The following is a 56,065-nucleotide window of genomic DNA, read 5'->3' as shown; positions in this document are numbered from 1 at the left end:
AACGGCACTGACCAGGCCCAGCCAGCCGCCAATCATGGCGCCGCGGGTGGTGAGTTTCTTCCAGTACATGGAAAGCAGCAGTACCGGGAAGTTGCAGCTCGCCGCGATGGAGAACGCCAGGCCGACCATGAACGCGATGTTCTGGCTCTCGAACAGGATGCCCAGGGCAATCGCCAGCACACCCAGGCACACGGTGGTGATCTTCGAGACGCGGATTTCATCCTTCTCGTTGGCCTTGCCCTTCTTGATCACGCTGGCGTACAGGTCGTGGGAAACCGCCGAGGCACCGGCCAGGGTCAGGCCAGCCACCACCGCCAGGATAGTGGCGAACGCCACTGCCGAGATGAAGCCGAGGAACACACTGCCGCCCACGGCATTGGCCAGGTGCACCGCCGCCATGTTGTTGCCGCCGAGCAGAGCGCCCGCCGCGTCCTTGAACGCCGGGTTGGTGCTGACCAGGAGGATCGCGCCAAAACCGATGATGAAGGTCAGGATGTAGAAGTAGCCGATGAAGCCGGTGGCATACAGCACACTCTTGCGCGCTTCCTTGGCGTCGCTCACGGTGAAGAAGCGCATCAGGATGTGCGGCAGGCCCGCAGTACCGAACATCAGCGCCAGGCCGAGGGAGAACGCCGAGATCGGATCCTTCACCAGGCCGCCCGGGCTCATGATCGCTTCACCTTTGGGGTGAACCTTGGTGGCTTCGGAGAACAGCATGTTGAAGTCGAAGTTGACATGCTTCATGACCATCAGCGCCATGAACGAGGCGCCGGACAGCAGCAGGACCGCCTTGATGATCTGTACCCAGGTGGTCGCCAGCATGCCGCCGAACAGCACGTACAGCACCATCAGGATACCCACCAGGATCACCGCCACATGGTAATCGAGGCCGAACAGCAGCTGGATCAGCTTGCCGGCACCAACCATTTGCGCGATCAGGTAGAAGGCTACCACCACCAGCGAACCGCAGGCCGACAGCGAGCGGATCTGGGTCTGCCCGAGGCGATAGGACGCCACGTCGGCAAAGGTGTACTTGCCCAGGTTGCGCAGGCGCTCGGCGACCAGGAACAGAATGATCGGCCAGCCCACCAGGAAGCCGATCGAATAGATCAGGCCGTCGTAGCCGGAGGTGAACACCAGGGCGGAAATCCCCAGGAAGGACGCCGCCGACATGTAGTCACCGGCAATCGCCAGACCATTCTGGAAACCGGTGATCTTGCCGCCCGCGGCATAGTAGTCGGCCGCCGACTTGTTGCGTTTGGAGGCCCAGTAGGTGATGCACAGGGTGGCCCCGACGAACAGCACGAACATGATGATCGCAGAGACATTGAGGGGTTGTTTATGTACTTCGCCGGTCAGGGCGTCGGCCGCCCAGAGACTTGGAGCAAAGGCCGCGACGCTAAAAAAAGCCAATAGACGCCGGATCATTGCTGAGCCTCCTTGAGAATCGCATTGTTCAGGTCGTCGAATTCGCCGTTGGCGCGTCGCACGTAGATACCGGTCAGGACAAAGGCCGCGACAATCAACCCGACACCAATGGGAATGCCCCAGGTGATGGATGATTCAGGACTGAGTTTTGCCCCCAGTACATGGGGTCCGTAGGCAATCAGCAGGATGAAGCCCGAATAAAGCCCGAGCATGATCGCCGACAGTATCCAGGCGAATCGTTCGCGCTTGCTGACCAGCTCCTTGAAACGCGAGCTGTTTTGAATCGAGAGGTAAATGCTGTCGTTCATTGTTTTTATCCTCGCAGCACAGATTTTAGTTGGAACGTAGTCCACTCTATGCAGCTCTGGAGCCGGTTCCAGACGACCTTAGTATTAGAACGACAGCCCCCCTTACAGGCACTTTTGCACCGGCCAAAACAAAAGGCCGTCGGGTGCGAACACCCGACGGCCTCAAGATCTGCTATCTAGACACTTCCGCGATCAGTTAGCGGTCCACTCGGCGACGCGCTCAGGGTGTTTGGCCACCCAGTCCTTGGCCGCTGCTTCCGGCTTGGCGCCCTCTTGAATCGCCAGCATCACCTCGCCGATTTCATCCTTGGAGGCCCACTGGAACTTCTTCAGGAAGGCCGCAACCTCAGGCGCTTTCTTCTCCAGGCCTTTGCTGCCGATGCTGTTGACCGTTTCAGCAGCACCGTAAACACCTTTCGGATCGTCCAGGAAGCGCAGCTTCCACTTGGCGAACATCCAGTGCGGCACCCAGCCGGTGACCGCGATGGAGTCGTTCTTCTCTTCGGCACGGGTCAGCTCGGCAATCATCGCCGCGCCCGAACTGGCTTGCAGCTTGTAGTTCAGACCGTAGTCCTTGATGGCCTGGTCGGTCTTGAGCATCACGCCCGAGCCGGCGTCGATACCGACGATCTTGTTCTTGAAGCTGGTGTCACCCTTCAGGTCGGCGATGCTCTTGGGCTTGACGTACTCCGGTACGATCAGGCCGATTTTCGCATCCTTGAAGTTGGGGCCGTAGTCGACCACCTTGTCCTTGTTCTTGGTCCAGTACTCGCCGTGGGTCACCGGCAGCCAGGCCGACAGCATGGCGTCCAGCTTGCCAGTAGCCACGCCCTGCCACATGATCCCGGTCGCCACGGCCTGCAGCTTCACGTCATAACCGAGTTTCTGCTTGATCACCTCAGAGGCTACATAGGTGGTCGCCACACTGTCCGACCAACCGTCGACATAGCCGATGCTCAGGGTTTTGCTGTCGGCACTGGCCAGGGTGGAGCTGATCGCAAGTACCAGACCGGCACCTGCGCCTAAGAGTCGTCGCATCTTCATCGTTACTTCCCCGAAAGTGCTGCGCCCGACGGGTGCCGAGCCGCGTCAACCTGTTGTTATGGTGCCCAGCGCCCTCATCACGCCCCACCGACTTGCTCGAACATCAGCGCGATTGCCCTATGAGAGCTCTGACGCGTCGATCATCAACCTGACGCCAAAGGCGACCTGCTCTGACTGCGACCTCAAAACATTCAGCAACGACACCCGTTCGCCAGTAATCAGGGCATGCCAAAAACAGTCGCCCAATCCCGCCCGAACTTTGCATGTCAAAATCATGCAGGCCACCTGGGCAGCGGCAAATCCGGGTAAGATGCCCGGCTTTGTTTCCTGACGGCCTGACCATGCCCTCGATTGCCCGCTTCCCGCTTCTGCCCTATCTATTCGCCTGCCTGCTGGGGCTCTTCGCGCTCTGCGGCTTCTGGTACGGCCTCGGCCAACCGGTGGTGCTGCCGGATGTCGCCAGCGCCAGCCACAAGCTGCAATGCGCGTCCTACACCCCGTTCGACAAGGACCAGTCGCCCTTCGACCAGCCGTTCAAACTGCGCCCGGAGCGCATGGACGCCGACCTGGCATTGCTGGCGACGCGCTTCGAGTGCATTCGCACCTACTCCATGACCGGACTCGAAGCCCTGCCGGACCTGGCGCGCAAGCACGGCCTGAAGCTGATGATCGGCGCCTGGGTCAACAGCAACCCGGTGGACAGCGAAAAAGAGGTCGACCTGCTGATCGCCTCGGCCAATGCCAACCCGGATGTGGTGAGCTCGGTGATCGTCGGCAACGAAGCCCTGCTGCGCAAGGAAGTCACCGGCCCGCAACTGGCCCGGCTGATCAACAAGGTCAAGGCCCACGTCAAACAGCCGGTCACCTACGCAGACGTCTGGGAGTTCTGGCTCAAGCACCCGGAAATCGCGCCGGCGGTGGACTTCCTGACCATTCACCTGCTGCCCTACTGGGAAGACGATCCGTCCAACATCGATGCCGCGCTGAACCATGTGGCCCAGGTGCGCCAGGTGTTCGGCAACAAATTCGCGCCCAAGGACGTGATGATCGGCGAAACCGGCTGGCCCAGCGAAGGCCGCCAGCGCGAAACCGCCCTGCCGAGCCGGGTCAACGAGGCCAAGTTCATCCGTGGTTTTGTGGTCATGGCCGAACAGAATGGCTGGCATTACAACCTGATCGAGGCCTTCGACCAGCCGTGGAAACGCGCCAGCGAAGGCGCGGTCGGCGGTTACTGGGGGCTGTTCGATGCCGATCGCCAGGACAAGGGCGTGCTCGCCGGGCCGGTGTCGAACCTGCCCTACTGGCCATTGTGGCTGGGCGTGGGCGGAGTGATCTTCCTCGCCACGCTGATCCTCGGTGGCCGGGTCCGCGGCACTCGCGCGGCCCTGGTCCTGCCCCTGCTCGGCGCCCTCGCCGCCTGCTCCATCGGCGCCTGGGGCGAACTGGCGCGGGCCACCAGCCGCTTTGCCGGGGAATGGTTCTGGGCGGCCCTGCTGCTGGCCCTGAACCTGCTGGTGCTGGCCCACGCGGCACTGAGCCTGAGCACCCGCACCGGCTGGCGTCAACGCGCTTTCGACAGCCTGGAAAAACATGCCGGCTGGCTGCTCGCCGCCGCCGGTTTCGCCGCCGCGGTGATGATGCTGGAACTGGTGTTCGACCCACGTTATCGCAGCTTCCCCAGCGCGGCCCTGCTCCTGCCGGCCCTGGTCTACCTGTGCCGCCCGGTGCGGGTGCCACGTCGCGAAATCGCCCTGCTGACCTTTATCGTCGGCGCCGGCATTGCCCCTCAGCTGTATCGCGAAGGCCTGGAAAACCAACAGGCCTGGGGCTGGGCCCTGGTCAGCGTGCTGATGGTCGCCGCCCTGTGGCGCAGCTTGCGGGCTCGCAAGGCCTGAGGCCTGACAGAAAAAAGGGATGACCATGGTCATCCCTTTTTTATTACCGGCGATTGGTCTCACGCCACCGCGCGAGGCGCCCGCACCAGCCGCAAGGCGCCGATCACGATGGCAAACACCGCCAGGCTGGTGTTGTAGAGCGCCAGCGCCGGAAAGCCGAACAGCAGCGCCAGCACCGCCAGGCTCCAGCCGGCACGGCCCGGAACCACGAAGGCGATCAGCGACGCCGCCAGCGCCGCCCAGCCCATGACCTTGAAGTGGATCAGCAACCCCAGGCTGGAACGCGCCTGGCACTCCCAGCGGCTGGCCTCGTCAACACAGACGCCGACCCATCGAGCGTCCTCCATAAAGCCGTAGCGCACGCCATAACTGGCGGCCAGCCACATCGGCAGGACAACAAGCAGCAGAATCAAGGGAAGACGGCGGGACATGAAGCACTCCGATAAGCGAAAACGGCGCCCAGCATAATCGCCCGAGGCCGGTAAGCAAGCCTGTTACACAGATAACTGTTGAGCAAACAGCGGCAAAGTGTATCGTCTGGCGACTATTACCGCCGATCCGGCTTTGCCCTGCCTCGATCGTTTTTTGTGCCGTGCCATGGCACTTCGGCAGCAACCCGGTGGTCATAGCCTGCGAACTTCACTCGGCACCTTCCTCTACAGGGATTTAGTCATGCTCCGTTCCTTGCGCTTCGCTGCCCTGTTTGGCGGCCTTATCTCGAGTGCGTCCGCGCTCGCGGTCGACATCGATGCCGCCAGCTATGGCTACCCCTTGACCAATCCGTTCGAGGCGACCATTGCCACCACTCCGCCGGACCTGCGTCCGAAGCTGCCGAGCAATGACGATATCAATCAGGCGGACCGCAGCCTGACCTTGCGCCCCGAGCGCGAGTTCATCCTGCCGGACAACTTCTGGGCCGTGAAGAAGCTCACCTACCGCATCGCCGAGCAGGACCATGCCGCACCACTGATCTTCCTCATCGCCGGCACTGGCGCGCGGTATGACAGCAGCCTCAACGAATACCTGAAGAAGCTCTATTACCAGGCCGGCTACCACGTGGTGCAGCTGTCCTCGCCCACCAGCTTCGACTTCATCAGCGCCGCCTCGCGGTTCGCCACCCCCGGCGTGACCAAGGAAGACGCCGAGGACATATACCGCGTGATGCAGGCGGTGCGCGCGCAGAACCCGAAACTGCCGGTCACCGACTTCTATCTCACCGGCTACAGCCTCGGCGCCCTGGATGCGGCCTTCGTCAGCAAGCTGGACGAAACCCGACGCAGCTTCAACTTCAAGAAGGTCCTGCTGCTCAACCCACCGGTCAACCTCTATACCTCCATCACCAACCTCGACAAGCTGGTGCAGACCGAGGTCAAGGGCATCAATAACACCACCACCTTCTACGAGCTGGTACTGAACAAGCTGACCCGCTACTTCCAGCAGAAGGGCTACATCGATCTCAACGATGCCCTGCTCTACGACTTCCAGCAGTCCAAGCAGCACCTGAGCAACGAGCAGATGGCGATGCTGATCGGCACCTCGTTCCGCTTCTCCGCCGCCGACATCGCGTTCACCTCGGACCTGATCAACCGCCGCGGCCTGATCACCCCACCCAAGTACCCGATCAGCGAAGGCACCAGCCTCACCCCATTCCTCAAGCGCGCCATGCAATGCGACTTCGACTGCTACATCACCGAGCAGGTGATTCCGATGTGGCGCGCCCGCACCGACGGCGGCAGCGTGCTGCAACTGATCGACCAGGTGAGCCTGTACGCGCTCAAGGACTACCTGCAGGACAGCCCGAAAATCGCCGTGATGCACAACGCCGACGACGTGATCCTCGGCCCGGGCGACCTGGGGTTCCTGCGCAAGACCTTTGGCAACCGGCTGACGGTCTACCCCCATGGCGGCCATTGCGGCAACCTCAACTACCGCGTCAACAGCGACGCCATGCTGGAGTTCTTCCGTGGCTAAACATCTCCTGCTCATCGCTGCGTTGTTCAGCACAGGCTATGCCAATGCCGACGACAGCAAGGCCGCGACACCCGTGGTCGCAGACGAGGACGGCTTCACCCAGCCCCTCAAGCGACTCAAGTTCAACCCGGGCCTGGACCAGCGCGAGTTCGAGCGCTCGAGCCTCAGTGCGCTGAACGTCTACGACCCGCTGGAGTCGTGGAACCGTCGGGTGTACCACTTCAACTACCGCTTCGATCAGTGGGTGTTCCTGCCGGTGGTCGACGGTTACCGCTACATCACCCCGAGCTTCCTGCGCACCGGTGTGAGCAACTTCTTCAACAACCTGGGCGACGTGCCCAACCTGGTCAACAGCCTGCTGCAGTTCAAGGGCCAGCGCTCGCTGAACACCACCGCGCGCCTGCTGGTCAACACCACCATCGGTATCGGCGGCCTCTGGGACCCGGCCACCAGCATGGGCCTGCCACGCCAGAGCGAAGACTTCGGCCAGACCCTGGGCTTCTACGGCGTGCCGGGCGGCGCCTATTTCGTCCTGCCGATCCTCGGCCCCTCGAACCTTCGCGACACCGCCGGGCTGGCCGTGGACTACACCACCGAGTCGGCGATCAACTTCCTCAACGTTTCCGAGGTCAGCTCGAACCACCCGGAGCTCTGGGTCCTGCGCGGTATCGACAAGCGCTATCAGACCGGCTTCCGCTATGGCCAGCTGGACTCGCCGTTCGAATACGAGAAAGTCCGCTACGTCTACACCGAAGCCCGCAAGTTGCAAATCGCCGAGTGATTCCTCCAGGGCCCTGCCATCCGTGCAGGGCCCTTTTTCTTTCTTCTCCCTCCAATAAACCCCGCTCCCCTACCCGCCTGCATCCTCGCCAGACGCGGAAAAATCTTCATTGGAATTTTTCAGGCAAGTAGATACGATGCTAATCATTAGCTAGCTATCTATGTGCCCTGCGAATGAAAAGCCCCACCCTGCGAATCCCCGATTTCTGGCTGGCCGTCCTGGCTCCCAGCCGCAACGACCTGCTGTTCGCCATCAGGAACATGATCGCCGGGGTCATTGCCTTGTACCTGGCCTTTCGCTTCAACCTCGAGCAGCCGCAATGGGCTCTGACCACCGTCTTCATCGTCAGCCAGCCCAGCAGCGGTATGGTTCTGGCCAAGGGCGCCTTCCGCCTGCTCGGCACCTTTAGCGGGGCCCTGGCCTCGATCGTGCTGATCGGCCTGTTCGGCCAGGCCCCCCTGCTGTTTCTGCTGGCCATGGCGCTGTGGCTGGCCTTCTGCACCACCGGCGCCTCGCTGCTGCGCAATCACGCGTCCTACGGCTTCGTACTGGCCGGCTACACCGCGGCGATCATCGCCCTGCCCGCCACCGCCCATCCACTGCAGGTGTTCGACCAGGCCGTGGCCCGCTGTTCGGAAATCAGCCTGGGCATCATCTGCGCGGCGATCGCCAGCACCGTACTCTGGCCGCGCCGGGTCGAGCAGGCATTGGCCACCCAGGGCAAGCTGGCCTGGCAAGCCGGCATGCGCGCCGCAGCCTCCGAGCTGATCGGCCAGGACCAGCGCAAGGGGCTGCTGGAAGCCCTCGGCAAGCTGGTGGCGGTCGATGCCCAGCGCGATCACGCCTGGTTCGAAGGCCCCCAGGGACGGCGACGCTCCCAGGCCCTGCGGGTGCTCAGCCGCGACTTGCTGAGCCTGCTGCGCGCCGCCCGCGGCGTGGCCCGCCAGCGGCTGATGCTCGACAGTGCGGCGAATGCCAGCGTGGCCCCCCTGATCGAACAACTGGCCACGGCCCTGGAACACAGCCGCGAGGAGGATATCGCCCAACTGTCGGCACGCCTTCAAGAGGCGCTGCAAGACCGCAGCCTGTCGCAGGACGCCCATCTGTGCCTGATGCAGCTGGCTCAGGTACCAGCGCTGCTGGAACGCAGCGCGCAGACCCTGCAGGCCGTCGAGCAGGGCCGAGTGCCCCATGGCGCGCCTGGCGCCCTGTCCTGGCATCGGGATATCGAGCAAGGCATTCTCGGCGGCCTGCGCAGCGCCCTGGCGTTTCTCGCCGTGGCCGGCTTCTGGGTGCTCTCGGCCTGGCCCTCCGGCCTGGGCGCGGTGTCGATCTGCGGGGTGGTGCTCAGCCTGTTCGCCGGCCGGGAAAACCCTTCCGCCTCCAGCCTCAACTTTCTCAAGGGCATCGCCCTGTCGGTGCCAGTCGCCGGCTTCGTCGGCCTGGGACTGCTACCCGGCTGGGACGGTTTCCCGCTGCTGTGCCTGGGTCTCGGGGTGCCACTGTTTTGCGCCTCGCTGTGCATGAGCAATCCGCGAATGGCGCCGATCGCGTCGGCGTTCTGCATCTTTTTCGTCAACAACGTTGGCCCCGGCAACCTGATGACCTACGACCTGGCCAACTTCCTCAACAAGGCCATGGCCACCCTGGTCGGCGTCGGCATCGCGGTCCTGGTGTTCCGCCTGGTCAGCCTCAACCCCGGCGAACATCACTATCGACGGATGTTCCGCGCCTCGCTGTTCGACCTGGCGCAACTCACCTCGCGCCCACTGGAGCAAGCCGAGAGCTGGTTCGGCGGGCGCATGGCCGACCGCCTGATCCGCCTGGCGCGTTACTCCGAAAGCCTGCCCCAGGAACGCCGCCAGCACTGGGACAACGGCCTGCTCGGGCTCGACCTGGGCGATGAACTGCTGCAATTGCGCGCCAGCCTGGGCGCGGCGACCGGCGCTCTGGGTGTCGAACGCGGGCACTACCTGCAGAGCATCGCCACGCTGCTCAAGTCGGGCGGACCGACGCCACGCCGCAGCGACCGACTGGACGCTCCGACCGTCGCCCTGCTCAAGGCCCTGGAGCAGGCGCCGCAACTGCCGGAACAGAATCTGGAAATGGCCAGGGCGGCGCTGCTGCAACTGCAATTCACCTGGCACAAATGGTGCCGCCTGACCCGCCACCAACCCGGCGTGGCCGCTGTCGTCGAAGTGCCATGAGCAGGCAAAAAAAACCGCCACGCGCCGGTTGCGGCGGGTGGCGGCATAACGCCCTGCGAAAGCCCCTCAGGCTTGCAGCAACGGGAACAGCGAAATCACCAGCAGCAACGCCATGCCGTAGTTGAACAGGCGCAGCCAGCGCGGGTCGCGCAGGACATTGCGCAACACGCTGCCGAACCCGGCCCAGACCCCGACGCTCGGCGCATTGATCAAGGCAAACAGGCTGGCGATCACCACCACATTGAAGAAGTAACCCTGCAACGGCGTGTAGGTACTGATGGCCCCCAGCGCCATGACCCAGGCCTTGGGGTTGACCCACTGAAACGCCGCGGCGCCCCAGAACCCCAGCGGCCGGCCCTGGCCATCGACTTCCTGGGACACCGGCCCGGAACGGGCAATGTTCCAGGCCAGGTACAGCAGATAGGCGGCACCGACGTAGCGCAGCACCTTGTACAACACCGGGTAGGCCTCGAACACCGCCCCCAGGCCCAGGCCCACGGCCAGTACCAACACCAGGAATCCCGAACTGATCCCGAGGATATGCGGCACCGTGCGGCGGAATCCGAAATTCACCCCCGAGGCCAGCAGCATGGTGTTGTTCGGTCCGGGGGTCACCGAGGTGACAAAGGCAAACAAGGCGAAAGCCAACAACAAGTCGATCGACAACGGCATACAGTCATCCTGAGAAGTACATGCTCCGAACAGAGCCCTGATTCATTGTTTTCGCCCCGGCGATCGCCACGGGCGAGGCCTATCCACGCTTACAGCAAGGACCCGATGAAGCCCGCGGCGACCATCGCGTAGAACGCGCCGCACACCAGGCCGAAAGCCTTGCGCGTGCGGACGAAAAACGGCTCCGCCGAACGCGCGGAAAAGGCCAGGGCATAGGCACAGAAAATCACGAAGCCGGCGACCGCGCAGCTGCCCACCAGCACGAAGCTGGCCCAGGATGGCGCCGTGGCGCTGAGGCCGACGGTGGTCACGGTGAACCAGGTCAGGGCCGCCTTGGGGTTGGTCAGGTGGATGCCCAGCCCCTGCAGGTAGAACCCCAGCGTGCGGCTCTGTTTGGCCCGGGCGCGGTTGAGGTTGACCGCGTTGGGGCTCAGGGCGCCGCGGATGGATTTGTAGGCCAGCCATAACAGGTAGCAGGCGCCGAGGATCTTCAGCCAGACCAGCACCTGGGTGTTGGACATCAGCAAGGCTGAGACGCCCGCGGCCGTCATCGCGCCCCAGCACAACGAACCGGAAATGACCCCGGCCGCCAGCGCCAGCCCCGGGGTACGCCCGTAGCTGAGCGAGGTGTTGGCAATCGCCAGGTTACCCGGGCCAGGGCTGGCGGTTCCGATGACATAAACGGCCATAGCAGCACCAAAGCTCGATAAATCAAACATTTGACGGTCTCTCGTAGAAGTCGCGGGAGCAGGGTTTACCAACCGGGGATGCCGCCCCGCGCGGGCCGGCATCCATCCTCGCTACTTGAAGCAGCGATGATCGGGTTCTTCGGCCCGGATCTTTTCCATCCAGGGTTTGAGTTCGGATTGCTTGTACAGCCGCTCGCCCCAGCGCTCGGGCGACACCGGCAGCGGACGGCCTTGCAGGATGTAGTCGGTCAACAGGTGGATGAACTGCTGCAGGCAATAGGCGCCGACATGCAGGCGCAGCGAAGACGCGGTTTCCGCCGGGGCGACGTTGAAACGCGCGACGTGGATGATGTCGCCGCTGTCCACCGAGGGCGCCAGGTGATGGCAGGTCGAACCGTAGGTTTCATCCTGGTAGTAGATCGCGTAGTGCTGGCTGCCCAGGCCGCGGTACTTGGGCGGCGCCGGGTGCAGGTTGATCGCGCCCTTGCGGGCCCGCTGATAGATGCTCGGCGGGAAGATGAAGTCGCCACGATAGGAAATGATCCAGTCGCCTTCCCAGTCTTCCAGGTGATACGGGTAGGGGTCGCCCGGGTCCCAACAGAACACTTCCAGGTTGGAAAAAACCGTCTTGGCGAATTCAACGCCGTGATCGCACCAGTCCATGGTGCACACCGACAATAGAACTTTGTCCTTGCATGGTTCGATGGTCTGCATAGTCTTTTCCATTATTGGCTGTTGGTACATTTCGAAAACACCCCGGTCCGCCCTCCCCGCTAGTCCTGCTGGCAGGCCTCGACCACCGCCGTGAAGCGCTCGACCATTTCGGCGATTTCCGCTTCGCTGGAGATGAAGGGCGGCGCGAACAGCACGTGGTTACCCAGGACGCCGTCAGCGGTTCCCGACCCCGGATAGATCAGCAGCCCCTGTTCCAGCGCCTGTGCCTTGAGCCGCGCGGCGTAACGACCGCCACCCTGATAAGGCTCGCGGGTGTCCCGGTCCTGAACGAACTCCACCCCGACGAACAGACCGCGTCCACGCACATCGCCGACATGCTCGAAGCGCGCCAGGCACTCGCGCAGGCCGTGGCGCAATTGCTCGCCACGCAGACGCACCGCCTGCAGCAGGTTCTCGTCCTGGATGACCCGCTGCACCTCCAGCGCAACCGCGCAGGCCAGCGGATGGTTGACGTGGGTCTGGCCGTTGCCCAGCACCCCGGAGTTGCCCGCCATGGCCTCATGCACCTGGCTGCTGACCAGCAACGCCGAGATCGGCTGGTAACCGGCCGCCAGGCCTTTGCCGACCGCGACCATGTCCGGCACGATGCCGTCGTCCTCGTAGGCGAAGAACCTGCCGGTACGCCCCATGCCGGCCATGACCTCATCGAGGATCAGCAGCACGTCGTGGCGCTCGCACACCGCCTTGATCTTGCGGAAGTATCCCGGTACCGGCGGCACCGCGCCGTTGGTGGAGCCGACCACGGTTTCGGCGAAAAACGCCGCGACCTTGTCGCTGCCCAGCGCCCTGATTTTTTCGTCCAGTTCCAGCGCCAGGCGAGTCCCGTACTGCTCGTCGCTTTCATCGGCGCCCTGATAGCGATAGGCATAACAGGGCGAGACGAATTCGGCAGGCCCGAGCAGCGGCTCGAATACCCCGCGACGCTGGAGGTTGCCGGAAATCGCCAGGGTCCCCAGGGTGCTGCCGTGATAGCTCTGCTGGCGCGAGATAAAGATCGATTTGCCTGGCAGCCCGCGCTCGCACTGATACTGGTAGGCAATTTTCATCGCCAGCTCCATGACCTCGGAGCCGCCGGAGAGAAACTGCGCCTTGGCCAACCCGCCGGAGGCCCCCACCAGCAGGTCCGCCAATTCCTCGGCGGCGGCCGTGGTGAAGCTGCCGGCATGGGCCCAACTGAGTTTTTTCGCCTGCTGCTCGATGGCCGCGGCGATCCGTGGATGTCCATGTCCCAGGCTGGAAACCGCCACCCCGCCGCACGTGTCGAGGTAGCGTTTGCCCGAAGCATCCTCAAGCCAGACCCCAGCGCCATTGACGGCGTGAATCGGTGAGGCATTCAAGTTCTTGTAGATGACCGTTGACATGGATCCGAGCCCTTGCAGTTATGCGGCCTAACGGGTGTTTTCCGGGTGGTCCCACGCCGTCGAGCCTTGATGGAAACGCTGGCTGAAGCGCGAGGAATTGAATATCCGGCGCGCCCAACCGATTGGTAGCAACACCACAGCGAACATCAACAACGAAAGCAACCTGAGCATGGCCTTGTCTCCTGAATAAAAAGTGAGTGAACGATCAGTCCAGCGGGATCTCGTTGCGCCAGTCGACCTCTTCGACGAACTCCGGCTGGGTCGTGCGCTCGAGAATGAAGTTGCCCAGTACCAGCACATCCATCTCGGTGCGCATGAAGCAGGCGTAGGCTTCTTCCGGCTTGCACACGATCGGCTCGCCGCGCACGTTGAACGAGGTGTTGACCAGCACCGAGCAGCCGGTGCGCTTCTTGAAACTGCGCAGCAGATGGGTGAACGGCGCGTTGTTTTCTTCGGTCACTGTCTGCACCCGCGCCGACAGGTCGACGTGGGTCACCGCCGGTAGCTGCGAACGGATCGAATTGATGCTGCCCAGGCCACGCTCGGGGCCACCCGGCTTGCGCGATTCCTCGGTCTTGATCGAGTCGGTGACCTGGGAAACCATCAACATGTACGGGCTCTTCTCGCAGATGTCGAAGTAGACCTGGGCGTCCTCGTCCAGCACCGCCGGGGCAAAGGGCCGGAAGGATTCGCGGTACTTGATCTTCAGGTTCATGGTGCGCTGCATCTCGGGATTGCGTGGATCGCCGAGGATCGAGCGCGCGCCCAGGGCTCGCGGGCCGAACTCCATGCGTCCCTGGAACCAGCCGACCACGGCGCCGTCGGCCAGGTGCCGCGCGGTTTCGTCATACAGCTCGGCACCCTCGAAGCGCTGGTACGGATACTGGTTGGCGTCGAGAAACGCCTGGATCTCTGCATCGCCAAAGCCCGGCCCCAACAGGCTGCCACTCATGGCGTCGAGCTTCTTGCTGCCCAGGTGCGGACGCCCGGTGCGCTTGACCGAATAGTCCATGGCCGCCCCCAGGGCACAACCGGCGTCGCCGGCCGCGGGCTGAATCCAGATCGCGTCGAAACGTCCGGAACGGCTGAGCACGCCGTTGGCCACGCAGTTGAGCGCCACGCCACCGGCCAGGCACAGGTTGCGGTAACCGGTCTGCCGCACAGCCGCGGTGGCCAGCCCCAGCACCACTTCCTCGGTCACTTGCTGCACCGAGGCCGCCAGGTCGCATTCGCGCTGGGTGATCGGGCTCTCCGGCTTGCGCACCGGGCCGCCGAACAGTTCCTCGAAGGCCTCGCCGACCATGCGCTCGCCGCGCAGGTACTCGAAGTACTTCATGTTCAGGGTGAAGGAGCCGTCGGCGCGGATGTTGATCAGTTCCTTGCGGATCTTGTCGGCATAGATCGGCCGGCCGTAGGGCGCCAGGCCCATGAGCTTGTACTCGCCGGAGTCGACCTTGAAGCCGCAGTAATAGGTGAACGCCGAGTAGAACAGGCCGACCGAGTGCGGATAGGAAATCGAGTTCATCAGGTCGAGCTTGGAGCCGTCGCCCTTCCAGATCGTGGTCGAATGCCATTCGCCGATGCCGTCGATGCACAGCACCGCCGCCTGCTCGAACGGCGACGGGAAAAACGCCGCCGCGGCATGGGAACGGTGGTGCTGCGAGGCGATGGTGAGCGGTCCGGTGCCACGTCCCAGTTCCTCGAGCTTCTCATCGATGAACTTGAGCACGTTGAGCTTCCAGCGGATCCATTCCGGCATGGTGCTGATGAAGGTGCGCGCGCCGCTGATGCCGCCACTGGCGAAGGAGGAAATCATCCGCGAGAACTTTTCCTGCGGGTCTTCGTAGTAGACCACGGCGGTCAGCTCATCAAGGCCGATACCCTCGGCGTCCAGGCAGTACTTGATGGCATTGGCCGGAAACGCCGCGTCGTGCCGCACCCGCGTGAAGCGCTCTTCCTGGGCCGCCGCCACCGGCACCCCGTCCTTCACCAGCGCCGCGGCGCTGTCGTGATAGAACGCCGAAATCCCTAATACGTAAGTAGCCATTTAAACGCTCATCCTCATAGCTTCATGCCAATCCATGGAAATTCCCTGTGTCTGTGCACAGTCCGTCATCCGTGCAACCAACTTGAGACCGGCAGGCTTTTTAATGCCGGAATCAACGACACCACCAACAACACACTCATTGAAATGTTGAACAGCCGCAGCCGGTTCGGCTCGCTGAGAAAGCGCCGCAAATAACGTCCGAACAGCACCCAGACCATCGAGCAGGGCGAGCCGAAGAGAAAGAAGATCAAGGCGATCAGCAGGATCTGCGCACTGTAGGAACCAACCGGCGTGGTGTAGGCCAGGACCGCGCCCACCGCCATGATCCAGGCCTTGGGGTTGACCCACTGGAACAGCGCCGCGCCAGTGAAGCCCAGCGGACGCCCGCCCTGGTCGTCGAGATCGACCGTGGGCGCCGTGGCGATCCGGTAGGCCAGGTACAGCATGTACAGGGCACCGATCACCTGCAGGATGTCGTGCAGGCTGGGATAACGATGGAACACCGCGCCAGCGCCAAGCCCCACCGCGATCAGCATCAGCGGAAAGCCGATGTTGATGCCCGCGACGTGGCGCAGGGTGCGGCTGATGCCGAAGTTGACCCCGGAGGACATCAGCATCACGTTGTTCGGCCCCGGCGTCACGCAGGTGGAAATCGCGAACAGGATGACGGCGTAGTAGTCCAGATTCTGCATGCCCCAGGCTCCGCTCAACGATAGTCTTCAAGGGTGCCGCGGCGACGAATGTCGACCGACACGCAATGGAAGCCGCCACTCAGGCTGCGGGCATGGCGCATTTTCAGCGGCGCCACATCGATACCCTGTTTTTCCAGGGCGCGAATCAGCGGCACCTGCTGGTCGTTGATCACCGCCAGCGCCGGGTTGACCATGATGAAGTTCATGCCCTGCCAGATCGATGCACGCGGGTAGGACCAGCAATAGCCGGTGTCGACCATCTCCGGCGCCCAGATGATGTCCCAGTTCTTGAACAGCGCCGGCACCTGGTCCTTGCGGATCCGCTCCGGACACAGCACCACCAGCCCCGGGCGGACCACGGTGATGGTGGTATCCAGGTGCGTGCCGTCGTACACACCGCTCACCGGGTGCACCCGGTAACGATCGCCCAGTACCCGCTGCAGCCACTGGCAACCCAGTTCATTACCGCTGCGAGAAACCAGATAGAGGATGTCCTCGCCGACGCGGATCACGTTGGCGGCGTCGAAGATCGGCTCGTCATTGGCAATGATCGAGCCGTCCTTGGGGTTGATCCGGTAGGTGCTGTCCAGCAGCTGCGGCTTGGGCGCGGAAATCCAGTTGGAGCCGCTGGCAAAGTATTCGGCCAGGTGGCGACGATAGGCGAACGGTTCCAGATAGCGGCTGCGCAGCGCCATCGGCGCCTCGATGATGGTCTGGCCGATGGGCAGCAGCACATCCCGCGGGCAGTAGTTGTATTCGCCGTCGGTTTTCCAGGCGCAGGTGCCGAATACCGCGCGATGGTCAGTGACGTCCGGGCGCCGCACTATGACCCCGTGGGAGCGCAGGAAGGCGGCAAAGGCGTCCAGGTCCTCGCTGGCTTCCTCGATGACCTGCTGCGGGTAGGGGCCGGATGGAATGTCCTCGATGTAGTCATGCTGCTCGCTGTAATCCAGGGCGAACAGGCCGCGGTCGGGGCGAGGCACCTGCGCGCCCTGAGCGATGCCGACGATCATTTCTTCCAGCGGATCCCACTCGTTGTGCACATTGACCAGAGACATGGACACTCCTTGATGTTCAGGCCGTTACGCCAACCGGCGCGGCAGGGACAATAGGTTCGTGATGGAACAGCGCCTGATCCTCGCCCCGCGTCTTGCTCCGGGGCAGGACCGCGCCCGCCGAGCCGATACCCAGGCGTCGCAACCAGGACGTCAGTCGGTCCGGCTGCGGTGCCAGAGACTCGTAGCCGACGCGGACCCGCTGCCAGTGTTCTGCCAGTTCCGCCGGCTTCGACGCGGCGACCTGGCGCATGTAGGCGTCGATGGCGTCCACCGCCCAGGCCGAATGCCCGGTGGAGACGTTATCGATGGTGTTGTGCAGGTCGACGAACGCCGTGCTGAAGCCGTAGTGCCGGAGGAAGCGTCGGGCCGAGCGATAGCTGCCGCCCACCCCTGACAGTTCCATCGCCAGGTTCATGCCGAGGATTTCCGGCATGAAGGTCACCGGCAGCTTGCCCAGGCACAGCCAGTAGACCGGCAAGCGGAACGACGCCTCACGCAACCGCTCATCCTCGGCGAACTCGTGGGCACCGGTAGGCGCCAGCTCCAGCCCCATCTGGCGCAGGCCGTCGCGGTAGATTTTCGGATGGTTCAGCGCATAGGAGCCGTTGCCCAGCTCGTCCCAGTAAGTCTGGAACAGCGCGTACCCGACATGGGACGAGGCCAGCGTCAGGTCGGTGAAACCCTGGAGCCAGGCACCGTCGATCAGGGTCAGCGGCGCCAGTTGCAGGGTGGAGTCGACGATTTCCTCGCGCGAGGGCATGGCCGCCGGGTCGCTTTCTTCGAACTCCTGGCCATGGCGGTCGTGCTTGTCCAGCAACCATTCGCGCAATACGCCGACATTCCAGGACTCGGGCAAGGTGCGCTCGGAGTTTTGCAGCGAGCGGCGCGACTGCTCCAGCCAGCGCGTCACATACGCCAGAGCAAAAGCCTGGGTGCGAGGCGCCAGCGCCCTGCCCTGCAAGACGAAATAGGCCTCGCGCAGGCTCTTGGGCCACTGGCCCTGCTCCTGAATGTCCTCGCCTAGCACCTGTGGAACCACTGCATGGCAAGGGCTTGGCGCTGGTACATCGGCAGTTTCTGCGCGCTGGATCGGGCCAGGCAGGCCATCGATCCATTTGCGGATGACGCTCAGGTCGGCCTCGCTGAAAATCCGGAACATGCGCCCGTTCGGCGCGACCAGGGTGTTGACCAGCAGGCTCTTCTCGGCGTTGCCCGGCACGATCAGGCGACTGCGCGAAAGCATTTCCAGCAGCGGCACGGGGTCGACCTGGGCCTCGCGCAGCCACTGTGCCAGGCTGCGGCCTTCCATCTTGTAATCCTGGTGATAGACCGCGCCGGCCCGGGCCATGCGCTGGATCATCTTGCCCATCAGGCGCTCGGGCGATACCGCGGCCCGACAGTGCGCCAGCAGCCGCTCGTTGAAAGTCTTCAGGGCCGCGAATAACCACTGGGCGCCCGCCTCCAGTTGCAGGCGGCGCAGGCTGCCCAGGCAGGCGACCTGCTCGCAGACCCACTGGGAGATCTCCAGCGCCGAGCTGTCGCCCGCGGTTTCATCCAGTTGGTTCAGGTCGAGCCGGCGGACGTCCAGTTGCCGGGCATCCAGCACCGACCACCATGGGCTCAGCCCCAGGGCACGCCAGGCAAAGTCGATGCCGCACAGGGTGTCGCCAAAGGCATCGCTGCGGCGGCTCACCGCTTGCAGCAATGCAGGTAATTCGAACAGTTCGTCAGGCAGGTCGGGGAGCGTGGAAAGCTCGAACGGCGAAACCGCGTAGGCGGTCAGCCCCGCCTGTACCAACAGCGATTTGAAGTGATCGCCGCGCGATGCCAGGGGCCGCCCGACACCCACGTCGTGGGCCAGCAGCTCCATGAGCTTGAGCTGCGCGCTGTCCTCGAAGACCCCGGGGGCGCTCATGCCTTGCAGCCAGCAGCCCAGCACCGAGGCCAATGGCGCCGAGTGCACCAGCAGTGCCTCGGCGAATTCTCGTTGGTTGCCCAGTTCCGCGGCCTGGCTGGCCAGTTCGCGGTAAGCCTGGGCCTGCTCGTCACGCCAGTGCTCGATCTGCACCCGCAACCCGGCCAAGCCTTCCGCACCGGTTTCACCCGGTGCGGCCAGGCCCATCAGACGCCGAATACTGACATCCCCCAGAAAGCTCTCGGGGTTGCTGACTGATCGATAAAACTGGCGCCACATACTGTTTACTTCCCTTCCAGGTTGGAGACCAAGGCAATCCATTGCCGGCCCTCAGTCATCGGCAAGCAATGACGTCGGGTGTCGAGATCAGAACATCGGGTAGATCGAAGAGTCCGGCTTCTTCTTTTTCTTCTTGCCGAACAGGCGTTGGAACAAGCTCTTGATGTAACTCATGGCAGACTCCTTTAAAGAACATCGAGGATGATTTTCGAGACGAAATCGTTCCCCTGGTCGGTGAAGTGAATACGGTCGACGAACAGCCACTGTTCAGGCCGCAGGGCCTCGGACAGCAGCGGTGTAATGTTCACGAAACGCACGCCCATCTTCTGTGCGCCCTCGCGCAGGCGAGCGGCATAGGCCTCGCAGACGCTAGGCTGCAGGATGTCGCCATAGACCTCGCTGAAACTGCCGGCGCGATCCAGCTCGGCGAACAGCTGTTCTTCCTCGTTGCAGCCCTTTTCCCGGACCCAGCCGGCCAGCGGCTGTAGAATGAAGGTCAGCTTGGCGCCCATGTCGGCCGCCAGCGCGCGCCAGGTATCCAGGTGACGCAGGGTCAGGTCGGCGGCGTATTCGATCTGCTCTTCCATGGACGGTGGCGGCTCGGGCGTCGGCTCTTCCTGTTCCTTGCCGAGCAAGGCGCGGAACATGCCGCGCTTGGGTGCCTGAGTCTCCGGACGCATGGCGTCGAAGAACTGGTTGCAGTTGAAGAAAGCGCCGTGTTCGCCACGGCTGCTTTGTGGCTGGCGGGCCAGCCCCAGGTTGTTGAACCCGGAAAACAGCACAATCTCGTCGACCTTGGGCAGCAAATGACGGTAAAGGGTGAAGAGCGTCAGTTCCTGGGTCGAGTTGAAGCTGCGTCCGCCGAAGTTGATCCAGGGTTTGCTGTCCGGATCGTTCTCGGCCAGGCGCGAAGGCAGTGTCCAGGCATCCGAACTGGCACCGATGCCAAACACGGTCGAGCTACCGGCCAGCACCCGCACGCTCTTGGCGTGGCGGCTGTTGACCACCGAATACTGTATGCCCAGCAACTCCGAATAGCGGAAGCCCGAGGCATCTGTATTGACCACCTCCGAACTGTGATCGGTAGGATGGAAATACATCAAATAAGGCAGCCAGCGAACCTCACCACCGTCGGTGAACTTCTGCTCGTACTCAGCCATCTGTGGAGTCAGTTTGATCCTTGCCGTCATTACCCTGCTCTTCCTTGAGAAGTCATCGTCTAAAGTAGTCTGAGGGGGAAGCCCGTTGCACGTTGCCCGGGGGGACTCTGAATTGCGCCGCAACTGTATTTAAGAACAACCAGTACAGCGCGATGCGGGCCATCTTCCCAAAGGCAACCACTGTCTTATAGGTACACGCCAGATGATTTTTCTCAGTACAGATTGCTTTTTATCCCCAAAAAATTTTCAAAAAAAGTGAAATCTGTAACTTTTTATACGACAGATGAGTCGCTACAGTCCCCCGCATGACTCGATACCTGAATCTCGCCGAATACATAAGTAGCCGCATTGAGCAGGGGTTATACGGGCCGGGGGAGCGATTGCCTTCGGTGCGGGCCCTGAGCCTCGAGCACGGCGTCAGCCTCACCACCGTGCAACAGGCCTATCGGGTCCTGGAAAGCTCGGGACTGGCTATCCCCAAACCCAAGTCGGGCTATTTCGTCCCGGCCGGCCGGCGTTTGCCGGAGTTGCCGAAGATGGGACGGCCGTCGTTGCGGCCTGTGGATATCTCCCAGTGGGACCTGGTGCAGGACCTGATGCGCCAGGAGCAGAACGCCAATGCCATTCAACTGGGTTGCGGCATGCCCGACACCACGGCGCCGACCCTCAAGCCGCTGCTGACCGCCCTGGCGCGGATCAGCCGACGCAGCGACAGCCCGAGCCTGCAATACAACCACCTGCAGGGTGTGCTGAGCCTGCGCGAGCAGATTGCCCGCCTTGGCGTCGACTCCGGCTGCCGCCTGACGCCCGCGGAAATCGTCGTCACCAGCGGCTGCCAGGAAGCCCTGTCCATCGCCATCCGCGCGCTGTGCGAGCCCGGCGACATCGTGGCCATCGCCTCCCCCTGCTTTCATGGCATCATCCAGCTGCTCAAGGCCGCCGGCCTCAAGGCCCTGGAGATTCCCACCGACCCGGTCACCGGCATCAGCCTGGAAGCCATGGAAATGGCCCTGGAACAGTGGCCGATCAAGGCCATCCAGCTCACGCCCAATTGCAACAACCCGCTGGGCTACATCATGCCGGACGATCGCAAGCGCGCGATGATCCGCCTGGCCCAGCGCTACGACGTGCCGATCATCGAAGACGATATCTATGGCGACCTGGCGTTCCGCTACCCGCGGCCGCGCACCCTGAAGTCATTCGACGACGACGGGCGCGTGCTGCTGTGCAGTTCGTTCTCGAAAACCCTGGCGCCGGGCCTGAGGATCGGCTGGATCGCCCCGGGGCGTTACCTGCCGCAAGTGCTGCACATGAAATACGTCGGCTCCGGCACCACCGCGACCCAGCCGCAGCTGGCGGTCGCCGAATTCATTGCCAAGGGGCATTACCTGCCGCACCTGCGACGGATGCGCAAACAGTACCAGCGCCATCGCGACCTGATGACCGAGTGGGTCAGCCGCTATCTGCCGGAAGGCACCCGGGTCAGCAAACCCCAGGGCGGGTTCACCTTGTGGGTGGAGTTGCCGGACGAGTTCGACACCTACACCCTGAACCGGCTGCTGGAAGCCGAGGACATCCAGATCGCCAACGGCAATATCTTTTCCGCGGCCGGCAAATACCGCAATTGCCTCAGGCTGAACTTTGCCGGCGTGCCCAACCGCAAGATCGAACAGGCGATCAACAAGATCGGCCTGGCGGTCGCGCAACTGCTCCCCGCCTGACAGATCCTCGCCCCTGCCCCTCGTCCTAGTGCGGCGAGGGCCTTCAGCGAATCAGGCCCTGGCCGCGCGCCACAACTTGCTGCCCAGCGACACAACGACCAGTACCGCAGCACCGGCGATGATGCCGGCCACGGCATTGAGCAGCGTCGGCATGATCAGCGAAATCCCGCCAACCGCCTCGGCCGTGTGCGCCGTGACAGTCTCGATCCAGTGATGCGCCGCCGGCACGCCATGGGTGAGGATACCGCCGCCGACCATGAACATCGCCGCGGTGCCGATCACCGAGAGGCTTTTCATCATGTAGGGCGCCGCGCGCAGGATGGCGCCGCCAATGCTTTTCGCCACCTGGCCCGGCTTCTGCGTCAACCACAGGCCAAGGTCGTCGAGCTTGACGATGCCGCCCACCAGGCCATACACCCCGACGGTCATGACGATGGCGATGCCCGAAAGCACCACCACCTGCTGCATCAACGGCGCGTCGGCAACGGTGCCCAGGGTAATGGCGATGATCTCGGCCGAGAGAATGAAGTCGGTGCGGATCGCGCCCTTGATCTTGGTCTTCTCGAAGGCCACCAGATCGGTGGCCGGGTCCGCCACGGCTTCGATCAGTTGCTGGTGCTCGGCCTGATCCTCGGCCTTGCTGTGGAGAAACTTGTGGGCGAGCTTTTCAAAGCCCTCGAAGCACAGATAGGCACCGCCGAGCATCAGCAATGGCGTCACCAGCCAGGGCGCGAAGGCGCTGATGGCCAGCGCCGCGGGCACCAGGATCAGCTTGTTCAGGAACGAGCCCTTGGCCACTGCCCAGACCACCGGCAACTCGCGCTCGGCGCGCACCCCGGAGACCTGCTGGGCATTGAGCGCGAGGTCGTCTCCCAGCACCCCGGCGGTCTTCTTCGCCGCCATCTTGGTCATCAGCGCCACATCGTCGAGTACCGCGGCAATATCGTCGATCAGCACCAGCAAACTGCTTCCGGCCATGGATCAGGGTTCCTTGAGGTCATAAATGTGGCGAAGCATAGCGCGCAACAGGGTCTGGCGGGGCATTCTTGAGCCTCGCGCAAGGCCGGTGCTACCATGCGCAACCGCCCGAACAGGCAAGGAATCACCTGGTTTATGAGCACCATCCGCGAGCGCAACAAAGAACTGATCCTGCGGGCAGCCAGTGAAGAGTTTGCCGACAAAGGCTTCGCTGCGACCAAAACCAGCGACATCGCGGCCAAGGCGGGGTTGCCCAAACCCAACGTCTACTACTACTTCAAATCCAAGGAAAACCTCTACCGCGAGGTCCTGGAAAGCATCATCGAGCCAATCCTCCAGGCTTCGACCCCGTTCAACGCCGACGGCGTGCCCAGTGAAGTGCTGAGCGGCTACATCCGCTCGAAGATCCGCATCTCCCGCGACCTGCCCTTCGCCTCCAAGGTGTTCGCCAGCGAGATCATGCACGGTGCCCCGCACCTGAGCCCGGACCAGGTCGAGCAGCTCAACGCCCAGGCCAAACACAACATCGATTGCATCCAGACCTGGATCGATCGTGGCCAGATCGCGCCCATCGACCCGCACCACCTGATGTTCAGCATCTGGGCCGCGACCCAGACCTATGCCGATTTCGACTGGCAGATCTCGGTGGTGACCGGCAAGGCCAAGCTGGACGAGTCCGATTACGAAGCCGCCGCCCGGACCATCATCCGCCTGGTGCTCAAGGGCTGCGAAACGGACCAGTAAACCAGCCCCTGTAGCCGCTGCCGCAGGCTGCGATAAGGCCGAAGGCCTTCAGCGATCTTCAGATCTTGCGCACACCTTGTGTGCGATCGCAGCCTGCGGCAGCGGCTACACGGCTACAGAATCACGCGCTCACGCCCGCATCCGCCTGCAAGCCCTGCGCCTCGATGGCACTGATCGCGCATTGCTCGTCGATGTCCGAAGTGTCACCGCTGATACCGATCGCCCCCACCACCGCCCCCTGCTGATCACGAATCAGCACCCCACCCGGGGCCGGCACCACGCTGCCCTGCCCCAGGCTGTTGAGCGCGGCAATGAAGGCCGGCCGCTGCTGCGCATCCAGCGCCAGCAGGCGCGAACCCTTGCCCAGGGCAATCGCGCCCCAAGCCTTGCCGATGGCGATCTGTGGCCGCAGCAGGCTGGCCCCGTCTTCGCGCTGCAAGGTCACCAGATGCCCGCCGGCATCGAGCACCGCGATGGTCAAGGGTGCCGCGCTGATCTCACGGCCGAAGGCCAGGGCCTGGCCGGCCAGGCTGACTGCAACATTCAAGGTTAAAGCGCTCATGGGTGCCGTCCTTATTTTGTTATTGGGAAAAATCCGGGTGTTCCGATAAGAAGATCGATATAACAAATAGAGCACAACAAACCTTATTTTTGTATACAATATTTTTCGCAAATCCCTGATTCCGACGAAAAGTCGCCTGTTTATAGGCATCGGACGAACGCATTCAAGCGGTAGAGAAAATGGATTGACCTGCGACGCTCGCCGTGAATACACTCCACACAAAGCCACTTGTATACAATTACAAAACGTAAGAGGCACAAAACCATGAGCAAAATGAGAGCAATCGAAGCCGCCGTTCTGGTGATGCGCCGTGAAGGGGTCGATACCGCCTTTGGCATCCCGGGTGCAGCCATCAACCCGCTGTACTCCGCCCTGCAAAAGGTCGGCGGCATCGATCACGTCCTCGCTCGCCACGTTGAAGGCGCCTCGCACATGGCCGAGGGTTACACCCGCACCAAAGCCGGCAACATCGGCGTGTGCATCGGTACCTCCGGCCCTGCCGGCACCGACATGGTCACCGGCCTGTACAGCGCCTCGGCCGACTCGATCCCGATTCTCTGCATCACCGGCCAGGCCCCGCGTGCCCGTCTGCACAAGGAAGACTTCCAGGCCGTCGACATCACCAGCATCGTCAAGCCGGTGACCAAGTGGGCGACCACCGTCCTCGAGCCGGGCCAGGTGCCCTACGCCTTCCAGAAAGCCTTCTATGAAATGCGCTCCGGTCGCCCCGGCCCGGTGCTGATCGACCTGCCGTTCGACGTGCAGATGGCCGAGATCGAATTCGACATCGACGCCTACCAGCCGCTGCCGCTGGCCAAGCCTTCGGCGACCCGGGTCCAGGTCGAAAAAGCCCTGGCCCTGCTGGATCAGGCCGAGCGTCCGTTGCTGGTGGCCGGCGGCGGCATCATCAATGCCGATGCCAGCGAACTGCTGGTGGAATTCGCCGAACTGACCGGCATCCCGGTCATCCCCACACTGATGGGCTGGGGCAGCATCCCCGACGATCACCCGCAGATGGCCGGCATGGTCGGCCTGCAGACCTCCCATCGCTACGGCAACGCCACCCTGCTCAAGTCGGACCTGGTCCTGGGCATCGGCAACCGCTGGGCCAACCGCCACACCGGTTCGGTGGACGTCTACACCGAGGGCCGCAAATTCATCCACGTGGACATCGAGCCGACCCAGATCGGCCGGGTGTTCACCCCGGACCTGGGCATCGTTTCCGACGCCAGTTCGGCGTTGACCGTGTTCCTCGAAGTCGCTCGCGAATGGCAGGCCGCCGGCAAGCTGAAGAACCGCAGCGCCTGGCTGCAGGATTGCCAGCAGCGCAAGTCGAGCCTGCAACGCAAGACCCACTTCGACAACGTGCCGGTCAAGCCGCAGCGTGTGTATGAAGAGATGAACCAGGTGTTCGGCAAGGACACCTGCTACGTCAGCACCATCGGCCTGTCGCAGATTGCCGGCGCGCAGTTCCTGCACGTGTACAAGCCACGCCACTGGATCAACTGCGGCCAGGCCGGCCCGCTGGGCTGGACCATTCCGGCGGCGCTGGGGGTGGTCAAGGCCGACCCGAGTCGCAAGGTGGTGGCGCTGTCCGGCGACTACGACTTCCAGTTCATGATCGAAGAACTGGCCGTGGGCGCGCAGTTCAAGCTGCCGTACATCCATGTGGTGGTGAACAACTCCTACCTGGGCCTGATCCGCCAGGCGCAGCGCGGTTTCGACATGGACTACTGCGTGCAGCTGTCCTTCGACAACCTCAACGCCCCGGAACTCAACGGCTACGGCGTGGACCACGTCGCGGTCGCCGAGGGCCTGGGCTGCAAGGCGCTGCGGGTATTCGAGCCGTCGGGCATCCAGCCGGCCCTGCGCCAGGCCCAGGAAATGCTCGAGCAATTCAAGGTGCCGGTGATCGTCGAGATCATCCTGGAGCGTGTCACCAACATCTCCATGGGCACCGAGATCAACGCGGTCAACGAATTCGAAGACCTGGCGCTGGTCGGCAACGACGCCCCGACCGCGATTTCCCTGCTCGACTGACACCACTGTGTAGCCGCTGCCGAAGTCTGCGATCGCATCCGCAGGATGCGCAAGATCTCAGGATCGTCGAAGGCCTTCGGCCTTATCGCAGCCCGCGGCAGCGGCTACAGGGATTGAACCTCTACAGGAGACCACCATGCCGCGTTTTGCCGCCAACCTGTCCATGCTGTTCACCGAACAGGACTTCCTCGCCCGCTTCAAGGCCGCCGCCGAGGCCGGCTTCAGTGGTGTCGAATACCTGTTCCCCTACGAATTCAGCTCCGCCGAGATCAAGGCGCAACTCGACGCCCACGGCCTGACCCAGGTGCTGTTCAACCTTCCCGCGGGCGATTGGGCCAAGGGCGAGCGCGGTATCGCCTGCCTGCCGGACCGGGTCGAGGAGTTCCGCGCCGGGGTCGACCTGGCCATCGCCTACGCCCAGGTGCTGGGCAATACCCAGATCAACTGCCTGGCCGGCATCCGCCCACAGGGCGTCGACGATGACACGGTGGAAAAGACCTTTATCGCCAACCTCAAGTACGCCGCCGAAAAACTCCAGGCCGCGGGCATCAAGCTGGTGATGGAAGCCATCAACACCCGTGACATCCCGGGCTTCTACCTGAACAACACGGCCCAGGCCCTGTCGATCCGCGAACAGGTCGGCAGCAGCAACCTGTACCTGCAATACGACATCTACCACATGCAAATCATGGAGGGCGACCTGGCCCGGACCCTGTCCGGTCACCTGGACGCGATCAACCATGTCCAGCTGGCGGATAACCCGGGGCGTAACGAACCGGGCACCGGAGAGATCAACTACCACTTCCTGTTCGGGCACCTGGACAAGATCGGCTACCAGGGCTGGGTCGGCTGCGAATACAAGCCGCTGACCACCACCGAGGCCGGCCTGGGCTGGCTCAAGAGCCATAACGCAATCTGATCGGGTACCGCGTCATCGTTCATCGCGGGCAAGTCGGATCGCCGCCCGCTCGCTCCTACAAGAACCTACCTGCCTGTAGGAGCGAGGCTTGCCCGCGAGGCGGCATCACTGACCCACCGTATCTTTCGAATCGCTGGCAACCGCTCTTACGCGGCAAGCGCATAAAAACAAGAGGATTTTCTCATGGCTAAAATCGGATTCATCGGCACCGGCATCATGGGTCACCCAATGGCCTCCAACCTGCAAAAAGCCGGTCACAGCCTGTTCCTGTCCCAGCACCACGACGCGGCTCCGGCCGACCTGGTCGCCGCCGGCGCAGTCGCCCTGGCCAGCCCGAAGGAAGTGGCCCAGGAAGCCGAATTCATCATCGTCATGGTCCCGGATACCCCGCAGGTCGACGATGTACTGTTCCGCGCCGACGGCGTGGCCGCGGGCGTCGGTCCGGGCAAGGTGGTGATCGACATGAGTTCGATCTCGCCGACCGCGACCAAGGCTTTCGCCGCCAGGATCAACGAGAAAGGCGCGCAGTACCTGGACGCCCCGGTGTCCGGTGGTGAAGTCGGCGCCAAGGCAGCGACCCTGAGCATCATGGTCGGCGGCGACAGCCAGGCCTTCGAGCGTGCCCTGCCGCTGTTCCAGGCCATGGGCAAGAACATCACCCTGGTCGGCGGCAACGGCGACGGCCAGACCGCCAAGGTGGCGAACCAGATCATCGTCGCCCTGAACATCCAGGCGGTGGCCGAAGCCCTGCTGTTCGCCGCGAAAAACGGCGCCGATCCGGCCAAGGTGCGTGAAGCGCTAATGGGCGGCTTCGCCTCCTCGAAGATCCTCGAGGTGCACGGCGAGCGCATGATCAAGGGCACCTTCGACCCGGGCTTCCGCATCAGCCTGCACCAGAAGGACCTCAACCTGGCCCTGCAAGGCGCCAAGGAGCTGAACATCAACCTGCCCAACACCGCCAACGCCCAGCAAGTGTTCAGCACCTGCGCGGCCATCGGCGGCAGCAACTGGGACCACTCGGCGCTGATCAAGGGCCTGGAACACATGGCGAACTTCTCGATTCGCGATAAGTAAGCCCTCTGTTATAGGGGGCTTCTGCCGCCCCCCTGTAGGAGCGAGGCTTGCCCGCGATGACGTAGTGCCTGACACGACGCTATCGCGGGCAAGTCGGATCGCCGCCCGCTCGCGCCTACAAGAGCCCTACCCGCCACACCTCGAATAACAAGAAATCCGGGAGCCCGCCATGCCGGTCGATCCGCAACAATTCCTCCGTGAGCTGTTCGCCACAGCCATCGACGCCGCCCACCCGCAGCATGTCCTCGAAGCCCATTTGCCCAGCGACCGCAGCGGTCGGGTGATCGTCATCGGTGCCGGCAAGGCCGCCGCGGCCATGGCCCAGGTGGTCGAACGCTGCTGGTTGGGTGAAGTCAGCGGGCTGGTCGTCACCCGCTACGGCCACGGCGCCCCCTGCGAAAAAATCGAAGTGGTCGAGGCCGCTCATCCGGTACCCGATGCCGCCGGCCTGGCCGTGGCCAAGCGCGTGCTGGAGCTGGTCAGCAACCTGTCGGAACAGGACCGGGTGATCTTCCTCCTGTCCGGCGGTGGTTCCGCCCTGCTGGCCCTGCCCGCCGCGGGCATCAGCCTGGCGGACAAGCAGTCGATCAACAAGGCCCTGCTCAAGTCCGGCGCCAGCATCGGCGAGATGAACTGCGTGCGCAAACACCTCTCGGCGATCAAGGGTGGCCGCCTGGCCAAGGCCTGCTGGCCGGCTACCCTCTACACCTACGCGATTTCCGATGTACCGGGCGACCTGGCCACGGTCATCGCTTCCGGCCCCACCGTGGCCGACCCCAGCACATCGGCCGAGGCCCTGGCGATTCTCAAGCGTTACGCCATCGAGGTACCGGCGGCGGTACGCAGCTGGCTGCAAAGCCCCGAGTCGGAAACCGTCAAGCCCGGCGACCCGAGCCTGGCCCACAGCCACTTCCAACTGATCGCCCGGCCGCAGCAGTCGCTGGAGGCCGCCGCGGTGAAAGCCCGCCAGGCCGGTTTCAGCCCGCTGATCCTCGGCGACCTGGAAGGCGAGTCCCGCGAGGTGGCCAAGGTCCACGCCGGCATCGCCCGCCAGGTGGTGCTGCACGGCCAGCCTCTGGCCGCGCCCTGCGTGATCCTCTCCGGCGGTGAAACCACGGTCACCGTGCGCGGCAATGGCCGCGGCGGGCGCAATGCCGAGTTCCTCCTGAGCCTCACCGACAGCCTCAAGGGCCTGCCCGGCGTCTACGCCCTGGCCGGCGACACCGACGGCATCGACGGTTCCGAAGACAACGCCGGCGCGATCATGACCCCGGATAGCTACGCCCGCGCCGCCGCCCTGGGCCTGAGTGCCAGCGACGAGTTGGACAACAACAACGGCTATGGCTACTTCGCGGCCCTGGATGGGTTGATCGTCACCGAACCGACCCGCACCAACGTCAACGACTTCCGCGCCATCCTGATCCTCGAGAGCCCCAAACATGACGCCTGACAAAAAGGTCAAAATCCTCGCCACCCTCGGCCCGGCCATCGACAGCATCGACGATATCCGCGAGCTGGTGCAGGCCGGGGTGAATATCTTTCGCCTCAACTTCAGCCATGGCGACCACGCCGATCACGCCCAGCGTTACCAGTGGATCCGCGAAGTCGAAAAACAGCTGAACTACCCGCTGGGCATCCTGATGGACCTGCAAGGCCCGAAACTGCGGGTCGGCAAGTTCGCCGACGGCAAGGTCCAGCTGCACCGTGGCCAGGCCCTGCGCCTGGACCTGGACAGCACCCCGGGCGACCAGCGCCGGGTCAACCTGCCCCACCCGGAAATCATCACGGCCCTGGAGCCAGGCATGGACCTGCTGCTGGACGATGGCAAGCTGCGCCTGCGGGTCACCGCCAAGCACGCCGACGCCATCGACACCACGGTGCTCAACGGCGGCGAGCTGTCGGACCGCAAGGGCGTCAACGTCCCGCAGGCGGTGCTCGACCTCAGCCCGCTGACCGCCAAGGATCGCCGCGACCTGGACTTCGGCCTGGAACTGGGGGTGGACTGGGTCGCCCTGTCGTTCGTGCAGCGCCCCGAGGACATTCGCGAAGCCCGCGCGCTGATCGGTGACAAGGCGTTCCTGATGGCCAAGATCGAGAAACCCTCGGCAGTCACTCAACTGCGCGAGATCGCCGAATTGAGCGACGCGATCATGGTGGCCCGTGGCGACCTGGGGGTCGAAGTGCCCGCCGAAAGCGTGCCGCAGATCCAGAAGAACATCATCGGCACCTGCCGCCAACTGGGTAAACCGGTGGTGGTGGCCACGCAGATGCTCGAATCCATGCGCTTCTCCCCCGCCCCGACCCGGGCCGAGGTCACGGACGTGGCCAACGCAGTGGCCGAAGGCGCCGACGCGGTGATGCTCTCGGCGGAAACCGCGTCCGGCGAATACCCGCTGGAGGCGGTGCAGATGATGAGCAAGATCATCCGCCAGGTGGAAAGCGGCCCGGACTACCAGACCCAGCTCGACGTCAGCCGGCCCCAGGCCGAAGCCACGGTGTCCGATGCCATCAGCTGTGCGATCCGCCGTATCAGCAGCATCCTGCCGGTGGCGGTGCTGGTGAACTACAGCGAGTCCGGCAGCTCCAGCCTGCGCGCGGCCCGGGAACGGCCGACGGTGCCGATCCTCAACCTGACGCCGAACCTGTCCACCGCGCGCCGCCTGACGGTGGCCTGGGGCGTGCATTCGGTGGTCAACGACCGCCTGCGCCAGGTCGACGAGGTCTGCTCCACCGCCCTGGAAATCGCCCAGGCGCAAGGCATGGCCAAACGTGGCGACACCCTGTTGATCACCGCTGGCGTGCCGTTCGGCCAGCCGGGCTCGACCAACTCGCTGCGCATCGAAACCCTGATCTGAGCCCCCTGTAGCCGCTACCGAGGCTGCGCTCGAGGATGCAGTCCTCGCCAGGCCCAAAACGCGGCATTGCCTGATTGACGGCCGCTACGCGGCCGGGCGCAGCCTCGCTGTGCTCGGCAGCGGCTACAAGAGTCAACCTTCCATGCCTTCAGAACACTTCAACGCCCACTGCCCCGACTGGGCCACCGCCCTGCTCAACGGCTTCAGCCAGATCTTCCTCCAGCGCCATCCGCTGTGCGGCCTGCTGTGCATGCTGGCCATCCTGCTGACCGCTCCAGCGCTGCTCGGCGGCGCGCTGCTGGGCGGTGTGGCCGGGCTGCTTACCGCGCAGCGCCGGGGCTATGCCAAGGCCGACCGGCAAGCCGGACTGTTCAGCTACAACGGGGTCTTGCTCGGCCTGCTCCTGAGCCTGCGCTTCGACTGGTCGGTGCTGCTGCCACCGCTGATCATCGCCTGCGGCGGCATCAGTGCGATCCTCACCCAGCAATGGCTCAAACGCGCCCGCGCCCCATATTCTCTACCGGCCTACACCGCGCCCTTCGTCGGCCTCGGCTGGTTGCTGCTGGGCCTGGCCGCGCCGCTGCCCGCCAGTGTCGAAGCGCCCTGGGCCGAACCCGATGCGCTGGCACTGCTGCAGGCACTGATCCAGGGGCTCGGCCAGGTGATGTTCCTCGAGCATCCGCTGGCCGGGGTGTTGATCGCCCTCGGGCTATTACTGGCCGATCGTCGAGCGGCCGCCTGGGCGCTGTTCGGTTCGGCGGCGGGCCTGGGCTTTGCCCTGCTGCAACAGGACCAGGCCAGCGCCCTGCTGGGCCTTGGCGGCTACAACAGCGCCCTGGTCGCCCTGGCCCTGAGCCAGGACCGCCGCCGCTCCTGGCTGGCGCTGCCGGGAATGCTCCTGGCGCTGCTGCTCGCCCCGGGCTTCGCCGCGCTGGGCCTGCCCACTCTCACCGCGCCCTTTATCCTCGCCTGCTGGCTGGTCCGTGCGGCAACCCGTGTGCTGCGCCAGGCCGCCACGGACAGCACGCCTTGCGCTACCGGGGGCAATCCCCCTAGGCTTCGCTGACCTTCGATTCAGGCGAACAACATGGACAGCACCACGGACACCGACAAGCACTGGCGCGAGCGCCTCTACGTCATGATTTTCCAGACCGACACCGTGGCCGGTCGGCGCTTCGACAGCATCCTGTTGCTGATCATCCTCGCCAGCCTGGTGATCGTGATCCTCGACAGCATCGACCAGGTGCATCAGAACTACGCCAATGTGCTGGCCTATATCGAATGGGGTTTTACCCTGATCTTCGCCATCGAATACGGCCTGCGCCTGTATTGCTCGCCCAAGCCGTTGCGCTATGCCTTCAGTTTCTATGGGTTGGTGGACCTGCTGGCCATCGTGCCGGGGATCCTCGCCCTGTATTACAGCGACGCCCAGTACCTGCTGATCATCCGGGTGATCCGCATGCTGCGCATCTTCCGCGTGCTCAAGCTCGGCCCCTACCTCAAGCAGGCCCACTACCTGCTCGACGCCTTGCGCGGCAGCAAGCAGAAGATCCTGGTGTTCCTGCTCAGCGTCTGCACCCTGGTGACGGTGTTCGGCACCCTGATGTATGTGGTCGAAGGCCCGGAACACGGCTTCACCAGCATTCCCAAGGGCATCTATTGGGCCATCGTCACCCTGACCACCGTCGGCTACGGCGACATAGTGCCCAAGACCGTGATCGGCCAGATCATTTCGTCGATGGTGATGATCACCGGTTACTCGATCATCGCCGTGCCCACCGGGATCTTCACCGCGGAACTGGCCAATGCCATGCGCGGCGAACAGCTCAAGCACGACTGCCCGGTGTGCAGTAAAAACAACCATGAACACGGCGCCGCGTTCTGCTCGCGGTGCGGCAATGCGCTGTTCCCGAAAGTGGTTCAGGGAAACTGAATAAGCAAAGCACTTTTTAATCTTTAAAGAGATATACCGCCCCGGCTATAGTCGGCGGCAAATTGCCTTCACTCTCTAATAAAAGGAATGTGCAGTGAAAAAACTCGTTAGCGCCTCTCTCCTGGCCGCCGGCCTGGCACTGGGCAGCGTCGCCCAGGCCGCCCCGACCCTGCTCAACGTTTCCTACGACGTGATGCGAGACTTCTACAAGGACTACAACAGCGCCTTCCAGAAGCACTGGCAGGCCGAGCACAACGAGAACATCACCCTGCAGATGTCCTTCGGCGGCTCCAGCAAACAGGCGCGCTCAGTGATCGACGGCCTGCCGGCCGACGTCATCACCATGAACATGGCCACCGACATCAACGCCCTGGCGGACAACGGCAAGCTGGTGCCGGACAACTGGGTGACCCGCCTGCCCAACAACAGCGCGCCCTTCACCTCGGCCACTGTGTTCATCGTGCGCAAGGGCAACCCCAAGGCCCTGAAAGACTGGCCGGACCTGCTCAAGGATGGCGTGCAGGTGATAGTGCCGAACCCGAAGACCTCGGGTAACGGCCGCTACACCTACCTGTCGGCCTGGGGTTATGTGCTGAAGAACGGTGGCGACGAGAACAAGGCTAAGGACTTCGTCGGCAAGCTGTTCAAGCAGGCACCGGTGCTCGACACCGGCGGTCGCGCCGCGACCACCACCTTCATGACCAACCAGATCGGCGACGTGCTGGTGACCTTCGAGAACGAAGCGGAAATGATCGCCCGGGAATTCGGCCGCGATCAGTTCGAAGTCATCTACCCGAGCGTTTCCGCCGAAGCCGAGCCGCCAGTGTCGGTGGTGGACAAGGTGGTCGACAAGAAAGGCTCGCGCGCCGCGGCCGAGGAATACCTGAAGTACCTGTGGTCGCCGGAAGGCCAGGAAATCGCCGCCAACAACTACCTGCGCCCACGGGACCCGAAAGTCCTGGCCAAGTACACCGATCGCTTCCCGAAAGTCGACTTCCTGTCGGTGGAAAAAACCTTCGGCGACTGGCGCACCGTGCAGAAGACCCACTTCAACGATGGCGGGATCTTCGACCAGATCTACGGCGGGAAATAACCAACCGACCCAATAAAAAAGCGACCCTCAGGTCGCTTTTTTATTGCTGGCGCCTAAAGCCCGGCGGCCACATCCACCAACGCGGCGCCCCGAACCTCGTGCAGCTCCGGCAACATCGCCTCCGCCTCGACCTCGATCAGCCACTCGGGCAGGGACAGGCCACTGACGATGATCCACGAGGACGCCGGTGGCTGCTGGGGGAAACGCTGCAACAGCACCTGGCTGATCTGCTCCTGCTGCTCGCGGGCCGCTTCGGCGATGTAGATCCGCAGCATGACCACGTGGCTCAGGTCGCCGCCCGCCGCCGCCAGGACCCGGGCGATATTGTCGAAACTCTGCTCGGTCTGCTCCTGCAGCCCCGGGCCGACGCAGACCTCGCGCTCATCGACCCCCACCTGGCCGGACAGCAGCAGGCGCCGCCCACCGCGCACCTCCACGGCCTGGCTGAAACCGTACTGCATGGAATTGAAGACACTGGGCGGATTGAAGACTGATTTATGCATGGGAACTCCGCTGCGATAGACGACCGGAAACCCTAAACCAAGCCCCTGCCCAAGGCCATCCGAAACCAGGCCGTTGAAACACCTGGCAACGTAACAACCCGACAGCTACATCGGCGGCGTCACCCCATCCTTGCCGGCGGAGATCGACTGCGCGGTGAGGGTGCCGTCCGCGCTCTGGGACACGAACATCACCACCTTGACCCCGGCCTTGAGCAGGCTGCGGTCGCCCGGCACCAGGTTGACGATGGGCACGTCGTCCGGCACCAGGATCCTCTGCTGGCCGCCCTTGTAGTTGACGGTCAGGGTCCGGCCGTTGCTCACCACCAGGTCGCCGACGCTGCCGTTGGTCATGCTGCTGCCCTTGACCAGGTCGAAGGGCCGATGACCGTCGCCGGTGCCGGCCATCTGCGGTGGAAACACATGGACCTCCAGCGCCTTGAGGCTGCCATCGGCCTGGGGAACTGCGGCCGAACCTATGTAGCTGCCGGGCTTGATGTCCTCGATATTGGCCAGGGTCACGGCGCGGACCTGGGTCTGTGGCGTGAGGTTGATGGTGACGTTCTCGCCGCTGTTGACGTGCACTCGCACCGCGTCGCCGGCGATGCTGGTGATTTCCCCGCGCACGCCGATGCGCATGCCCGGCGCGTCCTGGGCCTGGGCCGGGCCGGCCAGCAGCAGTGCGCCGAGGGTGATCGCTTGAACACCGCCGAGCAGGCGGCGAAGACACAGATTCATGGGACGGGCTTCCTGTGATGAAAGGTGGCACAGACGTCGAAACGAAAGCACTCCAGCGTCCGCGGAACAATAAGCGAGCTATCGAACTGAATGTAAGTAAATGTATCATCGCAGCGCGATGCCGGTCGTCATCTGCCGCTCTGCGCCGGTCTCGCCAGGCATTTATTCCTGCACGGCATGAATGCTATCGCTCGTCAGCTTCTACCGCGTCACGGGCCAGCCCCTTAGCCTCGCCCGCATCCCTTTCGCTGCCACGAGAATCGCCATGACTTCCACCCCCCAGGGGCTGCCTGCCGCCACCACGACCATGACCCGCGGCATGGTGCTGCTGTTCGCCTTCTGCTGCGGCGCCATAGTCGCCAACATCTACTACGCCCAGCCGATCATCGAGCTGATCGCCCCGGACATCGGCCTGAGCAGCACCATGGCCAGCCTGATCGTGTCCCTGACCCAGATCGGCTATGCCCTGGGCCTGTTCTTCCTGGTGCCCCTGGGCGACCTGCTGGAAAACCGCCGGCTGATGATCCTCACCAGCCTGGTGGCCATCGCCAGCCTGCTGGGCGCCGCGTTCACCGAGCAGCCCAATGCCTTTCTGCTGGTCTCGCTGCTGATCGGCTTCAGCTCGGTGTCGGTACAGATCCTGATTCCCCTGGCCGCGCACCTGACGCCGGAGGAGTCCCGCGGCCGGGTGGTCGGCGGCATCATGGGCGGCCTGCTGCTGGGCATCCTGCTGGCGCGTCCGGTGTCCAGCGTGGTGGCCGACCTCTTCGGCTGGCGCGCCATGTTTATCGCCGCCGCCGTGCTGATGGCCGCCATCAGTGTGGTCCTGCTGCTGACCGTGCCCAAGCGCCAGCCTGCCCACAGTGCCACTTACGGCCAGTTGCTGCGCTCGCTGGGCAGCCTGCTGCGCCAGCAACCGGTGCTGCGTCAGCGGGCGTTTTACCAGGCCTGCCTGTTCGCCACTTTCAGCCTGTTCTGGACCGCGGTGCCGCTGGAACTGGCGCGCAACCACGGCCTGTCGCAAAGCCAGATCGCCCTGTTCGCCCTGGTCGGGGCCATCGGCGCCATCGCCGCGCCCATCAGCGGGCGCCTGGCGGACGCCGGCCACACCCGCGGCGCCTCGTTGCTGGCCATGCTGTTCGCCGCCCTGAGTTTCCTGCCAGCCTTTATCCACCCGGCCTACAGCGTCATCGGCCTGGCGGTGACCGGCGTGCTCCTGGATTTCTGCGTGCAGATGAACATGGTCCTCGGCCAGCGCGCGGTCTACGCCCTCGATGCCCATAGCCGCGGCCGCCTCAACGCGCTGTACATGACCAGCATCTTCATTGGCGGCGCCGTCGGCTCGTCGATTGCCAGCGCGGTGTACGAACACGCCGGCTGGCTGGGTATAGTCGGCGTCGGCAGTGCCTTGCCGCTGCTGGCCCTGCTGCGTTTCCTGGGCACCTCGCAGAAGGCCCTGCCCGTTACGGCCTGATGCATCCTGGTCCCCTTGGGTCGCAAAACCGGGGGCCATGCTCGATCGTTCAAACACAAGGAGTCTCGATGGACCGACTGGCAGCCATGCAAACCTTCGTTCATGTGGTGGAAAGCGGCTCGTTCTCGGCCGCCGCCCGACGTCTGGATATCGGCCAGCCGGCCGTATCGAAAACCATCGCCCAGCTGGAGGCGCGGCTGGCGGTACGGCTGTTGCTGCGCTCGACCCGCGGCCTGACGCCCACCGAAGCCGGCATGGCCTTTTTCGAGCGCGCCAGGCGGGCCCTCGAAGAGGCCGACGAAGCCGATCTCGCGGCGCGCGGGGCTGGTTCGGGGCTCAGCGGTACGCTGCGGATCTGCGCCGCGGTGACCTTCGCCCGCCTGCATATCGTGCCGCACCTGGGGACCTTCCTCGACCGCCATCCCGACCTCGACATCGACGTGGTGCTGGATGACCGCAATATCAATCTGGTGGAGGCCGGCATCGACGTCGCCCTGCGCATGGGGCCCTTGAGCGACTCCGGGCTGACCGCGCGGCGGATCGGCGAATGCCGGCGCGTGGTGCTGGCCACCCCGGACTACTTCGCCCGACATGGCGAACCTGCCTGCCCCGCCGACCTGGGCAAGCACCAGGCGATCATCTACAGCCTCGGCGGCGGTGCCCACTGGCGCTTCGAACGGGGTGACGAACAGCAGTCGGTGACGGTCCGCGGGCGGATTCGCGTCAGCGCCGCGGAGGGGCTGCGCGAATCGGTGCTGGCCCACCAGGGGCTGACCATGGCCTCGCAATGGATGTTCGCTCCCGAGCTGGCCAGCGGCGCGGTGCGCGAGGCGATGCCGGACTGGACGCTGCCCCGGCAGGAGCTATGGGCGGTGTTTCCCACTGGGCGGCTGACCAGCGCCAAGGCCCGGGCTTTCGTCGAGTTTGTCCAGCAGCAGCTGGCCAGCCCCGGGCCAGACGCCCAAGACTGAGCCGAGGTCCGCGGCGGATTCAGATCCGCTCGCGCACCAGCACTTCGACCTTGGCCGTCTCGCCCCACTGGCGCACCCGCTCGATCAGCGCCAGGTCGGTCTCGCCCACCAGGTACAGAGTCTCGATCGACTGCCTGGCCGCCCACTCGACGAAGCCGCACTGCTCGAAAGCACTGACAGACGCCAGCTGGAACTCGTTTTCATAGAACCCCGGCGCCACCGCGACCCGGGTGTCCTGGGCGCTGACCTCGGGCAGGAACGGACAGGCCAGGTGCACCACGTCCCACTTCGCCACGCGCCAGTTGCGCAGCGCTTCGTCGAAGCGGCTGCGGGCACCGCGGACAAACCCCAGGCCGTCGATCACCATGCGCCGGTTGATGATCATCCACACCTTGCGTTTGCGCGGGGCCTTGAGCAGCACTTCGCCGGTGACCTTCGAGGCTCGCAGGGCCAGGGCGAACACCAGCAATACCGGAACGAAGTAGCGATAGACCGTCTCGGCGTTGCTGGCGCGGGTCAGCTTGTATAGCCTGTGTACCTCGTTACGATCCTTTTCAAGATCGCCAAAACTTTCCTTGAGCCGGTCAAGCCAGATCACCACGGGCTCTGCCGAATAGCCGGCGCGCACCTCTTCCAGCGCTCCATACACTTTCCCCACCGCGAGATCCGAGAGCCTACCTTCAGGCGTTCTGCCCAGTGGCGCAAAACGCTGACAGAGTTCATTCACCTGCGCGGCATCAGGGGCGCTATAGAGGGTCGATGCGGTGCGGCAGTGTTCCTGACCCACCAGGTCATCGATTTCGGTCTTGATGCGTTGGCGGGTCGAGGCCTGATGGGATTCGGCCAATCGATAGTCGCTCTGGAACCATTCGGTCCTGACGCTCTGGGTCTCGCTGATCAGCGCCAGCGACGCCAGCAGCAGCCAGCCGTAGTCCACCCGCTTCCAGCCGATCTCGCCCAGGGGAAAGACCGAGATAAAGCTCCAGCAGAAGAAGTAGTAGAGGAAAATGAACAGCACCAGCAGGTACACCGGCGCCAGGGATAGGTAGATCAGCTGCGGTACTTCGACATCGGCGAAGCCATACAGGGCGAGCAGGACAGCGACAACACAGAGCCAGACGGCCATGGGCGCGAAATAGGGTTTGTTCAGGCTTTTCTTCATCGGGCGCTCGGATGGCGATACTCAGGAACACCCTGGTGTATCGGCCATCCACCCTGCTGCTTGAACGGACCCGCCCGCGGTCCGCTCAGTGGTAGCCGTTTACTGGAACTGGCGCCCCAGCCCCGACGGCACGCCGTGGATATCGGTCTCTTCCCATGGCCCGTCGGGGCTGATGGAGCGGCTCCAGCCGTTGTTCCAGCGGTAGTAGGTGCGCTGGCGGTAGAAGGTGTTGGTCTGGTTATCCAGCACATAGACGCCCAGGCGCGGATCCCAGTGGCTGTTGCCACCCGGCGGCGGCGCAAAGCTCGCGGAAGTGCGCGGCAACGGCTTGGCCGGCTTGATCGGCGTGGAAGGTTTGCTCGGGGTGCTTGGCGGCGTCGGCTTGGTGCTGGGCTGCGCAGGCGGAATTGGTGGCAGAGTGCCAGGCGGCGCTGGCTCCTGGACCGCACAGGCGCTCAACCCCAGGACCAGTGTTAACAGGGTGATGCGGGCAATGGCGGTCATGGCGGCGTCTCTTATTTATCCGGGCTGTCGATGGTCAGTTGTTGCGGCGCGGTGGTGCTGCTGGCCAGAGGCTTGCTGCGACCGACCCACTCGCCGGCCGTCGGTTGGCCGGCGCGAGAAATGCGCGCAACCAGTTGGACTTCCGGGAAGTTCGACAGTTTCAACTGCGGCATCATCGCGTCGGCATCCCCCAGCTCCACCGTCACCGGCAGGTCGGCCACCGTCAGGCGCTTGGCCGCCAGCGGCGCCGGCGGCCCGGAGGTGGCACGGGCGAAGATGAACACGCTATCGCCCGGCTGCACCTTGGCTTTCAGATCGGCGGCCAGGTCGACGCGCACCTTGAGCAGCGCGGCGGCCTTGGGCGCGGGCGCCTGGGCCACTTTGCCACCGCTGGCCAGCAGCTTCTCGGTCGCCCGGTCGATACCGCCCTGCAGCGCGGCGCGCGAGTTGTCGTCCGCCGGCAGTTGCGCCAGCAGGCGGTTCCAGTAATCGATGGCCTCTTGATAACGCTCGCCTTCAAAGGCGGCGATCCCCAGCAGGCCGAGGCTGGTGACTTCCTTCGGATCGGCCTTCAGCGCTTCGTCGGTCAGGGCCTGGACCTTGTCCGACCACTGCTTGCCGTCGGCGAAGTACTGCGCCTGCGCCCACTGGCCGAGCAGTTCCGGCTGGCGGCCGGCCAGGGCCACGGTGCGCTCGAAGATCTTCGCCGCGTCCGCCGGGCGCTCCTGGGCCATGTAGGCACGACCGAGGAAGTACAGGCCCTCGGCGGAATCCGGCTGGGCAGCGACGGCACGTTCGAGGCGGCGGGTCATCTCTTCCATGGATTGCGGGGCCTGGGCGAATTCACGGGTCAGCTCGACCTTGTCGCTGGCGCCGAAATGCAGGTACAGGCCCAGGCCCAATAGCGGCACCAGCAGCGCCGCCAGCAATGGCAACGGTTTGCCCAGACGCGATACCCGGGCCGGTTCCGCGCCCTCGGTGTCGGCCAGCAGTTCGCGCGCGGCTTCGGCGCGGCCGCTGTCCATCTGCTCGGCGCTGAGCACGCCTTCGGCCTGCTGGCCTTGCAGCTCGGCCACGCGTTCTTGATAAAGCGCCACGTTCAGCGCGGTACGATCCTCTTCACGCTGGGCGCGACGGCCGCGTAGAACCGGGATCAGCAGAAAACTCAGGGCTACCAGGAGCAGCAGGCCTGCGGCGAGCCAGAAATCAATCATTCGTGGTCTTTATCCAACAGTTGGTCGAGGCGCTGACGCTCCTCGGCGGAAAGTGTGCTCGGGCTGTCGCTGCGCTCTACGCGCCGACGCCGGACGATCACGGCGATGATCACCACACCACCCAGCAGCAGGCCGGCGGGGCCGAACCAGAGCAAGGCGGTCTTGCCGGTCAGGGCCGGCTTGTAGCGCACGAAGTCGCCATAGCGGTCGACCATGAAGTCGATGATCTGCTGGTTGTCCTTGCCTTCGCCGAGCATACGGAAGATCTCCTTGCGCAAGTCCGCGGCGATCGGCGCATTGGAGTCGGCGATATCCTGGTTCTGGCACTTGGGGCACCGCAGTTCTTTGGTCAGTTCGCGAAAACGCTCGCGCTCGGCGTCGTTGGCGAACTCGTAGGTATCGATCGCGGCGTGGGCCACGCCGGCGATGCTCAGGCCCAGGACGGCCGCGGCCAGCCAGCGCTTCATGGCTTGGCCTCATCGGCCAGGGCCTGATACTTGGCGGCCAGCTTCTCGCGCCACACCGTTTCGTCGATCACCCCGACGTATTTGTCGCGGATGATGCCCTTGGCGTCGATGAAGAAGGTTTCCGGCGCGCCGTACACCCCGAGGTTCAGGCCCAGGGTGCCCTCCTCGTCGCGGATATCCAGCTGGTAAGGGTTGTGGAACTCGGCCAGCCACTTCAGGGCGTCGGCGTTGACGTCCTTGTAGTTGACGCCATAGATGTTCACGCCCTGCTGCGCCAGCTTGTTCAGCACCGGGTGCTCGACCCGGCAGGAAATGCACCAGGTGCCCCAGACGTTGACCAGCGCCGGCTTGCCCAGCAGGTCGGCGCGGGTCAGGGTCTTGTCGCCCTGCACCGACGGCAGGGAGAACTCCGGGAACGGCTTGTCGATCATCGCCGACGGCAGCTCGGCCGGGTCCAGGTACAGCCCGCGGTACAGGAACACCGCCACCAGCAGGAACAGCGCCAGCGGCAACAACATTATCCAGCGTCTCATGCAGTGGCTCCTGTCATGCCCAGGGCTTCGCGCACCCGGGTTTTCACCTTGACCCGATAACGCCGGTCGAGGGCCGCCAGCAGGCCACCGAAACCGGTGAGCAGGCCGCCGAACCAGATCCAGCGCACGAAGGGTTTCACGTGTACGCGCACGGCCCAGGCGCCATCGCCCAGCGGCTCGCCGAGGGCGACGTAGAGGTCACGGGTGAAACCGGCGTCGATCCCGGCCTCGGTCATCACCGAGTTCTGTACCGTGTAGAGGCGTTTTTCCGGGTGCAGCACGGCAACTTCCTTACCGTCGCGGACCACCCGCACCGTGCCCTTGTCGGAGGTGAAGTTGGGGCCTTCGAAATGCTTGGCGCCCTCGAACACGAAGTGATAACCGGCCAGGTCCATGGACTCGCCCGGCTCCAGGCGCAGGTCGCGCTCGGCGCTGTTCTGGCTCGACAGCACCACGCCCAGGGCGCAGACCGCGATGCCCAGGTGCGCCAGCTGCATGCCCCAGTAGCTGCGGGTCAGGCCTGGCAGGCCCTTGATCAGGCCTTTGTGGCGGGTCTTGTCGAAGATGTCGCGGACCCCGGCGAGCAATACCCAGGCCGCCAGCATGAAGGTCGCCAGTACCGCCCAGTTGAAGTCGCCGTAGGCGATACCGGCCACCACCGCCAGCGCGGCGCTGCCCAGCAGTACCGGGGTCAGCATGCTCACCAGCCATTTGACCGGGGTGTCTTTCCAGCGCACTACCACACCGACCGCCATCACCACCATCAGCAGCGCCATCAGCGGGATGAACAGCGCGTTGAAGTACGGCGGGCCGACCGACAGCTTGGCTCCGGTCAGGGCGTCCAGCACCAGCGGGTACAGGGTACCCAGCAGGATCATCGAGGCGGCCACCACCAGCACCAGGTTGTTGCCCAGCAGCAGGGTTTCCCGCGACCACAGGTTGAAGCCGACCTGGCTCTTGACCACCGGCGCGCGCAGGGCGAACAGGGTCAGCGAACCGCCGACCACGAACAGCAGGAAAATCAGGATGAACACGCCGCGCTCGGGGTCCGAGGCGAAGGCGTGGACCGAGGTCAGCACCCCGGAACGCACCAGGAAGGTCCCCAGCAGGCTCAGGGAGAACGCGGCGATGGCCAGCAACACGGTCCAGCTCTTGAACACACCGCGCTTCTCGGTAACCGCCAGCGAGTGGATCAATGCGGTGCCCACCAGCCAAGGCATGAACGAGGCGTTTTCCACCGGGTCCCAGAACCACCAGCCGCCCCAGCCGAGTTCGTAGTAGGCCCACCAGGAGCCGAGGGTGATACCGATGCCGAGGAATGCCCAGGCGACTATGGTCCAGGGCCGCGACCAGCGCGCCCAGGCCGCGTCCAGGCGACCGCCGAGCAGCGCGGCGATGGCGAAGGCGAAGGCCACGGAGAAACCGACATAGCCCATGTAGAGCATCGGCGGGTGCACGATCAGGCCGATGTCCTGCAGCAGCGGGTTGAGGTCGCGGCCATCGCCGGGCACCTGCGGCAGAATCCGCGCGAAGGGGTTGGAGGTGACGATCAGGAACAGCAGGAAGCCGGTGCTGATCATGCCCATCACCGCCAGCACCCGCGCCAGCATCACTTGCGGCAACTGCCGGGAGAACACCGACACGGCGAAGGTCCAGCCACCGAGGATCAGCGCCCAGAGCAGCAACGAGCCCTCGTGGGCGCCCCACACCGCGCTGAACTTGTAGTACCAGGGCAAGGCGCTGTTGGAGTTGCTGGCGACATAGGCCACCGAGAAATCATCGACCATGAAGGCGTAGGTCAGGCAGCCGAAGGCGAACGCAAGAAAGGCGAACTGGCCCCAGGCCGCGGGCTGCGCCAGGCCCATCCACAGGCGGTCGCCGCGCCAGGCGCCGAGCAGCGGCACCACGGCCTGGACCAGGGCAAAACACAGGGCCAGGATCATCGCCAGATGGCCGAGCTCGGGAATGAAGATTGCGGATGTCATCGATCAGCCCTCCTTGGCCGGAGCCGGCGCCATTTGCCCACTGTCTTTGAGGGCCTTGGTCACTTCCGGCGGCATGTACTTCTCGTCGTGCTTGGCCAGCACTTCGTCGGCCACCACCACGCCATCGGCATTGAGCTTGCCCAGGGCGACGATGCCCTGCCCTTCGCGGAACAGGTCCGGGAGGATGCCGCGGTAGGTGATGGTCACGGACTTGTTGAAGTCGGTGACCACGAAACGCACGTCCAGCGAATCCGCGGAACGTTGCAGCGAACCCATCGCCACCATGCCGCCGGCGCGGATCCGCGTGTCATGGGGGGCTTCGCCGTTGGCGATCTGGGTCGGGGTGTAGAACAGGTTGATGTTCTGTTGCAGGGCGCTCAGCGCCAGGCCGACGGCAACGCCCACGCCTCCCAGCACGCCTAGGATGATCAACAGACGCTTTTTACGCAGCGGATTCACTGATTGTTCTCCCGGCGCAGACGACGCGCCTCTTGTTCCAGGTAACGCTTGCGGGCCAGCAACGGCACCGCCACGTTGAGGACCAGCACCACCAGGCAGATGCCGTAGGCTGACCAGACATACAGGCCGTGATGGCCCATGGCGAGAAAGTCGGCGAAGGAAGAAAAACTCATGATGCCGCCTCCAGGCTGTGCTGCACTTCGGCCCTGACCCAGCTGGCGCGGGCTTCGCGCTTGAGCACTTCAAGACGCATGCGCAGCAACAGCACCGCGCCGAAGAAACAATAGAAGCCCAGCACCGTCAGCAACAGCGGCAGCCACATTTCGACGGGCATCGCCGGTTTTTCGGTGAGGGTGAAGGTCGCGCCCTGGTGCAGGGTGTTCCACCACTCCACCGAGTATTTGATGATCGGGATGTTGATCACCCCGACGATGGCCAGCACCGCGCAGGCCTTGGCCGCGCTGTCGCGATTGCTGATGGCGTTGCCCAGGGCGATCAGGCCGAAATACAGGAACAGCAGGATCAGCATGGAGGTCAGGCGTGCGTCCCAGACCCACCACGAGCCCCAGGTCGGCTTGCCCCAGATGGCCCCGGTGACCAGCGCCACGGCGGTCATCCAGGCGCCGATGGGGGCCGCGCATTGCAGGGCGACGTCGGCCAGTTTCATCTTCCACACCAGGCCCACCACCCCGCACACTGCCAGCATCACGTAGATGGACTGGGCCAGCATCGCGGCGGGAACGTGGATGTAGATGATGCGGAAGCTGTCGCCTTGCTGATAGTCCGGCGGCGCGAAGGCCAGGCCCCAAACGACGCCGACGGTGATCAGCAGCAAGGCTGCGATGCTCAACCAGGGCAACAACCTGCTGCTGATGCCGTAAAACCACTTGGGTGAGCCGAGCTTATGAAACCAGGTCCAGTTCATACTGTTTCCATCACGGGTGCCGCGCGTTGTCACGCACGGCCAGGGTCTTTACTGATCAAAATTTGATCAGACCTCATTATTCGCCGACGCTGATCTTCAGGCCAGCCGCTATTGCAAAAGGTGTCAGAGTTACTGCCAGGGCGGTCAGGCTCCCAAGCCACAGCAGATAACCGGTCGCCGGCATACCCTGCAAGGCCGCCTGCAAGGCGCCGCTGCCGAGAATCAATACCGGGATGTACAGAGGCAGGATCAGCAGCGCCAGCAACAGGCCGCCACGCTTGAGTCCTACCGTCAACGCCGCGCCCACCGCTCCCAGCAGACTGAGCACCGGAGTACCCAGCAACAGGGACAGCAACAGCACCGGCAGACAGGCTGTGGGCAGACCGAGCATCAATGCCAACAGGGGCGCAAGCAATACCAGTGCCAGGCCGGAAAAGGCCCAGTGTGCCAGTACCTTGGCCAGAACCAGAAGAGGCAGGGGGTGCGACGAAAGGACCCACTGTTCCAAGGATCCGTCCTCGAAATCACTGCGAAAAAGCCCGTCCAGCGAGAGCAAAACCGATAATAAGGCCGCTACCCAGACTAGCCCTGGAGACAAGGTTTGCAACAATTGTGTCTCAGGTCCCACCGCCAATGGGAACAGTGAGACGACAATGGCGAAAAATACCAGCGGGTTGGCCAGTTCGGCGGGACGGCGGAACAGCAGCCGGGATTCGCGGGCAACCAGCAGTCCGAAAACACTCATACGGCCCAATGCCCCAGATCGATGTCGCGATAGCCGGCCGGCATGCGGCTCAGTGTGTGGTGGGTAGTAAGGATCACCATGCCGCCACGTTCGCAGTGGCCGGCCAGGTGTTCTTCCAGTTGTGCCACGCCCTGCTTGTCCAGGGCGGTGAAGGGTTCGTCGAGAATCCACAGCGGCGGGCTGTCCAGGTACAGGCGGGCCAGCGCCACCCGGCGCTGCTGGCCGGCGGACAGGGTGTGACAGGGCACATCTTCGAAACCGCGCAGGCCGACTGCCGCCAGGGACTGCCAGATCGCCTCGCGCCCGGCGGGCTGATGCAGGGCACAGAGCCAGCTGAGGTTTTCCTCAGGGGTCAGCAGGTCCTTGATCCCCGCTGCATGGCCGATCCACAACAGGTTGCGCGCCAGCTCCGCACGCTGGGCGTTGAGCGGCTGGCCGTTGAGCAACACCTGGCCGCTGGTCGGCTGCATCAGCCCCGCCAGCAGGCGCAACAGGCTGGTCTTGCCGCTGCCGTTGGGGCCGCTGATCTGCAACATGTCGCCGCTGGCCAGACGCAGTTCGAGCTTTTCGAAGAGCAGCCGCAGGTCGCGCTCACAGGCTAGCGCTACGGCTTCTAGAAGAGGACTGGTCAAATGATCGCGGGCCTTTAGGGTTCAAGTCGGCGGTGGAGCAGCCGTTAAAGAGATGCAGAATAAACGCATCGGCGGCCTGTTCCAGAGAGCTGCGTCAAACTTTTGCGATGTTTTCGCCACGCCCCCCGAAGACGGGCGGCATTATACATGCGATGCCCTACTCTCAAGAGGGCTTATTTCTCCACAGGTTGTGTCCAGATGACAGGCGAAATCACCCTTCCTCCGCTGCCACAGCTGACGCCGGGAACCCTGCGCGCGCTGCCGATCAGCGGTGAGCTGCTCAAGTTGCTGCAGCCGCTTGAAGGCCTGATCGCCGCCGGCCAATCGGCCAAGGCCGAAGTGCTGTCGCTCAAGCAGGCGGACCAGACATTCCAGCTGTTGCTCAAGCTGACCCTCGACAGCGGCCGGCAGACCACCGTCCAGGCCACCAGCAACCAGCCGCTGCCCCTGGGCACCAGCCTGGCGGTGACCCAGCCATCGGCCGGCAACCTGGCCATTACCGCGCAGCAGGCGATTGCCGCCAGCGTCGCCACCCTGACCCGTATCGACACCACGCAACTTCCAGTGGGCACCCTGCTGCAAGGCAAGGTGCTGACCACCCAGCTGCAACCCCAGGCAGCCGGACAACCGGCGGTCTACCGCTCGCTGGTGAGCCTGCTCAACACCACCCTGAGCGGCAGCACCCTGAGCATCGACAGCCCACAACCCTTGCGTATCGGCAGCCTGCTGAGCGCCCTGGTGCAGGGCTCGCAGAGCTTGAGCCTGGTGCCGCTGAGCGGGCGTCAGGAGCAACTGGCGATCGCCCAGCAGCTGGCCACCCAGCAAAGCCGCCAGGCCTCGCTGACCGGCCTGATCAATGCCTTGCAGAATCTGCCGCCGTCCGACAGTGCTTCCAGCGAACTGCGCACCGCGGTGGACAAGCTGCTCGCCGGCCTGCCCGACCTCCAGCAACTGAGCAACCCCAAGGCGCTGGCCCAGGCCCTGGGCAACAGCGGCGCCTTCCTCGAATCGCGGCTGCTGGCCGGCGACAATCCGGCCCTGGCCGGCGACCTGAAAGGCAACCTGCTGCGCCTGATCGCCCAGATGACGCCGGGCCTGCCAAGCAGCACCAGCTTCAACGCGATCATTGCCGCCAATACCCTGGCCCAAGTGCTGCCGAGCTTTGTCCGCAGCGCCCTGGGCACCCTCGGCCAGGTCAGCGCCAAGCCCCAGCCGGGTGGCTTCCCCCTGCCCTCGCGGCTGCTGCAAAGCCTCGAGGAGGAAGGCGACCTGGAACATCTGCTGCGCCTGGCCGCGGCTGCTGTTTCGCGCTTGCAGAGCCATCAGCTGGCGAGCCTGGAACAGAGCGGCCTGACCGATGACGGACGGCTGCTGACCACCTGGCAGTTGGAAATCCCGATGCGCACGATGCAGGACGTGGTGCCCTTGCAGGTCAAGCTCCAGCGCGAGGATCCGGCGGAAAAACCGCCCGAGGAAAAACGCCAGGAGCGCGAACCGAAACAGCAGCTGTGGCGCGTCGAACTGGCGTTCGACCTCGAGCCCCTGGGCCCGCTGCAGGTGCAGGCGCAATTGCTCAAGGGCCGCCTGTCCAGCCAGCTCTGGGCGGAACGGCCATTTACCGCGAGCCTGATAGAAAGCCATCTGGGCAGCCTGCGTGAACGGCTGCTGGCGTCCGGCCTGGATGTCGGCGACCTGGACTGCCATCTCGGCACGCCGCCGCAAGGTCCGAAAACCCGACTGGAACAACGCTGGGTCGATGAAACCGCATGAATAATCCCAACCCGCCACGCCAGGCCATCGCCCTCAAGTACGACGGGCAGCACGCCCCCACGCTGACCGCCAAGGGCGACGACGAACTGGCCGAAGCCATCCTGAAGATCGCCCGCGACTATGAAGTGCCGATCTATGAGAACGCCGAACTGGTGAAACTGCTGGCGCGCATGGAACTGGGCGACAGCATTCCCGAGGAGTTGTATCGGACCATTGCCGAAATCATCGCCTTCGCCTGGAACCTCAAGGGCAAGTTCCCGGCCGGGCATGAGCCGCAGGAAGCGGCGCTGGAGAAGGATGTGACAGAAAGCGGGGAGGATTACTGATCTGTAGCCGCTGCCACAGGCTGCGGCTACAGAGGGATTTCAGCTTTTGTGCAGCTTGCTCATCAACTCGGCCTCGGCCTGGGTCAAGCCGCAGGACTGAGTGAGTTCGTCGACGCTGGCGCCCATGCCCACCAGGCGCGCGGCCTGGGCGAAGGACAGGCTCGACGGATCGCGCTGTTCCAGCTGGGCCAGCTTGTCCGGCAACGGGCCGACCACCGCGCGCAGCTCATGCAGGTCCTCGCCCATGCGCACCGTACCGTTCTGGTAATCGTCGACGCGCTTGGCCAGGTCCTTGATGCGCTGATCGCGCAGCGCATCGCCCTGGGCCTGCTGGACGGCGATCTGCCGCTGAGCGCGGATATAGGTCAGGAACATCGCCAGTGTGCCTGCCCAAAAGAGGAACAGGACAATTACCGCAACCTCAAGAATCAATCAGATACTCTCCAGTTCCGACCACTCTTCTTCGCTCATCATCTTGTCCAGCTCAACCAGAATCAGCAGTTCGCCGTTCTTGTTGCACACGCCCTGGATGAACTTGGCCGACTCTTCGTTACCGACGTTCGGCGCGGTCTCGACTTCCGACTGACGCAGGTAAACCACTTCCGCCACGCTGTCGACCATGATCCCGACCACTTGCTTGTCGGCTTCGATGATCACGATACGGGTGTTGTCGTTGACCTCGGTCGGCACCAGGCCGAAGCGCTGGCGGGTGTCGATCACGGTCACCACGTTGCCGCGCAGGTTGATGATGCCCAGCACGTAGCTCGGGGCACCCGGTACCGGTGCGATCTCGGTGTAGCGCAGGACTTCCTGCACGCGCATCACGTTGATGCCGTAGGACTCGTTATCCAGCTTGAAGGTTACCCATTGCAGGATCGGATCTTCGGAACTCTGTGCAGACGACGACTTATTCATACCCCTGACCCCTCAAAAAACCGTTGGAAACGGTGTGTGTTCTGTGTGGCTGCACCGTCGGCGCAGCCTGTTGTTGGTCTATATCGGCTTCGGCGCCGGTTTACTGATAGCCATGTGTTTCGCCCCGCCGCTGGCGATCAGCTCGGCCAGCTCGGAAACGTCCAGCAGCGCGCACATATGCTCGATGACCGTACCCGCCAGCCATGGCCGCTGGCCACGGTGGCTGCGCCATTTGATTTCGTTCGGGTCCAGGCGCAACGAGCGGCTGACCTGATGCACCGCCAGCCCCCACTCGTAGCCCTGGACCGAGATCACGTATTGCAGGCCCTGGCGGAAGTCGTCTCGGTAACGATCGGGCATTACCCAGCGCGCGGTATCCAGCACTTTCAGGTTGCCGGCCTGGCTCGGCAGGATCCCGAGGAACCATTCCGGCTGGCCGAACAGCGGCGTCAGTTCATGCCCCGCCAGGGAGTAGATCGACCCCAGGCAGACCAGCGGCACCGCCAGGGTCAACCCGGCGACATCGAACAGCAGGCACTCGAAGGGTTCCGCCGCCCAGCTTGGCCGGTCGTCACCCGCCACCGGTGGTGGTGTGCTGCTGGGCGGCCGATGCACCTCGACCACCGGTTCGACCAGGCCTTGCAGCAAGGGCGCAACGGTCGACAGGGTGGCCGGCAGTGGCGCGGGCGCCTCTAGTACCGGGGCGATCACAGGCTCCTCAACCCGGACCAGCGGCGCGACAACAGCCGCGGCTGGCGGCTTGTGCGGGACCAGGGCATCGCGAGCCTGCTCTTCGAGCACCGCGGCCTGGAACTCATCCAGGACCTCGCTCGAAGCCACCACCTCTTCAACGGCTGCCTGAACCTGCGGCAGTGCTTCGGGAACCACGAACTCTTCTTCGGTGGCGTCCTGCAGCAACGCGTCCAGGTAAGACTGCAGCGCCAGCTGCGGTCGGGACGTAACGTCGACAGGACGGTTCATGAGGATGCCCACGGATAAAACCCAGCACAGTGACCTGTAGGGTTTATCGGCCAGACCGGCAGCAGACTTGAATGATCCGGCACGTCAGGCCACCTGCGGGACAAGTTGCTGGGCCAGCAGGTGCTTGAGCAAGGCGCGATAGGCCAGCACGCCGCGGCTCTTGCCGTCGAATTGCGAAGGCGTCAGCCCGGCCCGGCTGGCATCGCGCAGGCGCGTGTCGACCGGTATATAGCCCTGCCAGATCTCATCCGGGAACTTGTCGCGCAACACCCGCAGGGTGCCCAGGGACGCCTGGGTCCGGCGGTCGAACAGGGTTGGCACGATGCTGAACGGCAGCGCCTGTTTGCGCGAGCGGTTGATCATCGCCAAGGTATTGACCATGCGCTCCAGACCTTTGACCGCCAGGTGCTCGGTCTGCACCGGGATCACCAGTTGCTGGCTCGCCGCCAAGGCGTTGACCATCAGCACGCCGAGCAACGGCGGGCTGTCGATCACCGCATAGTCGAAATCCTGCCACAGCTGCGCCAGGCTCTTGGCGATCACCAGGCCCAGGCCGCTCTGCCCCGGCGACTGGCGCTCCAGGGTGGCGAGCGCGGTGCTCGATGGCAGCAGGGAAATACGTTCGTCGCTGGTCGACAGCAGCAACTGCCCGGGCAAGCCCTCGGGAACGCTGCCCTTGTGCAGGAACAGGTCGTAGTTACTGTGTTCCAGGCTGTCGGGGTCATAGCCGAAATAGCTGGTCATGGAGCCGTGGGGGTCGAGATCGACCACGACCACGCGCTTGCCCGCCTCGGCCAGCAACCCGGCTAAAGCGATGGAACTGGTGGTCTTACCGACGCCACCCTTTTGATTGGCAACTGCCCAGACTCTCATTCAGATTGTTCCTCCCGGCAGGCACGGGCCGACCGAGAAATAGCACCCAGTTATAAAGCCGGTGACGGAGAATTGACGGCACTCTCGCGTCCCGGCGTCTTGACTGGCGTAGGTGCAGTTTGTGTGCCAGCCCGCTTCAATGCCGCATCCGGTGTTGCATGGGCGGTGCCGGTGCCTGTCAGGCTGCGGCGTACATCGAGATTGCGCGACACCACCAGCACCACCCGACGGTTGCGGGCACGGCCATCGGCCGTCGCGTTATTGGCTACCGGCTGGAACTCGCCGTAGCCGACCGACGCCAGGCGCTGTGGATTGACCCCCTGCATCGACAGCATCCGCACGATGCTCGCCGAACGGGCCGACGACAGCTCCCAGTTGGTCGGGTACTGCGCGGTCTGGATCGGCTGGTTGTCGGTAAAACCCTCGACGTGAATCGGGTTGTCGAAGGGTTTGAGGATCGCCGCCACCTTGTCGATGATGTTGAACGCCAGGTCGCTGGGCATGGCATCGCCGCTGCCGAACAACAGGCTGGAGTTGAGTTCGATCTCGACCCACAGCTCGTTGCCGCGCACGGTCATCTGGTTGGAGCTGATCAGGTCGCCAAAAGCCGCGCTGATATCGTCGGCGATGCTTTTCAGCGGGTCGCTGGCGCCGGCGATACCGGCATCGGTCTGCTCGCTGTCCTTGACCAGCGGCTTGGCCGGAGTCACGGTCTGGGGCCGCTCCTCACCGACGGGAATCGGCTTGAGGGCGCGGTCCGAATCGGTGAACACGCCGATCAGCGCTTCGGAAATGACCTTGTACTTGCCCTCGTTGATCGAGGAGATCGAATACATGACCACGAAAAAGGCGAACAGCAAGGTGATGAAGTCCGCGTAGGACACCAGCCAACGCTCATGGTTGACATGCTCTTCATGCCGGCGACGACGGGACATAGTCCATTACCCCCATCAATCCATGAAGCCTTGCAGCTTCAACTCAATGGAACGAGGGTTTTCACCTTCGGCAATCGACAGGATTCCTTCAAGCAACATTTCGCGATAACGCGACTGCCGCAAGGCTATGGACTTGAGCTTGGCGGCGATCGGCAGCAACACCAGGTTGGCGCTGGCCACGCCGTAGATGGTCGCGACGAAGGCCACGGCGATACCGCTGCCCAGCTGCGACGGGTCGGCCAGGTTGCCCATGACATGGATCAGGCCCATGACCGCACCGATGATGCCGATGGTCGGCGCGTAGCCGCCCATGCTTTCAAAGACTTTGGCCGCTTCGATGTCACGGCTTTCCTGGGTGTAGAAATCCACTTCCAGGATGCTGCGGATGGATTCCGGCTCGGCGCCGTCCACCAGCAGTTGCAGGCCCTTGCGCGAATAGGTGTCGGGCTCGGCATCCGCCACGCCCTCCAGGCCCAGCAGGCCTTCCTTGCGGGCGGTGAGGCTCCAGTTGACGACGCGATCGATGCCACCGGCCAGGTCGACCCGCGGCGGAAACAGGATCCAGCCGAGGATCTGCATGGCCCGCTTGAAGGCGCTCAGCGGCGACTGCAGCAACGCCGCACCGATGGTCCCGCCCAGCACGATCAGCGCCGCCGGGCCATTGGCCAGGGCCGACAGATGACCGCCTTCCAGGTAGTTGCCACCGATGATGGCGACGAACGCCATGATGATCCCGATGAGGCTTAGCACATCCATCAGAGACAGGCCTCGACCAGATGCTTGCCGATGTCGTCCAGGCCGTACACCGCATCCGCCAGCTCCGCCTTGACGATCGCCATCGGCATCCCGTAGATCACGCAGCTCGCCTCATCCTGGGCCCAGACCGCGCTGCCGCCCTGCTTGAGCAGGCGCGCGCCTTCGCGACCGTCGGCGCCCATGCCGGTGAGGACCACCGCCAGAACTTTGTCGCCGTAGGACTTGGCCGCCGAACCGAAGGTGATGTCCACGCACGGCTTGTAGTTCAGACGCTCGTCGCCCGGGAGGATTTTCACCGCGCCACGGCCGTCGACCATCATCTGCTTGCCACCCGGTGCCAGCAGCGCCAGGCCCGGACGCAGGATGTCGCCATCCTCGGCTTCCTTGACGCTGATCCGGCAGAGCTTGTCCAGGCGCTCGGCGAACGCCTTGGTGAAGGCCGCCGGCATGTGCTGGATCAGCACGATCGGCGCCGGGAAGTTGGCCGGCAGCTGGGTCAGCACCCGCTGCAGCGCCACCGGACCACCGGTGGAGGTACCGATGGCCACCAGTTTGTAGGCCTTGCGCTTGGGTGCCGCCGACGAGCCAGTGGCCGCCGCGCGGGCAGGAACCGGCGCCGGAGCCGGACGCGCCGGGACCGTGCTGCTGAAGCTGCTGGTGCTCGATGGCGCAGGCGTCGCTGCCGGTTGTGGCGCCGGAGCACTGTAGCTGCTGAAACGACGGTTACTGCGCGAGATGCTGTGGACCTTCTCGCACAGCAGTTGCTTGACCTTCTCGGGATTGCGCGAGATGTCTTCGAAATTCTTCGGCAGGAAATCCACCGCGCCGGCGTCCAGCGCATCCAGGGTCACCCGGGCGCCTTCATGGGTCAGCGAGGAGAACATCAATACCGGCGTCGGGCAGCGCTGCATGATGTGCCGCACCGCCGTGATGCCATCCATCATCGGCATCTCGTAGTCCATGGTGATCACGTCCGGCTTGAGAGCCAGAGCCTGATCGATCGCCTCTTTACCGTTGGTCGCGGTACCGACGACCTGGATATTGATATCCGCTGAAAGAATTTCCGAGACGCGGCGGCGGAAAAAACCCGAATCATCCACCACCAGGACCTTGACTGCCATAAACACTCCGTTAGGCGGGGCAAGGCAAATGGCCCCGCCCCTCCGGTATTCAAATACGCCGTGCGGCGTAACGCTTGAGCATGCTCGGAACATCGAGAATCAGGGCGATGCGGCCGTCACCGGTGATGGTGGCGCCAGACATGCCCGGAGTCCCCTGGAGCATCTTGCCCAGTGGCTTGATGACGACTTCTTCCTGGCCGACCAGTTGATCGACGACGAAGCCGATCCGCTGGGTGCCGACCGAAAGGATCACCACGTGGCCTTCGCGCTGCTCTTCGTGAGCGGCGGAACTGACCAGCCAGCGCTTGAGGTAGAACAGTGGCAGCGCCTTGTCGCGAACGATCACCACCTCCTGGCCGTCGACCACGTTGGTGCGCGACAGGTCCAGGTGGAAAATTTCGTTGACGTTGACCAGCGGGAAGGCGAATGCCTGGTTGCCCAGCATCACCATCAGGGTCGGCATGATCGCCAGGGTCAACGGCACCTTGATGACGATCTTCGAACCCTGGCCCTTGGTCGAGTAGATATTGATCGAACCGTTGAGCTGGGAAATCTTGGTCTTCACCACGTCCATGCCCACACCGCGGCCGGACACGTCGGAGATCTCGGTCTTGGTCGAGAAGCCCGGGGCGAAGATCAGGTTGTAGCACTCGGTGTCGCTCAGGCGATCGGCGGCATCCTTGTCCATCACCCCACGCTTGACCGCAATGGCGCGCAGGACGTTCGGGTCCATGCCTTTGCCGTCATCGGAGATCGACAGCAGGATGTGGTCGCCTTCCTGCTCGGCCGCCAGCACCACCTTGCCGCCACGGGACTTGCCCGCCTCCTCGCGCTCTTCCGGCGACTCGATACCGTGGTCGACGGCGTTGCGCACCAAGTGCACCAGCGGGTCGGCCAGGGCCTCGACGAGGTTCTTGTCGAGGTCGGTCTCTTCACCGACCAGCTCCAGGTTGATCTCTTTCTTGAGCTGGCGGGCCAGGTCGCGAACCAGGCGCGGGAAGCGCCCGAAGACCTTCTTGATCGGCTGCATCCGGGTCTTCATCACCGCGGTCTGCAAGTCGGCCGTGACCACGTCGAGGTTCGACACGGCCTTGGACATGGCTTCGTCGCCGCTGTTGAGCCCCAGGCGCACCAGGCGGTTACGCACCAGCACCAGCTCGCCGACCATGTTCATGATTTCGTCCAGCCGCGCGGTATCGACCCGCACGGTGGTTTCGGCTTCGCTGACCGGCTTTTCCGCCGGGGCGGCAGCCGGAGCACGAGCGGGTGCCGGAGCTGCAGCCGCAGCTGGTTTCGGCGCTTCGGCCTTGGCTTCGGCTTTCTTCACCGCAGGCTTGGCGACAGCAGCAGGTGCCGAGGCCGTGACAGCCGTTGCACTACCCACGGTCGCTGCGGCAGCGGGTACTTCAGAGAACTTGCCCTTGCCATGCAGCTCGTCGAGCAGGGATTCGAATTCCTGGTCGGTGATCAGGTCGCTACCGGCGGCGGCCGCGCTTGGCGCAGCCGGCGGTACCGCCGCGGCCACCGCGGAGTCCAGCGCCTCTACCGCAAAGTTGCCTTTGCCGTGCAACTGGTCCAGCAGGGCTTCGAATTCGTCATCGGTGATTTCATCGCTGGCCGCGGCTTTTTCCGCAGCGGGCGCCGTGGCCGAAGGTGCCACCGCATCCGGTGCGAACTGGCCCTTGCCATGCAATTGATCGAGCAGCGACTCGAACTCGGCGTCGGTAATTTCGTCGCTGGCCGCTTCGCCACCGGCCACAGGCGCAGCAGGTGCAACAGCGGCCGGGGCTTCGGCCTCGGCCTTGGCGGCATTGAGCGAATCGAGCAACTGCTCGAACTCGCTGTCGGTGATATCGCCGGACTCGCTTTCGGTCGATTCGGCGACCGGCTCGGCAACGGCTTCAACCTCGGCCACCGG

General features: G+C 64.0%; 55 protein-coding genes (2 of these 55 only partly in view). 18 read left to right on the top strand and 37 right to left on the bottom strand.

Going from position 1 to position 56,065, the window contains the following annotated elements:
* The 3 genes from C4K38_RS08655 to C4K38_RS08645 all read right to left on the bottom strand — a co-directional run.
* Positions 1-1,428 carry the 5' portion of a cation acetate symporter gene (locus C4K38_RS08655; RefSeq protein ID WP_053278009.1) on the bottom strand. Its footprint begins 231 nt before the window's first position, so the window shows 1,428 of its 1,659 coding nt (coding positions 1-1,428); it begins with the start codon at positions 1,426-1,428; its stop codon lies beyond the left edge, outside the window.
* Complete coding sequence (locus C4K38_RS08650) at positions 1,425-1,736, bottom strand: DUF485 domain-containing protein (protein ID WP_009042787.1); 312 nt, start codon at positions 1,734-1,736, stop codon at positions 1,425-1,427. The genes C4K38_RS08655 and C4K38_RS08650 overlap by 4 nt, the downstream gene beginning before the upstream one ends.
* Positions 1,737-1,928: 192 nt before the next feature.
* Positions 1,929-2,780, bottom strand: coding sequence for a glycine betaine ABC transporter substrate-binding protein (locus tag C4K38_RS08645; RefSeq protein WP_053278008.1), 852 nt, complete (start codon positions 2,778-2,780; stop codon positions 1,929-1,931).
* A gap of 341 nt (positions 2,781-3,121) precedes the next feature.
* On the opposite strand from C4K38_RS08645, the gene C4K38_RS08640 reads away from it, so the two are divergent.
* Entirely contained in the window at positions 3,122-4,675 is a 1,554-nt protein-coding gene (locus tag C4K38_RS08640; protein ID WP_053278336.1) for a glycoside hydrolase family 17 protein, read from the top strand.
* A gap of 59 nt (positions 4,676-4,734) precedes the next feature.
* Here the strand turns inward: C4K38_RS08640 and C4K38_RS08635 are convergent, their stop codons facing one another.
* Positions 4,735-5,106 (bottom strand): hypothetical protein, encoded by a 372-nt coding sequence (locus C4K38_RS08635; protein ID WP_053278007.1) that lies wholly within the window; start codon positions 5,104-5,106, stop codon positions 4,735-4,737.
* A gap of 241 nt (positions 5,107-5,347) precedes the next feature.
* Here C4K38_RS08635 and C4K38_RS08630 point away from each other — a divergent pair, with 241 nt between their 5' ends.
* The 3 genes from C4K38_RS08630 (at position 5,348) to C4K38_RS08620 (ending at position 9,634) form a co-directional block, all read left to right on the top strand.
* Positions 5,348-6,646 carry a serine/threonine protein kinase gene (locus tag C4K38_RS08630; protein WP_053278006.1) on the top strand — a complete coding sequence of 433 codons (1,299 nt, stop codon included), beginning with the start codon at positions 5,348-5,350 and terminating at the stop codon, positions 6,644-6,646.
* Positions 6,639-7,427 carry an MlaA family lipoprotein gene (locus C4K38_RS08625; RefSeq protein WP_053278005.1) on the top strand — a complete coding sequence of 263 codons (789 nt, stop codon included), beginning with the start codon at positions 6,639-6,641 and terminating at the stop codon, positions 7,425-7,427. Before C4K38_RS08630 ends, C4K38_RS08625 begins: the two co-directional genes overlap by 8 nt.
* 173 nt (positions 7,428-7,600) lie before the next feature.
* Complete coding sequence (locus C4K38_RS08620) at positions 7,601-9,634, top strand: FUSC family protein (protein WP_053278004.1); 2,034 nt, start codon at positions 7,601-7,603, stop codon at positions 9,632-9,634.
* Between the two features lie 66 nt (positions 9,635-9,700).
* Here the strand turns inward: C4K38_RS08620 and C4K38_RS08615 are convergent, their stop codons facing one another.
* The 10 genes from C4K38_RS08615 to C4K38_RS08575 form a co-directional block, all read right to left on the bottom strand.
* Positions 9,701-10,306, bottom strand: a complete 606-nt coding sequence (locus C4K38_RS08615; RefSeq protein ID WP_038581032.1) for a LysE family translocator — start codon at positions 10,304-10,306, stop codon at positions 9,701-9,703.
* Positions 10,307-10,395: 89 nt separating this feature from the next.
* Positions 10,396-11,025 carry a LysE family translocator gene (locus C4K38_RS08610; protein WP_053278003.1) on the bottom strand — a complete coding sequence of 210 codons (630 nt, stop codon included), beginning with the start codon at positions 11,023-11,025 and terminating at the stop codon, positions 10,396-10,398.
* 81 nt (positions 11,026-11,106) lie between these two features.
* Positions 11,107-11,709 (bottom strand): formyltransferase family protein, encoded by a 603-nt coding sequence (locus C4K38_RS08605; RefSeq protein ID WP_025805252.1) that lies wholly within the window; start codon positions 11,707-11,709, stop codon positions 11,107-11,109.
* Between the two features lie 59 nt (positions 11,710-11,768).
* Positions 11,769-13,091, bottom strand: coding sequence for an aspartate aminotransferase family protein (locus tag C4K38_RS08600; RefSeq protein WP_053278002.1), 1,323 nt, complete (start codon positions 13,089-13,091; stop codon positions 11,769-11,771).
* Positions 13,092-13,118: 27 nt separating this feature from the next.
* Positions 13,119-13,262, bottom strand: a complete 144-nt coding sequence (locus C4K38_RS32265; RefSeq protein ID WP_007931463.1) for a hypothetical protein — start codon at positions 13,260-13,262, stop codon at positions 13,119-13,121.
* A gap of 34 nt (positions 13,263-13,296) precedes the next feature.
* Positions 13,297-15,138 (bottom strand): carbamoyltransferase family protein, encoded by a 1,842-nt coding sequence (locus C4K38_RS08595; RefSeq protein ID WP_053278001.1) that lies wholly within the window; start codon positions 15,136-15,138, stop codon positions 13,297-13,299.
* A 65-nt stretch (positions 15,139-15,203) separates the two neighbouring features.
* Positions 15,204-15,830, bottom strand: coding sequence for a LysE family translocator (locus C4K38_RS08590; RefSeq protein WP_009047754.1), 627 nt, complete (start codon positions 15,828-15,830; stop codon positions 15,204-15,206).
* 14 nt (positions 15,831-15,844) lie between these two features.
* Entirely contained in the window at positions 15,845-16,888 is a 1,044-nt protein-coding gene (locus C4K38_RS08585) for an inosamine-phosphate amidinotransferase 1 (protein ID WP_053278000.1), read from the bottom strand.
* Positions 16,889-16,904: 16 nt separating this feature from the next.
* Positions 16,905-19,082 carry an iron-containing redox enzyme family protein gene (locus tag C4K38_RS08580; RefSeq protein WP_053277999.1) on the bottom strand — a complete coding sequence of 726 codons (2,178 nt, stop codon included), beginning with the start codon at positions 19,080-19,082 and terminating at the stop codon, positions 16,905-16,907.
* A 185-nt stretch (positions 19,083-19,267) separates the two neighbouring features.
* Positions 19,268-20,272, bottom strand: a complete 1,005-nt coding sequence (locus C4K38_RS08575) for an SGNH/GDSL hydrolase family protein (RefSeq protein ID WP_053277998.1) — start codon at positions 20,270-20,272, stop codon at positions 19,268-19,270.
* Between the two features lie 275 nt (positions 20,273-20,547).
* On the opposite strand from C4K38_RS08575, the gene C4K38_RS08570 reads away from it, so the two are divergent.
* Positions 20,548-21,963: an aminotransferase-like domain-containing protein gene (locus C4K38_RS08570; protein ID WP_009047750.1), complete on the top strand. Its 1,416-nt coding sequence runs from the start codon at positions 20,548-20,550 to the stop codon at positions 21,961-21,963.
* Positions 21,964-22,014: 51 nt separating this feature from the next.
* Here the strand turns inward: C4K38_RS08570 and C4K38_RS08565 are convergent, their stop codons facing one another.
* Complete coding sequence (locus C4K38_RS08565) at positions 22,015-22,941, bottom strand: DUF808 domain-containing protein (RefSeq protein ID WP_053277997.1); 927 nt, start codon at positions 22,939-22,941, stop codon at positions 22,015-22,017.
* A 135-nt stretch (positions 22,942-23,076) separates the two neighbouring features.
* Here C4K38_RS08565 and C4K38_RS08560 point away from each other — a divergent pair, with 135 nt between their 5' ends.
* Positions 23,077-23,685, top strand: coding sequence for a TetR/AcrR family transcriptional regulator (locus C4K38_RS08560; RefSeq protein ID WP_053277996.1), 609 nt, complete (start codon positions 23,077-23,079; stop codon positions 23,683-23,685).
* Between the two features lie 121 nt (positions 23,686-23,806).
* Here the strand turns inward: C4K38_RS08560 and C4K38_RS08555 are convergent, their stop codons facing one another.
* Entirely contained in the window at positions 23,807-24,247 is a 441-nt protein-coding gene (locus C4K38_RS08555) for a GlcG/HbpS family heme-binding protein (protein WP_053277995.1), read from the bottom strand.
* 264 nt (positions 24,248-24,511) lie between these two features.
* On the opposite strand from C4K38_RS08555, the gene gcl reads away from it, so the two are divergent.
* The 8 genes from gcl to C4K38_RS08515 all read left to right on the top strand — a co-directional run bounded on the left by gcl (position 24,512) and on the right by C4K38_RS08515 (position 34,161).
* The gene (gcl, locus tag C4K38_RS08550; protein WP_053277994.1) at positions 24,512-26,287 is read left to right on the top strand and encodes a glyoxylate carboligase; all 1,776 of its coding nucleotides are present in this window, start codon (positions 24,512-24,514) and stop codon (positions 26,285-26,287) included.
* A gap of 136 nt (positions 26,288-26,423) precedes the next feature.
* Positions 26,424-27,206 carry a hydroxypyruvate isomerase gene (hyi, locus tag C4K38_RS08545; RefSeq protein ID WP_053277993.1) on the top strand — a complete coding sequence of 261 codons (783 nt, stop codon included), beginning with the start codon at positions 26,424-26,426 and terminating at the stop codon, positions 27,204-27,206.
* 183 nt (positions 27,207-27,389) lie between these two features.
* Positions 27,390-28,280, top strand: coding sequence for a 2-hydroxy-3-oxopropionate reductase (locus tag C4K38_RS08540; RefSeq protein ID WP_053277992.1), 891 nt, complete (start codon positions 27,390-27,392; stop codon positions 28,278-28,280).
* A gap of 169 nt (positions 28,281-28,449) precedes the next feature.
* On the top strand, positions 28,450-29,730 hold the full coding sequence (locus C4K38_RS08535; protein WP_053277991.1) for a glycerate kinase type-2 family protein: 1,281 nt from the start codon (positions 28,450-28,452) through the stop codon (positions 29,728-29,730).
* Positions 29,720-31,135 (top strand): pyruvate kinase, encoded by a 1,416-nt coding sequence (gene pyk, locus C4K38_RS08530; protein WP_053277990.1) that lies wholly within the window; start codon positions 29,720-29,722, stop codon positions 31,133-31,135. The genes C4K38_RS08535 and pyk overlap by 11 nt, the downstream gene beginning before the upstream one ends.
* Positions 31,136-31,277: 142 nt before the next feature.
* Entirely contained in the window at positions 31,278-32,201 is a 924-nt protein-coding gene (locus C4K38_RS08525; protein ID WP_053277989.1) for an urea transporter, read from the top strand.
* 21 nt (positions 32,202-32,222) lie between these two features.
* Entirely contained in the window at positions 32,223-33,068 is an 846-nt protein-coding gene (locus tag C4K38_RS08520) for an ion transporter (RefSeq protein WP_053277988.1), read from the top strand.
* Positions 33,069-33,162: 94 nt separating this feature from the next.
* Complete coding sequence (locus C4K38_RS08515) at positions 33,163-34,161, top strand: sulfate ABC transporter substrate-binding protein (protein WP_053277987.1); 999 nt, start codon at positions 33,163-33,165, stop codon at positions 34,159-34,161.
* A gap of 53 nt (positions 34,162-34,214) precedes the next feature.
* Here C4K38_RS08515 and C4K38_RS08510 read toward each other — a convergent pair whose 3' ends face one another.
* Both C4K38_RS08510 and C4K38_RS08505 read right to left on the bottom strand, forming a co-directional pair.
* Complete coding sequence (locus tag C4K38_RS08510) at positions 34,215-34,664, bottom strand: RidA family protein (protein ID WP_053277986.1); 450 nt, start codon at positions 34,662-34,664, stop codon at positions 34,215-34,217.
* A gap of 105 nt (positions 34,665-34,769) precedes the next feature.
* Positions 34,770-35,399 (bottom strand): DUF5666 domain-containing protein, encoded by a 630-nt coding sequence (locus C4K38_RS08505; protein WP_053277985.1) that lies wholly within the window; start codon positions 35,397-35,399, stop codon positions 34,770-34,772.
* Positions 35,400-35,664: 265 nt separating this feature from the next.
* On the opposite strand from C4K38_RS08505, the gene C4K38_RS08500 reads away from it, so the two are divergent.
* Positions 35,665-36,873 (top strand): MFS transporter, encoded by a 1,209-nt coding sequence (locus C4K38_RS08500; protein WP_053277984.1) that lies wholly within the window; start codon positions 35,665-35,667, stop codon positions 36,871-36,873.
* A 68-nt stretch (positions 36,874-36,941) separates the two neighbouring features.
* Positions 36,942-37,844, top strand: coding sequence for a LysR family transcriptional regulator (locus tag C4K38_RS08495; RefSeq protein WP_053277983.1), 903 nt, complete (start codon positions 36,942-36,944; stop codon positions 37,842-37,844).
* 19 nt (positions 37,845-37,863) lie between these two features.
* On the opposite strand, the gene C4K38_RS08490 is transcribed toward C4K38_RS08495, so the two are convergent.
* The 11 genes from C4K38_RS08490 to ccmA form a co-directional block, all read right to left on the bottom strand.
* The gene (locus C4K38_RS08490) at positions 37,864-39,006 is read right to left on the bottom strand and encodes a hypothetical protein (RefSeq protein ID WP_053277982.1); all 1,143 of its coding nucleotides are present in this window, start codon (positions 39,004-39,006) and stop codon (positions 37,864-37,866) included.
* A gap of 99 nt (positions 39,007-39,105) precedes the next feature.
* Complete coding sequence (locus C4K38_RS08485) at positions 39,106-39,510, bottom strand: hypothetical protein (protein WP_053277981.1); 405 nt, start codon at positions 39,508-39,510, stop codon at positions 39,106-39,108.
* 11 nt (positions 39,511-39,521) lie between these two features.
* A complete protein-coding gene (gene ccmI, locus C4K38_RS08480) occupies positions 39,522-40,724 on the bottom strand; it encodes a c-type cytochrome biogenesis protein CcmI (protein WP_053277980.1) in 1,203 nt (400 codons plus the stop codon).
* Positions 40,721-41,191 carry a cytochrome c-type biogenesis protein gene (locus tag C4K38_RS08475; protein ID WP_053277979.1) on the bottom strand — a complete coding sequence of 157 codons (471 nt, stop codon included), beginning with the start codon at positions 41,189-41,191 and terminating at the stop codon, positions 40,721-40,723. The genes ccmI and C4K38_RS08475 overlap by 4 nt, the downstream gene beginning before the upstream one ends.
* On the bottom strand, positions 41,188-41,724 hold the full coding sequence (locus tag C4K38_RS08470; RefSeq protein ID WP_009047730.1) for a DsbE family thiol:disulfide interchange protein: 537 nt from the start codon (positions 41,722-41,724) through the stop codon (positions 41,188-41,190). Before C4K38_RS08470 ends, C4K38_RS08475 begins: the two co-directional genes overlap by 4 nt.
* Positions 41,721-43,709, bottom strand: coding sequence for a heme lyase CcmF/NrfE family subunit (locus tag C4K38_RS08465; RefSeq protein ID WP_053277978.1), 1,989 nt, complete (start codon positions 43,707-43,709; stop codon positions 41,721-41,723). Before C4K38_RS08465 ends, C4K38_RS08470 begins: the two co-directional genes overlap by 4 nt.
* A gap of 3 nt (positions 43,710-43,712) precedes the next feature.
* Positions 43,713-44,168, bottom strand: a complete 456-nt coding sequence (gene ccmE / locus C4K38_RS08460; RefSeq protein WP_025805226.1) for a cytochrome c maturation protein CcmE — start codon at positions 44,166-44,168, stop codon at positions 43,713-43,715.
* Positions 44,165-44,341: a heme exporter protein CcmD gene (ccmD, locus tag C4K38_RS08455; protein WP_025805225.1), complete on the bottom strand. Its 177-nt coding sequence runs from the start codon at positions 44,339-44,341 to the stop codon at positions 44,165-44,167. Before ccmD ends, ccmE begins: the two co-directional genes overlap by 4 nt.
* Positions 44,338-45,093, bottom strand: a complete 756-nt coding sequence (locus C4K38_RS08450) for a heme ABC transporter permease (RefSeq protein ID WP_053277977.1) — start codon at positions 45,091-45,093, stop codon at positions 44,338-44,340. Before C4K38_RS08450 ends, ccmD begins: the two co-directional genes overlap by 4 nt.
* A 76-nt stretch (positions 45,094-45,169) precedes the next feature.
* Positions 45,170-45,838 (bottom strand): heme exporter protein CcmB, encoded by a 669-nt coding sequence (gene ccmB / locus C4K38_RS08445; protein ID WP_009047725.1) that lies wholly within the window; start codon positions 45,836-45,838, stop codon positions 45,170-45,172.
* Positions 45,835-46,470, bottom strand: a complete 636-nt coding sequence (gene ccmA / locus C4K38_RS08440) for a cytochrome c biogenesis heme-transporting ATPase CcmA (protein WP_053277976.1) — start codon at positions 46,468-46,470, stop codon at positions 45,835-45,837. The genes ccmB and ccmA overlap by 4 nt, the downstream gene beginning before the upstream one ends.
* Positions 46,471-46,668: 198 nt before the next feature.
* Here ccmA and fliK point away from each other — a divergent pair, with 198 nt between their 5' ends.
* Together fliK and C4K38_RS08430 are read left to right on the top strand one after the other, a co-directional pair.
* Positions 46,669-48,240: a flagellar hook-length control protein FliK gene (fliK, locus tag C4K38_RS08435; RefSeq protein WP_053277975.1), complete on the top strand. Its 1,572-nt coding sequence runs from the start codon at positions 46,669-46,671 to the stop codon at positions 48,238-48,240.
* On the top strand, positions 48,237-48,566 hold the full coding sequence (locus C4K38_RS08430; RefSeq protein WP_025805221.1) for an EscU/YscU/HrcU family type III secretion system export apparatus switch protein: 330 nt from the start codon (positions 48,237-48,239) through the stop codon (positions 48,564-48,566). Before fliK ends, C4K38_RS08430 begins: the two co-directional genes overlap by 4 nt.
* Positions 48,567-48,605: 39 nt before the next feature.
* On the opposite strand, the gene C4K38_RS08425 is transcribed toward C4K38_RS08430, so the two are convergent.
* The 8 genes from C4K38_RS08425 to C4K38_RS08390 all read right to left on the bottom strand — a co-directional run.
* On the bottom strand, positions 48,606-48,998 hold the full coding sequence (locus C4K38_RS08425) for a DUF2802 domain-containing protein (RefSeq protein WP_053277974.1): 393 nt from the start codon (positions 48,996-48,998) through the stop codon (positions 48,606-48,608).
* Positions 48,999-49,481, bottom strand: coding sequence for a chemotaxis protein CheW (locus C4K38_RS08420; RefSeq protein ID WP_007922496.1), 483 nt, complete (start codon positions 49,479-49,481; stop codon positions 48,999-49,001).
* A gap of 78 nt (positions 49,482-49,559) precedes the next feature.
* Positions 49,560-50,462, bottom strand: a complete 903-nt coding sequence (locus C4K38_RS08415; RefSeq protein WP_053277973.1) for a CheW domain-containing protein — start codon at positions 50,460-50,462, stop codon at positions 49,560-49,562.
* An 84-nt stretch (positions 50,463-50,546) separates the two neighbouring features.
* Positions 50,547-51,335, bottom strand: a complete 789-nt coding sequence (locus C4K38_RS08410; protein ID WP_007922498.1) for a ParA family protein — start codon at positions 51,333-51,335, stop codon at positions 50,547-50,549.
* Positions 51,336-51,385: 50 nt separating this feature from the next.
* Positions 51,386-52,270, bottom strand: a complete 885-nt coding sequence (motD, locus tag C4K38_RS08405; protein WP_053277972.1) for a flagellar motor protein MotD — start codon at positions 52,268-52,270, stop codon at positions 51,386-51,388.
* 15 nt (positions 52,271-52,285) lie between these two features.
* On the bottom strand, positions 52,286-53,026 hold the full coding sequence (locus tag C4K38_RS08400) for a flagellar motor protein (protein WP_025805217.1): 741 nt from the start codon (positions 53,024-53,026) through the stop codon (positions 52,286-52,288).
* Entirely contained in the window at positions 53,026-54,147 is a 1,122-nt protein-coding gene (locus tag C4K38_RS08395; RefSeq protein ID WP_053277971.1) for a protein-glutamate methylesterase/protein-glutamine glutaminase, read from the bottom strand. The genes C4K38_RS08400 and C4K38_RS08395 overlap by 1 nt, the downstream gene beginning before the upstream one ends.
* A gap of 49 nt (positions 54,148-54,196) precedes the next feature.
* A protein-coding gene (locus tag C4K38_RS08390) for a chemotaxis protein CheA (RefSeq protein WP_053277970.1) crosses the window boundary here: on the bottom strand, positions 54,197-56,065 show its 3' portion. Its footprint extends 411 nt past the window's final position; 1,869 of the gene's 2,280 nt are visible here — the last part of the coding sequence; its start codon lies off the right edge, out of view — the gene reads right to left on this strand; its stop codon occupies positions 54,197-54,199.

The organism is Pseudomonas chlororaphis subsp. piscium (genome assembly GCF_003850345.1).
Lineage (GTDB): Bacteria > Pseudomonadota > Gammaproteobacteria > Pseudomonadales > Pseudomonadaceae > Aquipseudomonas > Aquipseudomonas piscium.
This window is presented reverse-complemented; position numbering and strand designations above follow the sequence as displayed.

Bases quoted from the DNA above. Each gene is read 5' to 3' on its own strand.
- C4K38_RS08470 (WP_009047730.1), bottom strand. From the start codon at position 41,724: ATGAGACGCTGGATAATGTTGTTGCCGCTGGCGCTGTTCCTGCTGGTG.
- C4K38_RS08635 (WP_053278007.1), bottom strand. From the start codon at position 5,106: ATGTCCCGCCGTCTTCCCTTGATTCTGCTGCTTGTTGTCCTGCCGATG.
- C4K38_RS08525 (WP_053277989.1), top strand. From the start codon at position 31,278: ATGCCTTCAGAACACTTCAACGCCCACTGCCCCGACTGGGCCACCGCC.
- C4K38_RS08600 (WP_053278002.1), bottom strand. From the start codon at position 13,091: ATGTCAACGGTCATCTACAAGAACTTGAATGCCTCACCGATTCACGCC.
- C4K38_RS08520 (WP_053277988.1), top strand. From the start codon at position 32,223: ATGGACAGCACCACGGACACCGACAAGCACTGGCGCGAGCGCCTCTAC.
- C4K38_RS08575 (WP_053277998.1), bottom strand. From the start codon at position 20,272: ATGACGGCAAGGATCAAACTGACTCCACAGATGGCTGAGTACGAGCAG.
- C4K38_RS08395 (WP_053277971.1), bottom strand. From the start codon at position 54,147: ATGGCAGTCAAGGTCCTGGTGGTGGATGATTCGGGTTTTTTCCGCCGC.
- C4K38_RS08645 (WP_053278008.1), bottom strand. From the start codon at position 2,780: ATGAAGATGCGACGACTCTTAGGCGCAGGTGCCGGTCTGGTACTTGCG.
- C4K38_RS08565 (WP_053277997.1), bottom strand. From the start codon at position 22,941: ATGGCCGGAAGCAGTTTGCTGGTGCTGATCGACGATATTGCCGCGGTA.
- C4K38_RS08430 (WP_025805221.1), top strand. From the start codon at position 48,237: ATGAATAATCCCAACCCGCCACGCCAGGCCATCGCCCTCAAGTACGAC.
- C4K38_RS08490 (WP_053277982.1), bottom strand. From the start codon at position 39,006: ATGAAGAAAAGCCTGAACAAACCCTATTTCGCGCCCATGGCCGTCTGG.
- C4K38_RS08410 (WP_007922498.1), bottom strand. From the start codon at position 51,335: ATGAGAGTCTGGGCAGTTGCCAATCAAAAGGGTGGCGTCGGTAAGACC.
- hyi (WP_053277993.1), top strand. From the start codon at position 26,424: ATGCCGCGTTTTGCCGCCAACCTGTCCATGCTGTTCACCGAACAGGAC.
- C4K38_RS08595 (WP_053278001.1), bottom strand. From the start codon at position 15,138: ATGGCTACTTACGTATTAGGGATTTCGGCGTTCTATCACGACAGCGCC.
- C4K38_RS08475 (WP_053277979.1), bottom strand. From the start codon at position 41,191: ATGAAGCGCTGGCTGGCCGCGGCCGTCCTGGGCCTGAGCATCGCCGGC.
- C4K38_RS08630 (WP_053278006.1), top strand. From the start codon at position 5,348: ATGCTCCGTTCCTTGCGCTTCGCTGCCCTGTTTGGCGGCCTTATCTCG.
- C4K38_RS08650 (WP_009042787.1), bottom strand. From the start codon at position 1,736: ATGAACGACAGCATTTACCTCTCGATTCAAAACAGCTCGCGTTTCAAG.
- C4K38_RS08540 (WP_053277992.1), top strand. From the start codon at position 27,390: ATGGCTAAAATCGGATTCATCGGCACCGGCATCATGGGTCACCCAATG.
- pyk (WP_053277990.1), top strand. From the start codon at position 29,720: ATGACGCCTGACAAAAAGGTCAAAATCCTCGCCACCCTCGGCCCGGCC.
- C4K38_RS08590 (WP_009047754.1), bottom strand. From the start codon at position 15,830: ATGCAGAATCTGGACTACTACGCCGTCATCCTGTTCGCGATTTCCACC.
- C4K38_RS08580 (WP_053277999.1), bottom strand. From the start codon at position 19,082: ATGTGGCGCCAGTTTTATCGATCAGTCAGCAACCCCGAGAGCTTTCTG.
- C4K38_RS08420 (WP_007922496.1), bottom strand. From the start codon at position 49,481: ATGAATAAGTCGTCGTCTGCACAGAGTTCCGAAGATCCGATCCTGCAA.
- C4K38_RS08570 (WP_009047750.1), top strand. From the start codon at position 20,548: ATGACTCGATACCTGAATCTCGCCGAATACATAAGTAGCCGCATTGAG.
- C4K38_RS08620 (WP_053278004.1), top strand. From the start codon at position 7,601: ATGAAAAGCCCCACCCTGCGAATCCCCGATTTCTGGCTGGCCGTCCTG.
- C4K38_RS08555 (WP_053277995.1), bottom strand. From the start codon at position 24,247: ATGAGCGCTTTAACCTTGAATGTTGCAGTCAGCCTGGCCGGCCAGGCC.
- C4K38_RS08450 (WP_053277977.1), bottom strand. From the start codon at position 45,093: ATGAACTGGACCTGGTTTCATAAGCTCGGCTCACCCAAGTGGTTTTAC.
- fliK (WP_053277975.1), top strand. From the start codon at position 46,669: ATGACAGGCGAAATCACCCTTCCTCCGCTGCCACAGCTGACGCCGGGA.
- C4K38_RS08505 (WP_053277985.1), bottom strand. From the start codon at position 35,399: ATGAATCTGTGTCTTCGCCGCCTGCTCGGCGGTGTTCAAGCGATCACC.
- ccmD (WP_025805225.1), bottom strand. From the start codon at position 44,341: ATGAGTTTTTCTTCCTTCGCCGACTTTCTCGCCATGGGCCATCACGGC.
- C4K38_RS08485 (WP_053277981.1), bottom strand. From the start codon at position 39,510: ATGACCGCCATTGCCCGCATCACCCTGTTAACACTGGTCCTGGGGTTG.
- C4K38_RS08415 (WP_053277973.1), bottom strand. From the start codon at position 50,462: ATGAACCGTCCTGTCGACGTTACGTCCCGACCGCAGCTGGCGCTGCAG.
- gcl (WP_053277994.1), top strand. From the start codon at position 24,512: ATGAGCAAAATGAGAGCAATCGAAGCCGCCGTTCTGGTGATGCGCCGT.
- motD (WP_053277972.1), bottom strand. From the start codon at position 52,270: ATGTCCCGTCGTCGCCGGCATGAAGAGCATGTCAACCATGAGCGTTGG.
- C4K38_RS08605 (WP_025805252.1), bottom strand. From the start codon at position 11,709: ATGCAGACCATCGAACCATGCAAGGACAAAGTTCTATTGTCGGTGTGC.
- C4K38_RS32265 (WP_007931463.1), bottom strand. From the start codon at position 13,262: ATGCTCAGGTTGCTTTCGTTGTTGATGTTCGCTGTGGTGTTGCTACCA.
- C4K38_RS08465 (WP_053277978.1), bottom strand. From the start codon at position 43,709: ATGACATCCGCAATCTTCATTCCCGAGCTCGGCCATCTGGCGATGATC.
- C4K38_RS08640 (WP_053278336.1), top strand. From the start codon at position 3,122: ATGCCCTCGATTGCCCGCTTCCCGCTTCTGCCCTATCTATTCGCCTGC.
- C4K38_RS08610 (WP_053278003.1), bottom strand. From the start codon at position 11,025: ATGTTTGATTTATCGAGCTTTGGTGCTGCTATGGCCGTTTATGTCATC.
- C4K38_RS08500 (WP_053277984.1), top strand. From the start codon at position 35,665: ATGACTTCCACCCCCCAGGGGCTGCCTGCCGCCACCACGACCATGACC.
- C4K38_RS08615 (WP_038581032.1), bottom strand. From the start codon at position 10,306: ATGCCGTTGTCGATCGACTTGTTGTTGGCTTTCGCCTTGTTTGCCTTT.
- C4K38_RS08510 (WP_053277986.1), bottom strand. From the start codon at position 34,664: ATGCATAAATCAGTCTTCAATCCGCCCAGTGTCTTCAATTCCATGCAG.
- C4K38_RS08495 (WP_053277983.1), top strand. From the start codon at position 36,942: ATGGACCGACTGGCAGCCATGCAAACCTTCGTTCATGTGGTGGAAAGC.
- C4K38_RS08560 (WP_053277996.1), top strand. From the start codon at position 23,077: ATGAGCACCATCCGCGAGCGCAACAAAGAACTGATCCTGCGGGCAGCC.
- C4K38_RS08585 (WP_053278000.1), bottom strand. From the start codon at position 16,888: ATGTCTCTGGTCAATGTGCACAACGAGTGGGATCCGCTGGAAGAAATG.
- ccmI (WP_053277980.1), bottom strand. From the start codon at position 40,724: ATGATTGATTTCTGGCTCGCCGCAGGCCTGCTGCTCCTGGTAGCCCTG.
- ccmB (WP_009047725.1), bottom strand. From the start codon at position 45,838: ATGAGTGTTTTCGGACTGCTGGTTGCCCGCGAATCCCGGCTGCTGTTC.
- C4K38_RS08535 (WP_053277991.1), top strand. From the start codon at position 28,450: ATGCCGGTCGATCCGCAACAATTCCTCCGTGAGCTGTTCGCCACAGCC.
- C4K38_RS08400 (WP_025805217.1), bottom strand. From the start codon at position 53,026: ATGGATGTGCTAAGCCTCATCGGGATCATCATGGCGTTCGTCGCCATC.